56 protein-coding genes and 1 tRNA gene (1 of these 57 only partly in view) are annotated in these 55,632 nt (G+C 64.7%); 30 read left to right on the top strand and 27 right to left on the bottom strand.

Annotated features, from left to right (window positions below):
- From SPHV1_RS07835 to SPHV1_RS07780, 12 genes are all read left to right on the top strand, one after another.
- On the top strand, positions 1-1,147 hold the 3' portion of the coding sequence (locus tag SPHV1_RS07835; protein WP_231634579.1) for a hypothetical protein. It extends 437 nt beyond the left edge of the window; 1,147 of the gene's 1,584 nt are visible here — the last part of the coding sequence; its start codon lies off the left edge, out of view; it ends in the stop codon at positions 1,145-1,147.
- A 26-nt stretch (positions 1,148-1,173) separates the two neighbouring features.
- Positions 1,174-1,758: a flagellar basal body-associated FliL family protein gene (locus tag SPHV1_RS07830; RefSeq protein WP_054945477.1), complete on the top strand. Its 585-nt coding sequence runs from the start codon at positions 1,174-1,176 to the stop codon at positions 1,756-1,758.
- Positions 1,759-1,798: 40 nt separating this feature from the next.
- Complete coding sequence (locus tag SPHV1_RS07825) at positions 1,799-2,662, top strand: FliM/FliN family flagellar motor switch protein (RefSeq protein WP_054945476.1); 864 nt, start codon at positions 1,799-1,801, stop codon at positions 2,660-2,662.
- A gap of 19 nt (positions 2,663-2,681) precedes the next feature.
- Positions 2,682-2,981, top strand: a complete 300-nt coding sequence (gene fliN, locus SPHV1_RS07820; RefSeq protein ID WP_054945475.1) for a flagellar motor switch protein FliN — start codon at positions 2,682-2,684, stop codon at positions 2,979-2,981.
- A 6-nt stretch (positions 2,982-2,987) separates the two neighbouring features.
- On the top strand, positions 2,988-3,269 hold the full coding sequence (locus tag SPHV1_RS07815) for a flagellar biosynthetic protein FliO (RefSeq protein WP_054945474.1): 282 nt from the start codon (positions 2,988-2,990) through the stop codon (positions 3,267-3,269).
- The gene (gene fliP, locus SPHV1_RS07810) at positions 3,266-4,063 is read left to right on the top strand and encodes a flagellar type III secretion system pore protein FliP (protein ID WP_054945473.1); all 798 of its coding nucleotides are present in this window, start codon (positions 3,266-3,268) and stop codon (positions 4,061-4,063) included. The genes SPHV1_RS07815 and fliP overlap by 4 nt, the downstream gene beginning before the upstream one ends.
- An 8-nt stretch (positions 4,064-4,071) precedes the next feature.
- Positions 4,072-4,362, top strand: a complete 291-nt coding sequence (locus SPHV1_RS07805; protein WP_054945472.1) for a flagellar biosynthetic protein FliQ — start codon at positions 4,072-4,074, stop codon at positions 4,360-4,362.
- Entirely contained in the window at positions 4,362-5,141 is a 780-nt protein-coding gene (fliR, locus tag SPHV1_RS07800; protein WP_197277683.1) for a flagellar biosynthetic protein FliR, read from the top strand. Before SPHV1_RS07805 ends, fliR begins: the two co-directional genes overlap by 1 nt.
- Positions 5,138-6,277, top strand: coding sequence for a flagellar biosynthesis protein FlhB (locus SPHV1_RS07795; RefSeq protein ID WP_054945470.1), 1,140 nt, complete (start codon positions 5,138-5,140; stop codon positions 6,275-6,277). Before fliR ends, SPHV1_RS07795 begins: the two co-directional genes overlap by 4 nt.
- Positions 6,278-6,347: 70 nt before the next feature.
- Positions 6,348-7,781 carry a flagellar filament capping protein FliD gene (gene fliD, locus SPHV1_RS07790; RefSeq protein WP_054945469.1) on the top strand — a complete coding sequence of 478 codons (1,434 nt, stop codon included), beginning with the start codon at positions 6,348-6,350 and terminating at the stop codon, positions 7,779-7,781.
- An 8-nt stretch (positions 7,782-7,789) separates the two neighbouring features.
- Positions 7,790-8,161: a flagellar export chaperone FliS gene (fliS, locus tag SPHV1_RS07785; RefSeq protein WP_054945468.1), complete on the top strand. Its 372-nt coding sequence runs from the start codon at positions 7,790-7,792 to the stop codon at positions 8,159-8,161.
- A 164-nt stretch (positions 8,162-8,325) separates the two neighbouring features.
- The gene (locus SPHV1_RS07780; RefSeq protein WP_054945467.1) at positions 8,326-8,928 is read left to right on the top strand and encodes a response regulator transcription factor; all 603 of its coding nucleotides are present in this window, start codon (positions 8,326-8,328) and stop codon (positions 8,926-8,928) included.
- 24 nt (positions 8,929-8,952) lie between these two features.
- On the opposite strand, the gene SPHV1_RS07775 is transcribed toward SPHV1_RS07780, so the two are convergent.
- From SPHV1_RS07775 to SPHV1_RS07755, 5 genes are all read right to left on the bottom strand, one after another.
- The gene (locus SPHV1_RS07775; RefSeq protein WP_054945466.1) at positions 8,953-9,375 is read right to left on the bottom strand and encodes a hypothetical protein; all 423 of its coding nucleotides are present in this window, start codon (positions 9,373-9,375) and stop codon (positions 8,953-8,955) included.
- 178 nt (positions 9,376-9,553) lie between these two features.
- Positions 9,554-10,708 carry an aminotransferase class I/II-fold pyridoxal phosphate-dependent enzyme gene (locus SPHV1_RS07770; RefSeq protein WP_054945465.1) on the bottom strand — a complete coding sequence of 385 codons (1,155 nt, stop codon included), beginning with the start codon at positions 10,706-10,708 and terminating at the stop codon, positions 9,554-9,556.
- Between the two features lie 216 nt (positions 10,709-10,924).
- Positions 10,925-11,509: a hypothetical protein gene (locus tag SPHV1_RS07765; protein WP_156367284.1), complete on the bottom strand. Its 585-nt coding sequence runs from the start codon at positions 11,507-11,509 to the stop codon at positions 10,925-10,927.
- Positions 11,510-11,563: 54 nt separating this feature from the next.
- Positions 11,564-12,511: a CDF family Co(II)/Ni(II) efflux transporter DmeF gene (gene dmeF, locus SPHV1_RS07760; protein ID WP_054945463.1), complete on the bottom strand. Its 948-nt coding sequence runs from the start codon at positions 12,509-12,511 to the stop codon at positions 11,564-11,566.
- Positions 12,512-12,525: 14 nt separating this feature from the next.
- Positions 12,526-12,801: a metal/formaldehyde-sensitive transcriptional repressor gene (locus SPHV1_RS07755; RefSeq protein ID WP_054945462.1), complete on the bottom strand. Its 276-nt coding sequence runs from the start codon at positions 12,799-12,801 to the stop codon at positions 12,526-12,528.
- Positions 12,802-12,978: 177 nt separating this feature from the next.
- On the opposite strand from SPHV1_RS07755, the gene SPHV1_RS07750 reads away from it, so the two are divergent.
- A complete protein-coding gene (locus SPHV1_RS07750) occupies positions 12,979-13,707 on the top strand; it encodes a Crp/Fnr family transcriptional regulator (RefSeq protein WP_054945461.1) in 729 nt (242 codons plus the stop codon).
- Between the two features lie 851 nt (positions 13,708-14,558).
- Here the strand turns inward: SPHV1_RS07750 and rpoN are convergent.
- Positions 14,559-16,085: an RNA polymerase factor sigma-54 gene (gene rpoN / locus SPHV1_RS07745; RefSeq protein WP_054945460.1), complete on the bottom strand. Its 1,527-nt coding sequence runs from the start codon at positions 16,083-16,085 to the stop codon at positions 14,559-14,561.
- A gap of 26 nt (positions 16,086-16,111) precedes the next feature.
- Complete coding sequence (lptB, locus tag SPHV1_RS07740; RefSeq protein WP_054945459.1) at positions 16,112-16,906, bottom strand: LPS export ABC transporter ATP-binding protein; 795 nt, start codon at positions 16,904-16,906, stop codon at positions 16,112-16,114.
- A 230-nt stretch (positions 16,907-17,136) separates the two neighbouring features.
- On the opposite strand from lptB, the gene SPHV1_RS07735 reads away from it, so the two are divergent.
- Both SPHV1_RS07735 and SPHV1_RS07730 read left to right on the top strand, forming a co-directional pair.
- Entirely contained in the window at positions 17,137-17,517 is a 381-nt protein-coding gene (locus SPHV1_RS07735; protein ID WP_231634578.1) for a hypothetical protein, read from the top strand.
- Between the two features lie 139 nt (positions 17,518-17,656).
- Complete coding sequence (locus tag SPHV1_RS07730) at positions 17,657-19,003, top strand: TldD/PmbA family protein (RefSeq protein ID WP_054945458.1); 1,347 nt, start codon at positions 17,657-17,659, stop codon at positions 19,001-19,003.
- Between the two features lie 57 nt (positions 19,004-19,060).
- Here SPHV1_RS07730 and SPHV1_RS07725 read toward each other — a convergent pair whose 3' ends face one another.
- Genes SPHV1_RS07725 through SPHV1_RS07715 form a run of 3 tightly spaced genes read right to left on the bottom strand, consistent with a single transcriptional unit; the run spans position 19,061 to position 24,355 of the window.
- Positions 19,061-20,851, bottom strand: coding sequence for an acyl-CoA dehydrogenase C-terminal domain-containing protein (locus SPHV1_RS07725; RefSeq protein WP_054945457.1), 1,791 nt, complete (start codon positions 20,849-20,851; stop codon positions 19,061-19,063).
- Positions 20,852-20,897: 46 nt separating this feature from the next.
- A complete protein-coding gene (locus SPHV1_RS07720) occupies positions 20,898-23,222 on the bottom strand; it encodes a 3-hydroxyacyl-CoA dehydrogenase/enoyl-CoA hydratase family protein (RefSeq protein WP_054945456.1) in 2,325 nt (774 codons plus the stop codon).
- The gene (locus SPHV1_RS07715) at positions 23,219-24,355 is read right to left on the bottom strand and encodes a thiolase family protein (RefSeq protein WP_054945455.1); all 1,137 of its coding nucleotides are present in this window, start codon (positions 24,353-24,355) and stop codon (positions 23,219-23,221) included. Before SPHV1_RS07715 ends, SPHV1_RS07720 begins: the two co-directional genes overlap by 4 nt.
- Positions 24,356-24,547: 192 nt before the next feature.
- Here SPHV1_RS07715 and SPHV1_RS07710 point away from each other — a divergent pair, with 192 nt between their 5' ends.
- The 6 genes from SPHV1_RS07710 to SPHV1_RS07685 all read left to right on the top strand — a co-directional run bounded on the left by SPHV1_RS07710 (position 24,548) and on the right by SPHV1_RS07685 (position 30,363).
- On the top strand, positions 24,548-24,985 hold the full coding sequence (locus SPHV1_RS07710; protein WP_054945454.1) for a DUF2147 domain-containing protein: 438 nt from the start codon (positions 24,548-24,550) through the stop codon (positions 24,983-24,985).
- Between the two features lie 53 nt (positions 24,986-25,038).
- A complete protein-coding gene (locus tag SPHV1_RS07705) occupies positions 25,039-26,337 on the top strand; it encodes an OmpP1/FadL family transporter (RefSeq protein WP_054945453.1) in 1,299 nt (432 codons plus the stop codon).
- Positions 26,337-28,043 (top strand): long-chain fatty acid--CoA ligase, encoded by a 1,707-nt coding sequence (locus tag SPHV1_RS07700; protein WP_054945452.1) that lies wholly within the window; start codon positions 26,337-26,339, stop codon positions 28,041-28,043. The genes SPHV1_RS07705 and SPHV1_RS07700 overlap by 1 nt, the downstream gene beginning before the upstream one ends.
- Positions 28,040-28,492: a MerR family DNA-binding transcriptional regulator gene (locus SPHV1_RS07695; protein WP_054945451.1), complete on the top strand. Its 453-nt coding sequence runs from the start codon at positions 28,040-28,042 to the stop codon at positions 28,490-28,492. Before SPHV1_RS07700 ends, SPHV1_RS07695 begins: the two co-directional genes overlap by 4 nt.
- Positions 28,485-29,363: an acyl-CoA thioesterase II gene (locus tag SPHV1_RS07690; RefSeq protein ID WP_054945450.1), complete on the top strand. Its 879-nt coding sequence runs from the start codon at positions 28,485-28,487 to the stop codon at positions 29,361-29,363. The genes SPHV1_RS07695 and SPHV1_RS07690 overlap by 8 nt, the downstream gene beginning before the upstream one ends.
- 73 nt (positions 29,364-29,436) lie before the next feature.
- A complete protein-coding gene (locus SPHV1_RS07685; protein ID WP_054945553.1) occupies positions 29,437-30,363 on the top strand; it encodes a formylglycine-generating enzyme family protein in 927 nt (308 codons plus the stop codon).
- A gap of 4 nt (positions 30,364-30,367) precedes the next feature.
- Here SPHV1_RS07685 and SPHV1_RS07680 read toward each other — a convergent pair whose 3' ends face one another.
- From SPHV1_RS07680 to SPHV1_RS07665, 4 genes are all read right to left on the bottom strand, one after another.
- Positions 30,368-31,768 (bottom strand): PepSY domain-containing protein, encoded by a 1,401-nt coding sequence (locus SPHV1_RS07680; protein WP_054945449.1) that lies wholly within the window; start codon positions 31,766-31,768, stop codon positions 30,368-30,370.
- Positions 31,765-34,062: a TonB-dependent receptor gene (locus SPHV1_RS07675; protein WP_054945448.1), complete on the bottom strand. Its 2,298-nt coding sequence runs from the start codon at positions 34,060-34,062 to the stop codon at positions 31,765-31,767. Before SPHV1_RS07675 ends, SPHV1_RS07680 begins: the two co-directional genes overlap by 4 nt.
- A 116-nt stretch (positions 34,063-34,178) precedes the next feature.
- Positions 34,179-34,580, bottom strand: a complete 402-nt coding sequence (locus tag SPHV1_RS07670; RefSeq protein ID WP_054945447.1) for a hypothetical protein — start codon at positions 34,578-34,580, stop codon at positions 34,179-34,181.
- A 65-nt stretch (positions 34,581-34,645) separates the two neighbouring features.
- The gene (locus SPHV1_RS07665; RefSeq protein WP_054945446.1) at positions 34,646-35,077 is read right to left on the bottom strand and encodes a MerC domain-containing protein; all 432 of its coding nucleotides are present in this window, start codon (positions 35,075-35,077) and stop codon (positions 34,646-34,648) included.
- Positions 35,078-35,159: 82 nt separating this feature from the next.
- On the opposite strand from SPHV1_RS07665, the gene SPHV1_RS07660 reads away from it, so the two are divergent.
- On the top strand, positions 35,160-37,193 hold the full coding sequence (locus tag SPHV1_RS07660) for a TonB-dependent receptor domain-containing protein (protein ID WP_054945445.1): 2,034 nt from the start codon (positions 35,160-35,162) through the stop codon (positions 37,191-37,193).
- A 257-nt stretch (positions 37,194-37,450) separates the two neighbouring features.
- Here SPHV1_RS07660 and SPHV1_RS07655 read toward each other — a convergent pair.
- A tRNA-Gly gene (locus SPHV1_RS07655) sits at positions 37,451-37,525 on the bottom strand.
- Between the two features lie 223 nt (positions 37,526-37,748).
- Between SPHV1_RS07655 and trxA the strand changes: the two genes are divergently transcribed.
- On the top strand, positions 37,749-38,651 hold the full coding sequence (trxA, locus tag SPHV1_RS07650) for a thioredoxin (RefSeq protein WP_054945444.1): 903 nt from the start codon (positions 37,749-37,751) through the stop codon (positions 38,649-38,651).
- Positions 38,652-38,657: 6 nt separating this feature from the next.
- Complete coding sequence (locus SPHV1_RS07645; RefSeq protein ID WP_054945443.1) at positions 38,658-39,269, top strand: LON peptidase substrate-binding domain-containing protein; 612 nt, start codon at positions 38,658-38,660, stop codon at positions 39,267-39,269.
- Positions 39,270-39,287: 18 nt separating this feature from the next.
- On the opposite strand, the gene SPHV1_RS07640 is transcribed toward SPHV1_RS07645, so the two are convergent.
- The 7 genes from SPHV1_RS07640 to SPHV1_RS07610 form a co-directional block, all read right to left on the bottom strand.
- Entirely contained in the window at positions 39,288-39,923 is a 636-nt protein-coding gene (locus SPHV1_RS07640) for a MarC family protein (RefSeq protein WP_054945442.1), read from the bottom strand.
- Positions 39,924-39,929: 6 nt separating this feature from the next.
- Positions 39,930-40,652 (bottom strand): hypothetical protein, encoded by a 723-nt coding sequence (locus SPHV1_RS07635; protein WP_054945441.1) that lies wholly within the window; start codon positions 40,650-40,652, stop codon positions 39,930-39,932.
- Positions 40,649-41,545 carry a bifunctional methylenetetrahydrofolate dehydrogenase/methenyltetrahydrofolate cyclohydrolase FolD gene (gene folD, locus SPHV1_RS07630; protein ID WP_054945440.1) on the bottom strand — a complete coding sequence of 299 codons (897 nt, stop codon included), beginning with the start codon at positions 41,543-41,545 and terminating at the stop codon, positions 40,649-40,651. The genes SPHV1_RS07635 and folD overlap by 4 nt, the downstream gene beginning before the upstream one ends.
- On the bottom strand, positions 41,545-41,838 hold the full coding sequence (locus SPHV1_RS07625; RefSeq protein ID WP_054945439.1) for a YggT family protein: 294 nt from the start codon (positions 41,836-41,838) through the stop codon (positions 41,545-41,547). Before SPHV1_RS07625 ends, folD begins: the two co-directional genes overlap by 1 nt.
- A gap of 105 nt (positions 41,839-41,943) precedes the next feature.
- On the bottom strand, positions 41,944-42,498 hold the full coding sequence (locus tag SPHV1_RS07620; RefSeq protein WP_054945552.1) for a hypothetical protein: 555 nt from the start codon (positions 42,496-42,498) through the stop codon (positions 41,944-41,946).
- A gap of 46 nt (positions 42,499-42,544) precedes the next feature.
- On the bottom strand, positions 42,545-43,444 hold the full coding sequence (gene argB / locus SPHV1_RS07615; RefSeq protein WP_007012364.1) for an acetylglutamate kinase: 900 nt from the start codon (positions 43,442-43,444) through the stop codon (positions 42,545-42,547).
- 10 nt (positions 43,445-43,454) lie between these two features.
- Positions 43,455-44,135: a queuosine precursor transporter gene (locus tag SPHV1_RS07610; RefSeq protein WP_054945438.1), complete on the bottom strand. Its 681-nt coding sequence runs from the start codon at positions 44,133-44,135 to the stop codon at positions 43,455-43,457.
- A 104-nt stretch (positions 44,136-44,239) separates the two neighbouring features.
- Between SPHV1_RS07610 and SPHV1_RS07605 the strand changes: the two genes are divergently transcribed.
- Positions 44,240-45,502, top strand: coding sequence for a NupC/NupG family nucleoside CNT transporter (locus SPHV1_RS07605; RefSeq protein WP_054945437.1), 1,263 nt, complete (start codon positions 44,240-44,242; stop codon positions 45,500-45,502).
- Between the two features lie 121 nt (positions 45,503-45,623).
- Entirely contained in the window at positions 45,624-45,992 is a 369-nt protein-coding gene (locus SPHV1_RS07600; RefSeq protein ID WP_054945436.1) for a hypothetical protein, read from the top strand.
- 447 nt (positions 45,993-46,439) lie between these two features.
- Here the strand turns inward: SPHV1_RS07600 and SPHV1_RS07595 are convergent, their stop codons facing one another.
- On the bottom strand, positions 46,440-47,492 hold the full coding sequence (locus SPHV1_RS07595) for a ribonucleotide-diphosphate reductase subunit beta (RefSeq protein ID WP_054945435.1): 1,053 nt from the start codon (positions 47,490-47,492) through the stop codon (positions 46,440-46,442).
- Between the two features lie 406 nt (positions 47,493-47,898).
- On the opposite strand from SPHV1_RS07595, the gene SPHV1_RS07585 reads away from it, so the two are divergent.
- Positions 47,899-48,159: a DUF2171 domain-containing protein gene (locus tag SPHV1_RS07585; protein ID WP_054945433.1), complete on the top strand. Its 261-nt coding sequence runs from the start codon at positions 47,899-47,901 to the stop codon at positions 48,157-48,159.
- Between the two features lie 3 nt (positions 48,160-48,162).
- On the opposite strand, the gene SPHV1_RS07580 is transcribed toward SPHV1_RS07585, so the two are convergent.
- Complete coding sequence (locus SPHV1_RS07580; RefSeq protein ID WP_054945432.1) at positions 48,163-48,555, bottom strand: PepSY domain-containing protein; 393 nt, start codon at positions 48,553-48,555, stop codon at positions 48,163-48,165.
- A 430-nt stretch (positions 48,556-48,985) separates the two neighbouring features.
- Between SPHV1_RS07580 and SPHV1_RS07575 the strand changes: the two genes are divergently transcribed.
- A complete protein-coding gene (locus SPHV1_RS07575; RefSeq protein WP_231634577.1) occupies positions 48,986-49,453 on the top strand; it encodes a hypothetical protein in 468 nt (155 codons plus the stop codon).
- A 142-nt stretch (positions 49,454-49,595) separates the two neighbouring features.
- Here SPHV1_RS07575 and SPHV1_RS07570 read toward each other — a convergent pair whose 3' ends face one another.
- Entirely contained in the window at positions 49,596-51,638 is a 2,043-nt protein-coding gene (locus tag SPHV1_RS07570; RefSeq protein ID WP_156367285.1) for a ribonucleoside-diphosphate reductase subunit alpha, read from the bottom strand.
- A 603-nt stretch (positions 51,639-52,241) separates the two neighbouring features.
- Between SPHV1_RS07570 and SPHV1_RS07565 the strand changes: the two genes are divergently transcribed.
- A complete protein-coding gene (locus SPHV1_RS07565; protein ID WP_054945430.1) occupies positions 52,242-52,487 on the top strand; it encodes a GlsB/YeaQ/YmgE family stress response membrane protein in 246 nt (81 codons plus the stop codon).
- Between the two features lie 81 nt (positions 52,488-52,568).
- Here the strand turns inward: SPHV1_RS07565 and nadB are convergent, their stop codons facing one another.
- Entirely contained in the window at positions 52,569-54,167 is a 1,599-nt protein-coding gene (gene nadB, locus SPHV1_RS07560; protein ID WP_054945429.1) for an L-aspartate oxidase, read from the bottom strand.
- Positions 54,168-54,266: 99 nt separating this feature from the next.
- Positions 54,267-55,211 carry an ABC transporter ATP-binding protein gene (locus tag SPHV1_RS07555; protein ID WP_054945428.1) on the bottom strand — a complete coding sequence of 315 codons (945 nt, stop codon included), beginning with the start codon at positions 55,209-55,211 and terminating at the stop codon, positions 54,267-54,269.
- Between the two features lie 163 nt (positions 55,212-55,374).
- Between SPHV1_RS07555 and SPHV1_RS07550 the strand changes: the two genes are divergently transcribed.
- Entirely contained in the window at positions 55,375-55,587 is a 213-nt protein-coding gene (locus SPHV1_RS07550) for a zinc-finger domain-containing protein (protein ID WP_054945550.1), read from the top strand.
- The last annotated feature ends 45 nt before the right edge of the window (positions 55,588-55,632 follow it).

Genomic DNA, 55,632 nt, shown 5'->3' with positions numbered 1-55,632 from the left:
GCTGCCCGGTACTGACACTCCCGTCGAATTCCGGGCAGCGGTTCCCGATACCGCCGCCGGCCGCACCGCTGCCGTCCCTGTCCCCGTCGCGAAGGCTACCGCCGCTACCGCTGCAGCAGCCGAGAACGCCGCAGCAGTCGCCCAGGGCGAGAGCGCCAAGACCCTGCCGGAAGCGGCAGCTCTGGTGGCCAAGGCCATGACCGCCAGCGGCGGCGCACCGGCGCAGGTCCTGCAGGCCAAGCTGGCGCCGATCGTGACCGCCGATGCACCCGAGGCCGGCAAGACTGCAACCGCCCCGGCAGAGCTGAGCCCGGCCGCCGCGCTCATGGCCCGCATCGACACGGCCAAGGCCGCCGCAAACCGCCCCGCTACCGAAGCCGTGGCCCAGGCAGTGCCTGCAGCTACCGAAGCCGTGGCCCTGGCAATACCTGCAGCCCGCCCCGCTACCGAAGCCGTGGCCCAGGCAGTACCCGCGGGCCGTGCCGCCCCCGAAGTAAAGGCCAAGGCAGGGGACAAGGCCGAAGCCGCCACCGATCTAGCCAGCGATACGGCCCTGCCGGCAGCGCGCGCGACCGCGCAGCCCGTCGTGACCATGACTCCGGCGCAAACCGCAAGCGCGCCTGCCGCAGCGACCGCCGCCGCAGCGGCCCCGGTAGCGCACGAACGGCCGCACGATTTCACAACGCTGGTCGACCGCCTATCCGAAGCGCGCGAGGCCGCTTCGCCGCAGGTCGTGCGCACCGCGATCAATCATGCCGAGTTCGGCCAGATCTCGATGCAGTTCCGCCCGGACGACGCGAAGATGAGCGTGACGCTCGCCAATGCCGATCCCGGCTTCACGTCTGCGGTTCATTCCGCCGTCGCCGCAACGCTCGCCGGCAATGCAGCAGGCAATGGCGACCAGCAGCGCAGCGACAGCCAGCAGGCCCAGCAACAGCAGCAGGCGACCACCCAGCAACAATCCGCAGCGTCGGGCAACGGACAGGGCCAGGGGCAAGGCCAGCAGCAGGCTGCCCAGGCCCGCGCCGAGCAGGGCGAACGCAACTTTCACCGTGCGCAGACCGCTTCGGCCAGCGCGCAGCAGGACAGCCGGAAGGCGTCCGACGGGGCCGCCAATGGCCCTCGGCGTAGCGGCATCTACGCCTGACATCTGACTATTCGGGGAACTTTGAGATGAGCAAATCCGGAAAGGAAGAGAAGCCCACCAAGAGCAAGGGCAAACTCGGCATCATCCTTGGCGCCGTGGGCCTGCTGGCTGTCGGCGGCGGCGGCATGTTCGGCCTGGTACAGGCCGGCGTAATCGGCGGCGGCCATCAGGAAGCCAAGCAGGACAACAATCCCAAGCTGATCCGCAAGGGCGAAGTCGATCCCTACGCGCCGGTCGGCGACAAGAAGGAAGAAGGCGCCACCGCTGAAGTCGATGGCGAAGGCGGCGACGAATATCGCACCGCCTACTACACCTTCTCCGAGGAATTCACTTCGAACCTCAAGAACTCGGACGCGATGGTGCAGATGGCCCTGGCCTGCTCCACCCGCCGCGATGGCCGCGTGCTGATGTGGCTGAAGAAGCACGAACTGGCAATCCGCTCGCAGCTACTCACCATCATCGCCGATACGCCTGAAGAGGACGTCTACACGATGGCCGGCAAGGGCCACCTGCAGAAGCGCATGACCGACGCGATCAACAAGGTCCTCACCCAGAAGGAAGGCTTCGGCGGTGTCGATGCCGTCTACTTCCGCAGCTTCATCGTCCAGTGATCCATCGATGACTTCCGCCCGATTCCAAGGAACAGAGCGCATGAAGGCCCGCCACTGCAAGGAACTGCTGGGCACCGGTCCGTCGATCGGCGAACTGGTCCCGGCCCTCTCGCTGATCGGCGAGCGGCTTGCCCGGGCGCTGGCCTCGGGTCTCGCCCGCCTGTCCGGCGGCGATGCCCCGATCGTGCGCGTCGGCATGCCGCTCGACGGCACGCTCGGTTCGATCCAGTCGGAACTGGAAGGCCTTGCCTCGCACACGCTCCTTGCAGTGGGCCCGGAAGCCCGGCCGATGCTGGCCGTGTTCGAAGCCGCGCCCGTCTTCCGCCTTGTCGATCGCGCCTTCGGCGGCCGCGGCGACGTGCCCAACCCGCTGCCCGATACTTTCCCGCTTTCCGCCGAACTGCTGATCGCGCGCATCGAGACGACCGTCGCCGATGCGCTTTCGATCGCTTTCGGCGGTGAAGCCAAGCACGCGGTGCGCACCGTGCGCCGCGAGATCAGCCTGCGTCAGCTCGCGCCCTTCGACCGCAACGAGGAGTTGCTGCTGCTTTCGCTCGAAGTCGAGGAAAACGGTTGCGAGCCCTGGTCGATGCTGCTGGCTTTCCCGCAGGCGACGCTTTCGGCCCTCGTCACCGTCCCGCGCCACCCGCGCAAGGCGCGCATGATGAATGTCGCTCCCGATCCTGCGGCTGAGCCCTTTGCCTCGATGCCACTGCAGGTGAAGGCCGTCCTCGTCGACATGACGATGGGCTTTTCGCGCCTGTCCAGCCTCAAGCCCGGCGACATCCTGCCGGTGGCGGTAGCCCGCAGCGTTCCTCTCAAGGTCGGCGACCAGACCGTCGCCAACGGCACCATCGGTGAACTCGACGATCGCGTCGCGGTTCAGGTTTCCCACGCATTCTGACTACGAAAGACGATCAACCATGAGCATTCATCCCCGCGGTTTCGATTTTCTTCGCGACGTCGACGTCCGGCTCTCGGTCGAACTGGGCCGCACCGAAATGAAGCTGAAGGACATCCTCGCCCTCGGCCCTGAAAGCATCGTCGTGCTCGACCGCATGTCCGACGAGCTGCTCGACGTACTGGTCAACGGCAAGCCGATCGCCAAGGGCGAAGTCATCTCGCACAACGGTCGCTTCGGCCTGCGCATCGTCGAGATGGTCGGCGTGGAGGAAACCGCCGGCGAGAACGCCATTCCGCTGCCCGGCGGCGCGGAGGGCTGACGCTCCATGCTTTGGTACATCCTCAAGCTGATCATCCTGCTGCCCATGATCGGCTTCATCGCCTGGGGCTGCCTCAAGCTGGCGAAGAAGATGCAGGAGAAGGCCGGGATCGGCGGCGGTTCGAAGTCGATCCGCATCGTCGAGACCACCATGCTCTCGCCCACGCTCAAGCTTGCGGTGATCGAATTCCACGGACGCGAGATCCTCGTCTCGGCTTCGCGCGGCGGCCTCACCCGCCTCGCCGAAGCTCCGGCGCGTCCCCGCACTGCGGAAAGCCTGCCCGAATGAAGCGCATCGTTTCCCTGATCGCCGCCCTGCCGGCGCTATTGCTGCCCGCAGTGGCCTTCGCGCAGGTCCAGGCCCAGTCGCTTCCGGCGGCAGCACCGGCATCGGACTCGGCGATCCCCGGCGCGCTCGACCGCGCCTTCGGCTCGCTGGGCGGTACCGAGGGTCCGGGCATGAGCCTTTCGCTCCAGCTGCTCCTGATCATGGGGCTGCTGACGATCCTGCCCAGCCTGATCCTTATGATGACCAGTTTCACCCGCATCCTGGTGGTGCTGGCGATCCTGCGCCAGGCCATGGGCCTGCAGCAGTCGCCGCCCAACCAGGTGCTGATCGGCCTGTCGCTGTTCCTCTCGCTCTTCGTCATGGCGCCCACGCTGGAACGCGTGAACGCCAGCGCCATCGCGCCCTACTCCGCCGGTACGATCAATGCCGAGCAGGCGATCGCCAACGGCGGCAAGGAATTCCACGCCTTCATGATCCGCCAGACGCGTGAGCGCGATCTGACCATGTTCGCCGAGATGGCCAATGCGCCGCGTTTCGCGAAGCCGGCCGACGTGCCCTTCTCGATTCTGCTGCCCGCCTTCGTCACCAGCGAACTGAAGACCGCCTTCCAGATCGGCTTCATGCTGTTTCTGCCGTTCCTCGTGATCGACCTCGTCGTCTCCTCCGTCCTCATGTCGCTGGGCATGATGATGATGAGCCCGATGGTGGTATCGCTGCCTTTCAAGCTGCTGCTCTTCGTCATGGTCGACGGCTGGGCGCTGCTGATGGGCTCGCTGGCCTCCAGCTTCGGGTAACGCAGGCGATGGAAGACATCACCAACCTGCTCAGCCTGGCCGACAAGATGCTTTGGGTGACGGCGCTCGTCGCCGCGCCGGTGCTGATCGCCTCTCTCGTCGTCGGCCTCGCGGTCGGCGTCGTGCAGGCCGCCACCTCGGTCAACGAGCAGACCCTGACCTTCGTCCCCAAGCTGGCCATCACCGCCCTCGTGCTGGTGCTGTTCGGCAGCTCGATGATGACGCTGATCGGCGACTTCACGCAGGAGATATTCGCCCAGATCGCGAACATCTCGCAGGCGGAGCGCGTCCTGCCGTGATGAACCTCGACTTCGGTTTCGGCGCGCTTGAACAGGACTTCTGGCGGCTGCTCTTCGTGATGACCCGCATCGGCGCGGCGCTTGTCGCCGCCCCGCTGTTCGGGACCGCGAGCGTGCCGCCCCAGCTTCGCGTCGTCGCAGCCGGAGCCGTTGCCGTCCTGATCTGCACCTGGACCGACGTTCAGGCTCCCGCAGCCCTGTTCTCGCTGGCAGGATTGGTCTCGGTCGCCGGCGAAGTGCTGGTCGGCCTTTCTCTCGGCTTCATCCTGCAGATCGCATTCGCCGCTCCGGTTCTTGCCGCAGAAATCGTCGGCGGCTCGATGGGCATGAGCATGGCCACTGCGGTCGATCCCAACTCGGGGGCGCAGTCGCCTGCGCTCGGCCAGTACTTCTCGGTGGTCATAACCCTGGTCTTCCTCGCACTGGGCGCCCACCTGCAGTGGTTCTCGCTGGTGATCCAGAGCTACAAGACCTTCCCGCCGGGCCACACCTGGCTCGGTGCCGAGCGTCTGTCCGACATCGCCGGTTTCGCCAGCTACATGTTCGTCACCGCCGTCACCATCGCCCTGCCCGTCAGCCTGATCCTGCTGATCGTGCAGATGGTCACCGGCGTGCTGAGCCGCTCGGCACCTTCGCTCAATCTCTTCGCACTGGGCCTGCCCGCCGGCGTTCTTGCCGGCATTGCCGCCCTGCTGATTTCCGCCCCGGTCCTCACCGACCTCGTCACCCGCATTTCCGCCGATGCCATCGGCGCCACTTCGGACCTGCTGAAGCCATGAGCGAACAGAGCGGCGAAAAGAGCTTTGCGCCAACAGAGAAGCGCAAACGCGACGCAGCCCAGAAGGGCGACGTCCTTCGCTCGCGCGAGCTGGCAACGGCTGGTGCCGTCGCTGTCGGCGCGACATGGATGCTGGCCGCGGGACCGTGGGTTCTGGAGCGCCTGAGCGAGACGCTGCGCGCGGGCTTCATCTGGGACCGCGCCGCGATCGACGATTTCGAGCCGGGCCAGCTGATCGTCTCGGCGGCGATGTCCGCGCTGCCCCCGGTATTCCTGCTGGGCCTTGCGATCATCGCGGTGTCGCTGATCTCGCAGCTCGGCTTCGGCGAAGGGCGCTGGATCGGCGGCAACATGGCACCCAAGGCTTCGCGCATCAATCCGATGTCCGGCCTCAAGCGCATGTTCGGCCCGAACGGCGCGATCGAACTGGCCAAGGGCATCGGCAAGGTCAGCCTGCTGGGCACGATCGCTTATGTCTGGGCCAACGACAACATCGAGACGATCGCCAAGCTCGGCCGCGGCGACCTGTTCGGGCAGCTTTCCTACGCGTGGCATGGCGTGATCGTGCTGCTTTTCTGGCTTGCCGGCGGCCTTTTCGTGATCGCCCTTATCGACGTGCCGGTGCAGATGGTGCGCCGCCTCTCGCGCCTGAAGATGACGCTTCAGGAAATGCGCGACGAAAGCAAGGAAAGCGAAGGCTCGCCCGAGAAGAAGGCGGCGATCAAGAATGCCCAGCGCAAGATCGCCATGGGCGGCCTGATCCCGGCGATGAAGGAAGCGCAGTTCATCATCACCAACCCGACGCACTTCTCGATCGCGCTCACATACGATCCGGAAAAGGCCCATGCCCCGATCGTGCTCGCCAAGGGCCGCGGCGACAAGGCGCTGGCCATGCGCGAACTGGCCGCCGAGTACAAGGTGCCGGTGCTGGAGTATCCCGCACTCGCCCGCTCGGTGTACTACACCACCCGCGAACGCCAGGTGATCCGCGAGGAACACTACGCCGCGGTCGCCTCGATCCTCGCCTTCGTCATGTCGCTCAAGCGCGGCGAGAAGCGCGTGCGCCCCGAAGTCTCGGTGCCGGTCACGCTGCGCTTCGACGCCGACGGCAATCTCGACCCGGCTTCGGTGCACTGATCGTGGCAAACCCGGAAAAAACCGTTTCCAACCCCTTAAGCCCGGCCCCGAATGACCGTCCTAGAGGCATATGGTAGACAGCACATCATCGAGCACATCGGCGACCTCATCGCTGATTTCGGCCATCGGCGGTGGCAGCGGGATCGACTTCGGGGCGCTCGCGGAGAACCTCGCCAAGGCGCAGTTTGCCGCACGCAAGGACCAGCTCGCGGTCAAGTCCGACAAGCTGGACGCCAGGATTTCCGCGGCATCGAACATCAAGTCGATGCTGCTCAACCTCGACACCTCGCTCGGTACGCTGGTGCGCTCGGGCGACCTCGCCCGCACGCCCTCGATCGCCAATGCCTCTGTCGCCACAGCGTCGCTGACCGGCTCGGCGCAGCCCACCGGCACGTTCTCGCTCGAAGTCACCCAGCTTGCTTCGGGCCAGCGCATCGCGTCGCAGGCCTATGGCGCATCCACCGATACGGTGGGCTCGGGCACCCTGAAGCTGCGCTTCGGCACGGTTGCCGGCGGTGCCTTCACCGAAGACACCGGCCATGCCGCGGTCGACATCACGATTGCGGCTGGCGCAACGCTGGCTGACGTTGCCTCCGCGATCAACGGTGCCAACTCCGGTGTGACCGCCTATGTCGCGAATACCGTGAACGGCGCCCAGCTCGTGCTGCGCGGCCCCGAAGGCGCGGCCAACGGCTTCGTGCTGGAGGCAACCGAGGATGCCGCCGACCCCGGCCTTTCGAACCTAGCCTGGAACCCGTCCTCGACCAATGGCCAGCTTCTGGCGACCGCGCAGGACGCCAAGCTGAAGATCGACGGCCTCGACGTCACATCTTCCTCGAACGCGGTCTCCGAAGCCATCCCGGGCGTGAAGCTGATGCTCGGCGCCACCAACGTCGGCGCCCCGACGACCGTGTCTTTCAAGGACCCCACGGACGTCATCCAGTCGGCCATGAGCGACTTCACCAGCGCCCTGAACGAATTGATGGCCGAACTGAACAAGGCGACGTCAATCGGCGGAGACCTGGCCAACGACGGCGGCGCCCGCGCGCTCAAGCGCTCGCTCTCGGAATTGGCCGGCACGACGATCATGCCCGGCGCGACCGGCCTGGCGAAAACGCTCTCCGATCTCGGCCTGAAGACCCAACGCGACGGCACCTTCTCACTCGATGCCGAACGGTTCAAGGCGACGCTGGCGGCCGACCAGGACGGCGTCGTAGCCATGTTCACGAACGGCATCAACGGCGTCTACGCGACGTTCGACGGCATCTACCGCAAGGCGACCAGCATCTCCGATCCGGGCTCGCTCGGCGCGTCGATCTCGCGCATGACGACGCAGCTTTCGGACGTGAAGGAAACCATCTCCGACCTCGCCACCAAGCAGGAAGAACTGCGCGCGCGCATGGTGGCCCGCTTCGCCGGCACCGAGACTCGCATCAGCCAGTCGAAGTCGACCCTTTCCTTCCTCCAGGGCCAGATCGCGATCTGGAACAACTCCAAGAACTAAGAACCGTCATGCTGGCCCACCGATCCCCTCACGAAGCCTACCGCCGCGTCGATTTCGACGCCCGCGTCAAGGGCGCCACGCCGAGCGAACTGGTCCACTTGTGCTACGAGCATCTCGTCAGCGCGCTGGGCACGGCGATCCACGCCAATTCCAACGGCGACAACAGCCTCAAGAGCCGTTCGATGACCCGTGCGCTCACCGCCGTCACTGCATTGCAGCTTGGCGTCTCGGGCGAGAGCGACATGGCTGCGGCGCTCAACCATCTCTACGAGTCGGCACGCCGAACGCTGCTGGACAATGCCGTGAACTTCAATCCGCAAACGATCGACACGCTGCGCACCGATTTCATGGAAATCGGGCAGGCGCTGCAGGCAGGCTGAGCAGGGCAACAGCCGAGATCGCACGGTTTCGGTTGCCCTCACCTTAGCGTTTCTCCTCTGCGGGAAACAACAAGCCCAAATCTCCTCGAAATCGGTGGCATCGTCCCACCCGTGCCCTGCGACTGCGCGTAAACCCCTAAGGGCAAACCGGTGGGGAGACTGCAGTGGAACGCATTTCCAACCTGATCCTGATCGACGGCGACACCCGCCGTCGCGCCACGATCAGCCATGCCCTTTCAACGGCCCAGATCCATGTCGAACCGTTCGAGAACATCTCGGAACTGGGCGCCGCATGGCCCCGCGGGGGCGTTGTCCTCCTGCACGAACAGGCCGGGGCCATTTCCAGCCTGATCGAACAGATGGCAAGGCACGGCGAATGGTTTCCGATCATCGCCTTCAGCGAATTTCCTTCGCCGCCGCGGATCGTCCAGGCCGTACTCGACGGGGCGATCGACTATGTCGGCTGGCCGATCACGGCAGATGAACTGAACGCCTCACTCGACCGCGCGATCCGGCGCACGGATGCCTTCGGCCACGCCAAGCTGCGCGAAGTGATGGCCCGGGCGCGGATCGACCGACTGAGCCGCCGCGAAAGGGAAGTGCTGAGCGGTGTGGCGAGCGGGCTGTCCAACCGGCTGATCGGCGAAAGGCTCTCGATCAGTCCACGCACGGTAGAGATTCACCGTGCCAACATGCTGACCAAGCTTGGCGCCAGCCATACCTCCGACGCCATCCGCATCGCCATAGAGGCAGCCCTGATCAAGTAGGGTACGGCGCCCGATGGCTACCGGTCAGTGGAGGCGCGCGGCGGGCGGGACTTCGATGGTTTCCAGATCCTGCCCGTCGAATTCCAGACGCGCAAGCAACAGGGAAACATGCGCCGCCAGCAGGGCAAGCGCGACGGTCGCGCCTTCGGAAATCATTTCCTCGGACTCATCGTCCATGACGACCGTGGCCAGACAAGAACCGCTGCCGCCGCGCGACAGCATGAAGGCGATATCCGGCCCCAGTATCGCCAGTACGGCGCTTTCCGCTGCGCCGCTGGCCAGCATCGCCTCGATCGCGTTGAGATCGAGTTCGTGTTTCATCCCCAGCGGCGTTCCCTGCAGCAGCAGTCCAGCCTCGCGAATGCGATCGCTTTCCTCAGCTGCGTCGCTGCCGACGCAGTCGTTCAGGAAATCCCGAAGTCTGGCCGTCCAGACTTCCCAATCCATTGTCCGATCAATCACTGTGCCCGACCCGTTTTGCCATCGCCCCGCACCCGCCAGACGACATGAAGGGCCGACTGTCAATCCGCAGATTCCGCGCAACATAAGGCGCCGTCCCACCTTGCTACAGCATGACTGCACAAGGTGAAGCAGCGATTCACGTCTTACGTGGGGTAGGATTGCATCAACGCGCAGCGGCGTTGGCCACGCGGGCGCGCTCCTCGAACCACGGCACCATGCGCTCGATCGCTTCCTCAACCAGCGGCGTGGAGACCGCAAAGCTGAAGCGCATGAAACGATGACCGTCGACCGGGTCGAAATCGATGCCCGGCGCCGTCGCAACACCGGTATCGCGCAGCAATTGCTGGCAGAGGGCCAGGCAATCGTCGGTCAGATGACTGACATCGGCATAGATGTAGAAGGCCCCGTCGGGCGGCGCGATCTTCTGCAGCCCCAGGCGTGGCAGCGCGGCCAGCAGGAGTTCCCGGTTGCGGGCATAGACCTCGACATGACCCTCCAATTCGTCCCGGCAATCGAAGGCAACCAGCCCTGCGTGCTGGGCAAGGACCGAGGGCGTCAGGAACAGGTTCGACATCCGCGCCCGCGCAACCCCGACGAGATCGGGCGGAACGAGCAGCCAGCCCAGCCGCCATCCGGCCATCGAGTAGTACTTGGAGAAGCTGTTCACCACGACGGCGTCCGGCGCGTATTGCAGCATCGACTGCGCGGACTGGGTGTAGCTCAGCCCGTGGTAGATCTCGTCCGAAACGATCCGGATGCCCTTGCGACGGCAGACTTCGGCTATCGCCGCCAGTTCGCCGGGCGCAATGATCGTGCCGGTTGGATTGGCCGGGCTGGCAACGATCAGACCGTCCGGCACCGGGTCCAGTGCATCGAGCGCGGCTGCCGTGATCTGGTAGCGCTCGGCCGGGCCGCAGGCGACTTCGACCGGCTCGAGATAGAGCGTCTTCAGGGTATTGCGGTAGGCCACGTACCCCGGCCGGGCGAGCGCGACACGCGCGCCCGGCTCGAACAGGCTGGTGAGCGCGAGAACGAAGGCAGGGGAAGCCCCGCAGGTCAGGATCACCTGCTCCCGGTCGACCTTGACATCATAGGCATCGTCGTAATGGCGGGCGATGCGATCGAGCAGGGCGATGTTCTCCCAGTACCCGCCAGGCTCGCTGTCCAGCACCTCGTGTGCCTTGGCGATGGCCGCGGCCGGCGCGCCGGTGGAAGGCTGGCCATATTCCATGTGGATGACATCGCGGCCGCCTTCGGCAAGCTCGTAGGCAAGGCGGCCGATCGCCATGGCGTGGAAGGGTTCGACTTTTGCAACCATGTGCGGTTGCTAGGCTTGCTGCCCCGCTTGCACAAGCGCGAGCCCAAAAACCTTGGTTCGGTGCCCTACGATATACTTCGATGGTAGTACCATCCTACCTTCTCAGATCCGATAAATTGCTGGATTTCAGAGATAAGTTGAAACGGCGTCACTCATACAAGTTAGTCAGAGCACGAAGCGGCGTTTCGCATCATGTTGATGGCGGGCAAGCGGAGGTTACGGCGAACCGGCCGCTTGCCGCTTGATTGACGGGGCCATGATGATCTTACGCTTTCTACGCGACCGAACGGCCGGATCGGCGGCCGAGTACGCCCTGCTGCTGGCGATGGCCGGCGGCGGCATCGCGATCGCAGCACTGGCGCTGAGCGGGTCCATCAACCTTGCCATGGCCGATGGCGCCAGTTCGGTAGCCAACGGCGGCAGTACTTCCGGGGGCAGCGGATCTTCGGGCGGTTCGGGCGCAAGCTCGACCGGCGGTAGTTCATCGGGCGGCACGTCCTCGGGAGGTTCGAGCGGGAGCAGCTCCAGCAGCGGTTCATCCGGCGGATCGAATGGTGGCAGCAGTTCGGGGGGAAGCAGCTCGGGCGGCTCCAGCTCTTCCAGCGGAGGCACGACGACCGGAGGTTCGACCAGCACTGGAGGATCGACCTCCGGCAACACCACGACGTCCAGCAGCAGCACCACATCCGGAGGCACGACCGGAGGCGGGACCAGCACGGGTGGTGGCACCGGCAGTTCCTCGGGCAGCAGCACTTCCGGCGGGGTTACCCTGCCGCCGGGATGCAAGAACGGCAACGGCAAGAAAGACTGTCCGACGACCTGACGCCCCCGTACGCTTCGTCCTGACGCGCGGGCTCAGTGCCGCTCGATGGTAATGTGCCGCAGTTCGTGCACCGGTTGCAGGCGACGGCGCAATTCCGCGGTATCGACCCGCTCCTCTTGCACGGAAACGCCGAGGATGGCGGCATGGGCGTCGGGCCCGACGCGCCAGACATGCAGGTCGCAGATCACCGCATCTCCCGGAGCTTCCACCAGTTCGCGCACTTCCGCCGCCACATGATCGTCGGTGCGGTCGAGCAGGACGAAAGCGGTGTCGCGCATGAGCGTCCACGACCAGCGGGCAATCACCAGCGCTCCGACGAGGCCCATGACCGGATCGAGCCAGACCCAGCCGAGATAGCGCCCGGACAGCAAGGCCGCGATGGCCAGCACCGAAGTCAGAGCATCGGCAAGGACATGCATGTAGGCGGAGCGCAGGTTGTTGTCCCCGTGTCCGTGACCATGGTGATGCCCGTGGCCGTGATGATGGCCGTGGTCGTGGCCGTGGTCGTGCCCGTGGTGGTGATGGCCCGAAAGCAGCACGGCGCTGACGATGTTCACGGCCAGACCGATCACCGCGATCACGGTCGCCTCACCGAAGGCAACGCGCACCGGGCTGAGCAGGCGCATGAAGGATTCGAAACCGATACCCAGCGCAAAGATCGCCAGCACCAGCGCCGATGCGAACCCGGCCAGATCCCCGACCTTGCCCGTCCCGAAGCTGAAAGCCGGATTGCGCTTGTGGCGGCGGGCGTAGGAATAGGCCATCGCCGCGACACTGAGCGCGCCCGCGTGGGTCGCCATGTGGAAGCCGTCGGCCAGCAGGGCCATCGATCCGGTCAGGTATCCGGCAACGATCTCGCCCACCATCATGACGGCGGTCAGTGCCACGACCCACAGCGTGCGCCGCGCATTGGCATCGTGCGACGCGCCGAGGAAGTCGTGATCGTGAATGAAGCGGTCTATTTCCGGCTGGCTCGCCATGTTCGGCAGTCTTTCTATTTCGCGTAGCGCCGGATCGCCGCGAGCAGGGCTTCGGCCCCGGCTTCGCGCTCGTCCTGCGAGAGTTCGGGAGCGGCGACATGCTCGTTCACGTGCGCCTCGATCAGTTCGTCGATGAGACCGTTCAGCGCGCCGCGCACCGCGGCGGCCAGATGCAGGGTCTTGGTGCAGTCCTCGCCGCCGACCAGCGCGCGCTCCACGGCCTGAAGCTGGCCGATGAGGCGGCGCACACGCATGACAAGGGCGTCGTTGTTGCCGGAGAGATGTCCCATAGGGTACCCCCCTACCCTATAGAATGGCGATTCGGCAAGGTCGCCCAATACGCGACGGAGCAAGGGGCAAGTCGACAGGCGCGCATGGCTTGGGCATTATGCCGCCATCTAGGGGTCGATGCAGGAACCGCCGTGGCTCGGCGGCGTAGCGGCTCGCCATACGAACTGGGGTCATCGATGCCGCAATTGTCCGACCTGGACCACCACCTTCCCGCACCCCTGGCCGAGGCCGTTGCGCCAGTGGCGCGCCTTGCGCAGTTCAAGGCCGGGCAGACCGTCATGGGCCACCAGGACGAGACTTCCGACGTTTTCGTCATCCTCGAAGGCACGCTGCGGATCGAACTGCTTTCGCAGAACGGCCGCGAGATCACGCTCAGCGATGCCGGCCCCGGTGCGCTTGTCGGGGAGTTCGCCGCGCTCGACGACCAGCCGCGCTCGGCAACGGTCATGGCCACCACCAAGGCCAGCCTGGCGCGCATTCCCGGCGCGGCCTTTCGCGAAGCGGCGCTCACCCATCCGGAATCGGCGGAGTGGCTGACCCGGCGCCTGGTGCGGATACTGCGTCAGCTCAACGAACGGATCTTCGAACTCAATGCCCTCGCCGTACGCAGTCGCCTCCACTGCGAACTGCTGCGTTTCTGCCTCGATACGGGTTTCGAGGGCAACGAGGCGACGATCACGCCCTCGCCCACCCACGCCGAACTGGCCAACCGCATCGGCACCCACCGCGAGGCCGTGACGCGCGAACTGCGCTACCTTGCCGAACAGGGCATCACGTCCAGTACCGGGCGCAAGCTGATCGTCTGCGACATTGCCCGCCTGGCGGAAATCGTGCGCGCCGCGGCCGGGGACGTCGAACTGATCCAGCGGGCCAACCAGGCGGGCATCGGCCGCGGCACGGCCTGACTTTCCACCCTGAAAGCCATCCAATCGGGGCTTTGTGGTAAAAGTCACATCAGCCCTGTGACCTAGGTCACGGCGCCCGGCCCCCAATCAGGGTTAACAGGTTCTTGTCCGGAGCGTGCGACCCCGCTTTCGGATGCGACCGGAAGCCAGTGGGAGGCTTGCATGCGACCTTCGGTCTCCCCCTTCCATCCGGAATCACTCGCAGACTAAGGCGGCAGCCGGGCCCGCATACCTCGAGCCAATCCCTAACACGGCTGCCGCCACTTTTCCCGTCCATGAAGATATCAAGAGATGGCCCTTCCCGACGATGCCGGTAGGGGTGCCGACAAGATCGAGAAGGGCCGGTAGACCCGCCACTACGGGTCTATGCGATCGGAGGCGATCGCAAGGCGTTCCTCCCTGAAAGCCTGTGCCGGAGCGACCTGAGTGCGGAACATGTCGCTCCGGCGGAGCCTCCCCTTTCAGGGCGACCCCCAGGATTCACCTGTCAACTCGTGCCTCGACAGGTGGTACCCAACAGCTCTTGTTCTTGTCCGAAACCCGAAGTGTCTGCGGTCGCTGCGCAAACAGCCAGCCGAAGAAATCGTGCCGCGCATCGCCGCTGGCCCATGCACTGCGCCGGGCGAGCGCGGCCAAGGCGCTGCCTCTTGTCAACCGATCGGTTCCCGACTTGGGATCAATACAGGACATGACCAGCGCCTTCTTTCACTGGCCGGCCTGCTCCCACCATCCGCAGTCGCGGCACAGCTGATAGGCAAACAATTTAGCACGATACGCGAAAATGCGTATAACTTTTTGCTAAGCTAAACAAGCAATAAGCAAAATGTACTCAATATCATCTTGCTCATTACTTACCGCGCTGCAGCAAGAGCCTTCTGGCGGCGGCGCTGAACCGAACTGCCCAGCCCGATAGCTTCACGGTACTTCGCGACCGTTCGCCTTGCCAGTGCGAATCCCTTGCCGTTGAGCAGGTCGACCAGCGCATCGTCGGACAGGATCGCCTTGGGATCCTCGGCATCGATCAACTGCTTGATGGCGGCCTTCACCGCCTCTGCCGAAGCCGCGCCCTCTCCGCCCGCGGCACTGACGCCGGAGCTGAAGAAAAACTTCAGCTCGTAAGTCCCGCGCGGACAATTGAGGAACTTGTTCGAAGTCACGCGACTGACGGTCGATTCATGCATGCCGATCGCTTCTGCCACGGCGCGCAGGGTCAGCGGCTTGAGCTGCGAGACGCCGTGGCGGAAGAAGCCGTCCTGCTGCTTCACCAGTTCGCTCGCCACCTTGAGGATCGTCTTCTGCCGCTGGTCGAGCGCCTTGATCAGCCAGTTGGCATCGGCGAGCTTTTCGGAAAGCCACGCGCGCGACGTCTTGTCCTCGCAAGTGCCCTTGAGTTCAACGTAATAGCCGCGGTTGACGATCAGGCGCGGCAAGGTCGCCTGGTTGAGCGCGATGTCCCAGCCCCCGTCGCTGCGCGGCGTCACGAGGATGTCCGGCGTGACGGCCCCGCTCGCCTCCCCGCCGAAGCGCGCGCCCGGCTTGGGATCGTAGTTGCGCAGTTCGGCTAGCATGTCGGCGAAATCCTCGTCGTCGACACCGCACATGCGCTTGAGCCGGGCCAGTTCGCCCTTGGCGACGAGGTCGAGGTTCTCGATCAGGCGCGCCATGCACGGATCGTAGCGGTCCGCCTCGCGCGCCTGCAGGGCGATGCACTCCGACAGCGAGCGCGCACCCACGCCGGTGGGGTCCAGCGACTGGACAAGGATCAGCGCGTCCTCGACCGCATCCTCGGACACGCCGAGATCGGCCGCCATTTCGGCAAGGCCGGCATGGAGATAGCCGGCATCGTCGAGCAGGCCAATGATGTAGCGTGCAATGCCCGCTTCGACGGGATTGAACGCTTCGGGCCCCACTTGCGCCTGCAGGTGTTCTGCAAGGGACTCCGCGCCCCCGGCGTGATCCTCGATACCGGGCCCGGCCTCGCCGCCGGCCATGCGGAATTCGCTGGCCCAGTTGTCGCCGCCGCTGCCAGCCGAGTAGGCCGCCAGTTCGCCGTCACCTGTATCGCGATCTCTGTCGAGCGATCCGGCGTCGATGTCGAGCGGCCGGTCGTCGCTTGCCCGCCCTTCCCCTATCAACTGGTCGACGGGGGAGCCTTCCAGCGTCGTTCGCCGGGCTTCCTCGGGCATTTCCAAGGCTTCGCCCACGGGCGCTGCCGGTTCTGCACCGACGTCGAGCAGGGGATTGGCGTCGAGCGCCTCGCCAATGAAGGTTTCGACTTCGAGATTGGACAGCGCCAGCAGCTTGATCGCCTGCTGGAGTTGCGGCGTCATGACCAGCGACTGGCTTTGCCTCAGGTCTAGCCGGGGCCCCAGCGCCATGCGTCAGTATTCCTGGGCGTCAGGCCTCACAGCGTGAAACCCTCGCCGAGATAGAGCCTGCGCACGTTCTCGTCGGCCACCAGCGCTTCGGGGCTGCCCGCGAAGAGCACCTGTCCGCCGTAGATGATGCAGGCGCGATCGACGATGTCGAGCGTTTCGCGCACGTTGTGGTCGGTGATGAGAACGCCGATTCCGCGAGTCTTGAGGTCTTTCACGAGATCGCGGATGTCCGCGATCGACAGCGGGTCGATGCCCGCGAAAGGCTCGTCAAGCAACATGATCGACGGCTTCGCGGCAAGGGCCCGGGCAATTTCGCAGCGGCGGCGCTCACCGCCCGACAGGGCCATGGCTGGGCTCGAACGCAGGCGCGTCAGGCCGAATTCGTCGAGCAAGCGTTCCAGTTCCCCATCGCGCACGTCCCTGTCCGGCTCGTTGAGTTCCAGCACGGCGCTGATGTTCTGTTCGACGGTCATGCCCCGGAAGATCGAGGTTTCCTGCGGTAGATAGCCCAGGCCAAGGATCGCGCGGCGGTACATCGGCAAGCGGGTGACGTCGACGCCATCCATGAGGATGCGGCCCGAATCCGGCCGCACCAGTCCCATGATCGAATAGAAGCAGGTGGTCTTGCCCGCGCCGTTTGGACCGAGCAGGCCCAGCACTTCGCCTTTCGCCACCGAAAGCGAGATGTCGGTAAGGACCGCGCGCTTGTCGTAGCTCTTGGCGATGGAGATGACTTCGAGCCCGCCGCGTTCGGCGACCGCGGCCGAAGCGGCGGCCGCACTGGAGCTCTGATCCTGCGAAAGTTCGGTCGTTTCCGTCATTGGCTACCGCGTTAACGCAGGCGACCGGGCAACGGCAAGTCGGCATTTTGCCTTCAAGGCCCAGATTGGCAGGTTTCGTGCATGTACCTGATTACCCGGCGCTGTTTACCGATCGCCCTCGGGCTACCGCCCATCCGCATCAACAGACCTTGCCGGAAATTTCGTCAAACTTGATCTTCCCGCAATTTGATGATCTAGTCTTGATGGGATTGAAGGGGAAGTGCTGCTGGATGGTTAAGACCACTCGACATCGGGCCGTCATGACTCCGGTCACCGGGCATCTGGTGGACTGGCGCAAGAAGATGAGCGACCACATCGCTTACGCCCTGCTGGTCTATACCGCCTTGCAGATTTTCGTGACGATCGGTGCCCTGAAGTCGCATGGCAGTTCGTTGCTGCCCTATCTTGCGCTGATCATCCTCGTCATCGCCATTATCCCGGCCTGCCGCCGCTTCGAAGCGCGCTGGAATCGTCTGACCGACGAACAGGCGCACGATCCGGGCATGGCGCCCTATTACCGGCGTGATCGCCTGGTGCTCTGGGCCATGGCCATCGGCCTGCCTTTCGTACTGACGGGACTGTTCAAGGGCCTCGCCCTGATCTTCGCCTGAGCGAGGCTGCGATCGGGGTTCTGCACCCCCGCCAGCCGACAGATCATGCATCTCGCATTTGCCCTCGGCCCGCGCGGCGACTAGGGCTGCCCTCAGCGCGGACCGGCTTTCGCGCGGTTCAAGGGAGTTGCGAAGTCCAATGCTCAATCCGGAACAGGCCAAGGAACGCGCGCAGGACCTGGTTGCGCGTGCCCGCCGCGCAGGCGCCGATGCCGCCGATGCCGTCTATGGCGCCAGTTCCTCGGAAGGCATCCAGATCCGCCTGGGCAAGCTCGAGGATGTGGAGCGTTCGGAAAGCGAGCATATCTCGCTGCGCGTGTTCAGCGGCACCCGTTCGGCCAGCATCGGTTCGTCCGATCTGTCGGACATCGCGCTGGACGAACTGGCCGCGCGCGCGATCGACATGGCCCGCGCGGCGCCGGAAGACGCCTATGCCGGTCTGGCACCCGAGGAACTGCTGACCCACGGCCCCTTCCCCGAACTGGACCTGATCGATCCTGCCGAACCCAGCCCGCAGGCCCTGCGCGAACGCGCCGAGGAAGCCGAGGACGCGGCCCGGGCGGTGCAAGGGGTGACCAATTCGGACGGCGCCTCGGCCAGTGCCGGCTTCGGCATCTTCGCACTGGCGACCAGCCATGGTTTTGCCGGCGCCTATGGCGCGTCCAGCCACTCCACCAGCGCTTCGGTCGTTGCCGGTGAAGGCGCGGGCAAGCAGCGCGACAGTGCCTGGCGTCAGACGCATCACGTGGAGGACCTTCCGAGCGCGCGCGAAATCGGTGAACTGGCCGGAACCCGTGCGGTCGCCCGCCTCGAACCGGGCAAGGTGAAGAGCGGGCCGATGCCGGTCCTGTTCGATCCGCGAGTCTCGGGTACGCTGGTCGGCCATCTGATCGGCGCCATGTCGGGTAGCGCGATCGCCCGCCGCTCCAGCTTCCTGCTCGACCGGCTCGGGGAACAGATCTTCGCACCGGGCACCGCGATCGCCGAAGATCCGCACCGGCCCCGCGGCCTGCGCGCCCGCCCCTTCGACGGCGAGGGACTGGCGACGCGCGCGCGCAATCTCGTGGAAGACGGGAAAATCACCGGTTGGCTGCTCGACTGTGCTGCGGCCCGCCAACTCGGCCTCGAACCGACCGGCCACGCCTCGCGCGGGGGCGGCGGCGCACCGGGAATCTCGGTGGGCAATATCCACCTCGAACCCGGCCCGCTCTCGCCTGCCGAGCTGATGGCGGACATCGCCGACGGCATCTACGTGACCGAACTGATCGGGCAGGGCGTGAACGGAGTAACGGGAGACTACAGCCGAGGCGCTTCGGGCTTCCGCATCGTCAACGGCGAGCTGGCCGGGCCGGTCGCCGAATTCACCATTGCCGGCAACCTGCTCAAGATGTTCGCGCAGATGACCCCGGCCAGCGACCTAGAATGGCACCGCGCGATCAACGTGCCGACGCTGCGCGTCGACGGCATGACCATCGCCGGAAACTGATGGAAGAACGTCCCTGCGCCGCGCCCGTAGGAAGGGAGCGCGGCGCAGGGTTCACGATCAGAACGCTTCGGCCTCAAGCGCCATCATCGAGCCCTTGCCGGCCTTGATTGCCAGGAAGACCGCGGTTGCCTGCGGCAGGATGCGGTCGAAGTAGAACTGCGCGGTGGTCAGCTTGGTCTTGTAGAAAGCCGCCTCTTCGGTGCCTTCTGCCAGCTTGCGCTGCGCGATCAGCGCCGACTTGGCAAAGCAATAAGCCATCGCGACAAGGCCGGTCAGGCGCAGGTACTCGGTAGCCGCGGCAGCGCCCTCTTCGGGGTCCTTCATGCCCTTTTGCGCGATCGTCGCGGTCGAGAGCTGGAGGGCGCCGAACGCCTTTTCGAGCGCCTCGATCATCTTTCCGAACGTCTCGTCGCCCTTGTTCGCCTCGATGAACTGTGAGACCGGGTGGAAGAACGCGCGCAAGTAGCGGCCCATGTGGGCCGGCAGCTTGCGGCCGACGAGGTCGAGCGCCTGGATGCCATTGGTGCCTTCGTAGATCATGGCGATGCGCGCATCGCGCACATACTGCTCCACGCCGCTTTCGGCGATGTAACCGTGGCCGCCATAGACCTGCACGGCAAGGTTCGCGGTTTCAAAGCCGAGATCGGTGAAAAGCGCCTTCACCACCGGCGTCATCAACGCGACAAAGTCCTGCGCGCGCTGCTTCACTTCCGGATCGGTGGCGTGCTTTTCGGCATCGAGCGCGCGGCTGACCCAGGCCGAGATGGCACGGCAGCCTTCGTTATAGGCACGCATCGTCATGAGCATGCGCCGCACGTCGGGGTGTACGATGATCGGGTCAGCCGGGCCGTTCGGGTTCTTCACTCCCGAAAGCGAGCGGCCCTGCAGGCGGTCCTTCGCGTACCACACGGCGGACTGGTAAGCCGCCTCACCCACGCCAAGGCCCTGCACGCCGACCGAAACGCGCTCGGTGTTCATCATCGTGAACATCGCCTCGAGACCCTTGTTGGGCTTGCCGACCAGCCAGCCGGTCGATTCCTCGAAATTGAGCTGGCAGGTGGCCGATGCCTTGAGCCCCATCTTGTGCTCGATGGCCGCGACCGAAACCCCGTTCGAAGGCCCGGGCGTGCCGTCGTCCTTGGGCAGGTACTTGGGCACGAGGAACAGGCTGATGCCCTTCACGCCCGCCGGCGCATCGGGAAGCCGCGCGAGGACGAGGTGGATGATGTTCTCGGTCAGGTCATGCTCGCCGGCGGAAATGAAGATCTTGCCGCCGGTCAGCTTGTAGCTGCCGTCATCCTGCGGAACCGCCTTGGTGCGCAGCATGCCCAGATCGGTGCCGCAGTGCGATTCGGTAAGGCACATGGTGCCCGACCAGGTGCCCGAGACCATCTTGGGCAGGTAGAACTGCTTGAGCTCGTCGCTGGCATAGCCCTCGATCGCGGTCGTGCCGCCGTGGGTCAGGCCCGGATAGAGACTGAACGACAGGTTCGCCGAGCAGATCATTTCCTCGGTCATCTTGTTGACCGATTCCGGCAGGCCCTGCCCACCCCATTCGGGATCGGACGCCAGCGCGCACCAGCCACCCTCGCGGAACAGTTCGTAGGCTTCCTTGAAGCCCTGCGGCGTGCGCACCACGCCGTTCTCCAGCGTGCAGCCTTCAACGTCGCCGCTGCGGTTGAGCGGGAGGAGAACCTCCTGCGCCACCTTGGCCGCTTCCTCGAGCACGGCATCGACGAGATCGGGGGTGAATTCTTCCAGCGCCTCGAGATTGCCGAAGCCGTCGTCCTGATGAAGCTCGTGCAGCACGAACTTCATGTCGCGCAGGGGTGCCTCGTAGACTTGCATTTCTCACTCTCCTCGCAGGCGCGCCTGCGCGCGCCTTGTCATCGCATCAGTTGCGCAGCGGCTTGCCGGTTTCAAGCATATGTTCGACCCGCGCAATCGTGCGCGGTTCGCGAACCAGCCGCATGAAGGTCTCGCGCTCCAGCTTGAGCAGTTCCTGCTCGCTCACCGTATCGACGAGGTCGGCCTCGCCGCCGGTCAGCACATTGGCCAGGGCGTCGGAAACGACCATGTCGTAATCGGTCGCCATCCCGCGCTTGCGGAAGCCTTGCGCCGCCATGTTGAGCGCGACGTGACCGCCCTCGCCCGGCAGCCTGAACTCGGGCGCTTCGAGGGGCGCGTAGCCTTCCACCAGCGAAAGCGCCTTCTGCTTGGCATCGTGAAGCAGGCGGTCGCGGTTCATGGTGATGCCGTCGTCGGGCCGCAGGAACAGCATTTCCTTGGCCTGCGCCGCGGACTTGGAGACCGTTGCGGTCGAGACCGTCTCGAACACCTTGGCCACGGCGGGCATCGGCCCCTTGGGCATCATCGGCGCCTTGCGGGCGCGATCGATCATCTCGCCATTGCCGCCCCAGCCCGGGATCAGGCCGACGCCGCATTCGACGAGGCCGGTGTAGAGCTCGGCATGGGCCTGGATCGCATCGCAGTGCAGCAGGATCTCGCACCCGCCGCCCACGGCCAGACCGGCAGGCGCCCCCACCACCGGGAACGGCGCGTACTTGAGGCCCTTGTAGGCCATCTGGCCACCGGCCACGAGCTTCTCGATCTCGCCATAGGCCGCGATGTTGAGCGCGAAGAGGGCAAGGCCAAGGTTTGCGCCAGCCGAGAAGCTGTCCGCATCGTTATAGACGACGAGCGCCCTGAACTTGCTCGAAACGAGCGGAATAGCCTCGATGATCAGCTTCATCACGTCGCCATCGAGCGCATTCATCTTGCCGGTGAATTCAAGGCAAGCGACGCCCTCGCCGACATCCCACAAGGCCGCCGAACCGTTCTTGAGCAGTGGCTTGGAGGCCAGCTTGACGTCGGCCAGGCGCAGCACCCCTTCGGGGCGCACGACATCGTGGTAGTCCCCATCAAGGCCAAGGAACTGGCGCTTGCCGTCCTCGACGCGATAGAACGTGCGTTCGCCTGCCAGCTTGAGGATTTCGGGAACCGGCTTGCCTTCGGCGTCGAGCCTTCCGGCCAGGTACTGCGCGCCGAGCCTGTCGATCATCTCGAACGGGCCGGACTTCCAGTTGTAGCCGAGCTTCATCGCGTCATCGACGGCCACGACATCGGCGGCGGCTGACGGCACCAGCGCGGCGGCATAGGCCAGCGTCCCGCCCAGAATCGCCCAGGCATATTCGCCCACCGCGCCCTTGGTTTCGACCAGCGCCCGCAGGTCCCCCTTGGCTGCGCGACCCGAAGGGCCGCGGGCGCTGGTCTTCTCGCGGTATTCACCGGTCGCAAGGTCAAGAGCCTCCTTGCGGCGGCCCATGTCCCTATTGAGGCGGTAGAAACCGCCCTTGCCCTTGCGGCCGGTGAATCCCTCGGAAATCATCTTTTCGATAAGCGGATGGCTGCGTGCGATCTCGTGGTAGGGATCGTCCTTGGGCAGCGTGGAAGTCAGGCTCGCCTGCAGGTGCGGCATCAGGTCTATGCCCACGAGGTCGACCAGACCGAAAATGCCGGTCTTGGGCACGCCCATCGGCTTGCCGGCAATCGCATCGGCCTGCTCGACGGTAAACCCCATGTCGAAAGCGGCATTGAGCCCGAGCTGGATCCAGTACGTGCCTATGCGGTTGGCAATGAAGCCCGGCGTGTCCTTGGCATGAACCACCGTCTTGCCCATAGCGACGTCGGCGAAGCGCTCGACCTTGCCTGCCACGGCCGCGTCGGTCGCAGGGCCGGTAACGATCTCCAGCAGGCGCATGTAGCGCGGCGGATTGAAGAAGTGCGTGATCAGGAAATCGCGCTTGAAGGCATCCGAGCGCCCCTCGACGAGATTGGCGAGCGGGATGGTGGAAGTGTTCGAGGACACCGCCGTGCCCTCGCGCTTGACCGCTTCCAGCTTGGCATAGAGGCCCTGCTTGATGTCGAGCCGCTCGATGACCGCCTCGATCACCCAGTCGCACTCGGCAACCTTGTCGAGATGGTCCTCGATATTGCCGGTCTCGACCAGTTTGGCCGCAGCCTGCGACATGAAGGGCGCCGGCTCGGTCTTGAGCATGCGCGCCACCGCGCCTTCGGCAATGGCGTTGCGGTTCTCGCCTTCCCGGGGAACGATGTCGAGCAGGACAACCGGTACCCCGGCATTGGCGACCTGGGCGGCGATCCCGGCACCCATGGTACCGGCACCGATCACGCAGACTTTCCGGATGCTATCGCTCATTCTGCCGACTCCAGGATCGTGGCGATGCCCTGTCCGCCGCCGATGCACTGGGTGGCCAGCGCATACTTGCCGCCTTCGCGCTTCAGCAGTGCCGCGGCCTTGCCGACGATGCGCGCACCGGTCGCACCGAGCGGGTGCCCGATGGCAATGGCGCCGCCGTCGATGTTGGTCTTCGCGGCATCCAGACCGAGGTCGGTCATGCAGGCAATGGCCTGCGAGGCGAAAGCCTCGTTAAGCTCCACCACGTCGAGGTCTGCCGCAGTAATGCCTGCGCGCTCCATCGCCTTCCTGCTGGAAAGGATCGGGCCGAGCCCCATGGTTTCGGGCGCACAGCCGGAGATCGCCACCGACCTGATGCGGGCAAGGATCGGCAGCCCGTGCTTGCGGGCATAGTCCTCGGTGCAGACCAGCACCGCGCTGGCGCCGTCGGTCAGCGGCGAAGAGGTACCGGCGGTAACCGAACCCTTGGCATCGAAGGCAGGCTTGAGACCGGCGAGGTCTTCGGCCGTGGTGCCGGGACGGATCGTGCCGTCTTCGCTCACGGTACCGCCCCTGGTTGCAATCGGCACGATCTCGTCGGTGAACTTGCCGGCCTCGCGTGCGGCGGCGGCACGCTTCTGGCTCTCGACGGCCAGGGCGTCCTGCGCCTCACGGCCGATCCGGTACTTCGCGGCGACGTTTTCGGCCGTCTCGCCCATCGACATGTAGGCGGCGCTCTTTTCGGCAAGGGCGCGGTTGGGCATCGGGTTGAAGCCCATCATCGGCACCCGGCTCATCGATTCGACGCCGGCGCAGATGAAGACTTCCCCCGCACCCACGGCAATCTGGCCCATGGCGATGTGAATCGCGCTCATCGACGAGCCGCAGAAACGGTTCACCGTCATCCCGCCCACCGAGATCGGCAGGTCGGCCAGCAGGCCGATCAGGCGCGCCACGTTCAGGCCCTGCTCGCCCTCGGGGAAAGCGCAGCCGACGATCAGATCCTCGACGTCGGACGGTTCGACCCCGGTCTTCTCGATCAGGCCGCGAATCACCTGGGCGGCAAGGTCGTCTGGCCGGACCCGGGCAAGCGCGCCCTTGTTGGCCAGGTGAAACGGGGAACGGGCGAAACCCGCAATCACGACGCTTTGCATGCATTCTCTCCATGAGCGGACGGGCCTGAGAATCCGGACCGTTCGAAACATCTTCCCTTAAGGTGCGATTCTTTCCCTATACGTCAAGCAAATTTTCGGTTATCTCGAGTCCATACCCGGTCCCGGATCGGAGACGTCTGCCAGCAAGCGACGCGAAACCGGGCCTTGGGGAGAGAGATGGAAAGGTCGCACATGAGACTCACGAAACATGCAACAGTGGCATTTGTTGCCGCCATTGTTGCTGCTCCGGTCACGGCATCGGCCGCTGCGCCGGAATCGGTCCTTGGAATGTGGCGCACGCCTTCGAAGCACGGCGTCGTCGAAATCGTCCGCTGCGGAACCTCGATCTGCGGAAAGCTTCTGGAATCCGACAACATCCGCAGCAATCCGGATATGCGGGACGAAAACAACAAGGACGAAGGCAAGCGCAACCGCCGCCTCAAGGGCCTGCAGATCCTCGGCGGATTCGATCGCGACTCGGCCAAGTGGACCGGCGGCACGATCTACAATCCGGAAGACGGCGGCACCTACAAGGCGACGATCACCCCCGCCGGCGCCGACACCCTCAAGCTCAAGGGCTGCATCGTCTGGCCCTTGTGCAAGACCCAGACCTGGACGCGGATCAACTGATGCGTTCGGGCGTTACCAGACACCACAAGAAATTGAATTCGGGAGAGATTCGAATGAAGTTGACGTCCGGCCGCGTGCTCCTTTCCAGCGCGGCATCCTTCTTTGCCATGGCCGTCGCAGGATCGGCCCACGCCCAGGCATTCTACCTTCAGGAGCAGTCCGTGCGCGGACAGGGCCGTGCCTTCTCGGGCGAGGCTGCGGACACCGGCGTCGATTCGCTATGGTGGAACCCTGCCTCGATCGCCGGAATGGAAGGCGGTGAGGCCGCCGTGCACGCCAGCGCCATCCTTCCCCGCGGCAAGGTATCCGACAACGGCACCGTGATCGTCCGCCCGGGCTCAGCGCCCGCCTCGGTCGGCGGCGACCCGGTCGAGAAGAACCCGATCGAAAATGGCGTGCTGCCTTCCGGCGCGATCGCCTACGGTTTCGGCAAGGTCGCGGTCGGCCTGGCCGTCAGCGCTCCCTACAACTTCACGACCGATTACGCCGAAGACAGCTGGGCCCGCTACACCGCGGACAAGACCAAGCTGCGCACCTTCGACATCCAGCCGACGCTGGCTGTTGCCGTGACGCCCGAACTGCGCCTGGGTGCCGCGCTCAACATCGAACATGCCGACGCTACCCTGGGCAATTACCTGCCCAATCTTTCCGCCCTGCTGCCCGACGGGCACCAGACCCTGTCCGGCAAGGGCTGGGATATGGGCTGGTCGGTCGGCGCCCAGTATCACACCGGTCCGCTCTCGCTCGGCGTCTCGTACAAGTCGAGCATCAAGCACAAGCTCAAGGGCACAGTCCTGACCGAGGGCCTGCTTGGCCCGCTTGCCGGCCAGAACGGCGAGATCGCCACGCACGCCACGTTCAGCACGCCGTGGCAGGCGATCGGCAGCATCCGCTACAAGGCGACCGAACGGCTGACGCTCAACGCGCAGGTCGTGCGCTACGGCTGGAGCAAGTTCGACACCATCGATCTCGGCGCGCCGATCAACGCCTCGATCCCCGAGGACTACAAGAACAGCTGGAGCTATGCCGCGGGCGTCGACTACCTGGTCAATCCCGACTGGACCGTGCGCGCCGGCGTCCAGTACGGCGGAACCCCCACGCGCGACGGCGAACGTGACGCCCGCGTGCCGGACAGCAACCGCTGGAACTTCTCGGCCGGCACCAGCTACGCCGTCAGCAAGGCTTTCACCGTCGATGCCGCCGCTTCGTACATCTCGTTCAAGGATGCCACGATCGACCGCACGACCGCTGCTTACGCAGGCACGGCAGCACAGACCCCGATCCTGGTGAACGGCACACTCACGGACGCATCCGCGCTCGTCTTTTCCCTCGGCGCGCGGGTGAAGTTCTGATGAGCGCCGCGGAGACGATCGGCGGGGCCCCTTCGGGGCAACAGACTCGCCCGGCGCACCCCTCCTCCTCCCAGCTGCCGGAAGAGATGCCGCCGATCGCTCCGCGGTTGCTTACCGACCTGCTCGACCATGCAGTCGAGCATCATGGCGAGTGGCCCGCCATAGATTTCATGGGACGCAAATGGACTTATGCCGAAGTCGGCGATCTGGCGCGCAAGGCCGCGCGCGGCTTGCAGGATCTCGGCGTCCAGCCGGGCACGCGGGTCGGCCTGTGCCTGCCCAACACGCCCTACTATGTGATCTGTTACTTCGCGATCCTGCGCATCGGCGCGGTCGTCGTGAACTTCAACCCGCTCTACACCGAGCGGGAGATGGAGCACCTCATCGAGGATTCGGGCGCCAGCGTCCTGATCGCCTCGGACCTTGCCCTGTCACTGCCCAAGGTCGCCCCGCTGGTGGGCAAGGGCAGCCTGTCACGCGTGATCGTGTGCCCCTTCGCCGACGCCCTGCCCCCATTCAAGCGCCGCGCCTTTCAGTTGCTCAAGCGCAAAGACATCGCGCATGAGCCGCACGACCTGCGCTTCGTACGCTTTGCCGACCTGATCGCCCGCGATGCCGCCCCCGATCCGGTCAAGCGCGATCCCGGCGACCTGGCCGTCCTGCAATATACCGGCGGCACCACCGGCGTGCCCAAGGGCGCGATGCTCAGCCACGCGAACCTGGCCGCCAACAGCGCCCAGATGATCGCCCATGTCGGCCACATGCCCGACGAACAGGAGCGCACGCTGGGCGTCCTGCCGCTGTTCCACGTCTTCGCGCTGACCACGGTGCTCAACTACTCGGTCGATACCGCGGCGGAAATGATCCTGCTGCCGCGCTTCGAGATGAAGTCGTTCCTCGCCACCGCACGGCGCACCAGGCCGACCCAGTTCTTCGGCGTGCCCACGCTCTATACCGCGCTCAATCACGTCAACCTGCACGGCGAGTTCGACAGCGTGCGCGTCTGCATTTCGGGCGGCGCCCCCCTCCCGCTCGAAGTGCGCCAGCGCTTCGAAGAGCGCACCGGCGTCAGGGTCGTGGAAGGCTACGGCCTGTCCGAAGCCTCCCCGATCATCGCCTGCAATCCGCTTGAGGGCGTGATCAAGGAAAACTCCTGCGGGCCGGCCTTCCCGGGCACGGCGCTGGAGATCCGCGATCCCGACAACCTCCACAAGGTGCTCGGCACCGGCGAGAAGGGCGAAGTCTGCGCGCGCGGCCCCCAGGTAATGAAAGGCTACTGGAACCGCCCGGAGGAATCGGAAAAGACCTTTATCTACGGGGCCCTGCGGACGGGAGACATTGGCTATCTCGATGCGGACGGCTATCTCTTCCTCGTCGACAGGATCAAGGACCTGATCCTGTGTGGGGGTTACAACGTCTATCCACGCGTGATCGAGGATGCCATCTATGAGCATCCGATGGTCGCGGAAGCGATCGTCATCGGTATTCCCGATGCCTATCGCGGACAGGCCCCCAAGGCGTTCGTTGCATTACGCGAGGGGGATATCTTGAGCGAAGAAGAATTGCTGGAATTTCTGAAGCCGCGGCTGAACAAGATCGAAATGCCATCGGCGATCGAATTCCGGGACTCACTGCCCAAGACCCTGGTCGGCAAGCTTTCCAAGAAGGAACTCGTGGCCGAAGAAGCCGCGAAGCGCGCACCATGACCGAAAGCGGGGCAAGCGAAAGGGCGGACGAACAGCTTCCCGACATGCTGGGCATTCACGAGGCGGCACAGCATCTCGACGTGACGATGCGCACCTTGCGCTTCTATGAGGACAAGGGCCTGATCGCGCCGCAGCGCGTAGGCACGACGCGCATCTACGGCAAGCGCGAGATCGGGCGCATGCAACTGATCCTGCGCGGCAAGCGACTGGGCTTCAGCATCCGCGAGATCAAGGAGTTCCTCGATCTCTACGACGTCGATCCGGAGCACGTCGAGCAGGTGCGCAAGCTGCTCGTCAAGGTGAGCGAACGGATTTCCGAACTGCGCCGCCAGAAACGCGCGATCGAACAGACACTCGCCGAACTGCGACTCATCGAACAGCAGTCGAAGGACTGGCTGGATGGCGCGAACGGTACGGCCCAGCCGAAGTCGAAAGGTAACGATGACTGATCCCCGGGCCCTTGCCGTCGAGGAACTGCGCGAACTGCTGCTCGTCGAAGAGATCGACACGGACCTGTTCCGCGGTGCGGCAGCGCCCGAAAGTCCCGGTCGCGTGTTCGGCGGACAGGTGATTGCGCAGGCGCTGGCCGCGGCGGCGAAGGAACTGCGCGAAGGCCATCACGCCCATTCGCTCCACGCCTACTTCATGCGCCCCGGCGACACGCAGCGACCGATCATCTACCGCGTCCTGCGCGACTTCGACGGCGGGACTTTCGCCAATCGCCGCGTCGTCGCCATGCAGGGCGGCAGGCCCATCCTCAATCTTGCAGCCTCGTTCCAGCGCCCCGAAGACGGCTATTCCCATGCCGCGCCGATGCCCGAAGTCCTCGCCCCGGATCGGTGCCCGGACATGCAGGACGTGCTGCGCAAGAAGGGCGCGCCCCTGCCCAAGCACCTGCAGGACCGTCTGGCCGCGTTCGAGATCCGGCCCGGGCCGCCCAGCTCCGACGTCGTCGACGGCGTCGGCCTGCCGAAGCAATACCTGTGGTTTCGCCTTGCCAGCCCGATCGGCGGAGACCCCGCGGTACATCGCATCGTCCTGGCCTATGCCAGCGATTTCGCCCTGCTGACGACGGCAGTCCTGCCGCAGGACATCAAGTTCTTCTCGCCGCAGTTGCAGGCCGCCAGCCTCGATCATGCAGTGTGGTTCCACCGCACGCCTCCGGTCGATGACTGGCTGCTTTATTGCATGGACAGCCCTTGGTCCGGCCACGCCCGCGGCTTCGCGCGGGGAACCGTTTACGATCGCGCCGGAACCATGGTTGCCAGCGTCGCTCAGGAGGGATTGTGTCGCCGGCGCGAGCCACCGGGCAAGGCTTGATTACTGCGCCCATCTCTCTAGTCACGGAACGATGCAAGAGACCAGCAAGCCGGTAGAGGATGTCTTTGCGGGGATGATCCACGTCCCCGGCGGAACTTTCACGATGGGATCGGAGAACTTCTATCCCGAGGAAATGCCGCTGCGCCGGGTGAAGGTCGATCCGTTCTGGATCGACGAAACGCCCGTGACCAACCGCGAATTCGCCGACTTCGTCGAAGCGACCGGTTATGTCACCGTGGCCGAGATCGCCCCTGACCCGAAGGACTATCCGGGCATGTTGCCGGGCATGGACAAGGCGGGATCGCTGGTCTTCCACAAGACCGCGACGCCGGTCGACACCGGCAACCCGGCGAACTGGTGGTCGTTCGTCTTCGGTGCCTGCTGGCGCCACCCGCTCGGCCCCGACAGCAACCTCGACGATCTCTGGGATCACCCGGCGGTGCATATCGCCTTCGCCGATGCAGAGGCTTATGCGAAGTGGGCGGGCAAGGAACTGCCGACGGAGGCCGAGTTCGAATTCGCCGCGCGCGGCGGCCTCGAAGGCAGGGACTATGCCTGGGGCGATGAACTGGCGCCCGACGGGGCGATGATGGCGAATTACTGGCAGGGCCTGTTTCCCTTCGCCAACCAGTGCCTTGACGGGTGGGAGCGGACCTCTCCGGTCAAGAGCTTCCCGGCCAACGGCTACGGCCTCTACGACATGATCGGCAATACCTGGGAATGGACCACCGACTGGTGGTCCGAACGGCCGCAGACCGTGACCAAGAAGAAGCCGGGTGCCTGCTGCGTGCTGGAAAATCCGCGCGGCGGCAAGCTCAGGGACAGCTTCGATCCGGGCGAGCCGAATGTCAGGATCGGTCGCAAGGTCATCAAGGGCGGCTCGCACCTGTGCGCCGCCAACTACTGCCAGCGCTACCGGCCTGCCGCGCGCCACCCGGAAATGATCGACAGCGCCACGACGCATATCGGTTTCCGTTGCGTGGTGCGCGACAAGACCTGATCCGTCAGCGTCCCGGGTGAGCACGCACCCGGGTTCGCCAACCCATCCAGCGCGACAGCGGCGGCGCAATCCGCTTGAGCGCCCATTCGACGGCGACGGCCAGCGCCAGCGAGGCGCCGAACAGTGGCATGGCCAGCGCCAGCAGCACGACGAGACCGACGAGCGCCCAGCTGTGCCGGACCGGCGCAAGCCACGACGGCGCGCCGAGCATGTCGGCAGGCCGACGACGCCACCACAGCACCATGCCGGAAATCGACAGGGCGACCAGTCCCAGCAGCACCGCCAGGTTCAGCAACTGGTTGGCAAGGCCCCAAAAGGCCCCTTCGTGGATCGCCACCCCATAGCCGACGGTCCGGTCGATCCAGTGCCGGTCGGAAAAGCGCTCGATACCGATCAGCGTGCCATTGCCCGCAATCTCGGCGCTGTCGCGCTGCGGCCGGTCGGCGGCCTGGCTGCGCACCGTCCACGCCGCACCCGGCGCAGTGGGCGGACTGACTTCGACAGGCGCCGCAAAGTCCAAGGTTCCCGCTCGCCTGACGACCGCATCCAGAACAGGGCGCGGCATGGGCATGGCTTGCCCCATTGCCATGCCATGGTGCCTCGCGTGTTCGGCCATCGTCGCACGCATGGCGGCATCGGCGGCGGCCCGTTCGCGCGCATCGGCGGCAGACCCGGCCGACCAGTCCTGCTTGCCCGCAGCCGTTCCGGTTACCGAGCGGACCTGCCGCAGATAGTCTCCCCAGGCATTGGCCCAGGGCAGACCCGAGGCGATCAGGAACAGCGCGCCGAACGAGATCCACAGCCCGGTCACGGCATGGAGATCGCGCCAGAACACGCCCCTGCCCCTGCGCAGGCGAGGCCACAGCACGCCGCCCAGCCGCCCGCCGGTCTGTCGCGGCCACCACAGGAACAGCCCGGTCAAAAGCATGATCACGGTCCAGCAGGCCGCGGTCTCGACCAGCGCAGAGCCGCGATCCCCTGCCAGCAGTTCGCCGTGAAGGCGGAAGACGACGCGCATCAGCCGGTCCTGCTCGGCAACCTTGTGGAGTACCCTGCCCGTCTGCGGATGGACCCAGACCCGCGTTTCCTGCGCGTCCTTGCCGACAAGGATCTGCACCGCATCGCCAGCGGCCTCGGGCAGCACGTACTTGTGCAGGACCGAGCCCGGCACCGCCGCAACCGCATTCGCAGCCACGGCCCCGGGCGCGAGCATCGGTGCATCGCTGCTCGCGACCTGGCGATAGGGCGCATAGAGTGCGGCCTCGATCTGCGGCTTGAACAGGTAGATGCCACCAGTCACCGAAAGCCAGACGACAAACGGCACGCAGAACAGGCCGGCGTAGAAATGCCAGCGCCACACGGCACGATACCAGCGCTCGCGGCGCCTTTGCTGCGGCCCACTCACAGCGACCAACCCGCTTCGATCAGGAAGCTGCGCTGCGGATAGGGGTGATAGACCCAGGCCAGGTCATTGGTGATGTTGTCGGCCCCCGCGCTGAACCGCAGCCGCTCGGTCGCATGCCAGTTTATCCTCGCGTCCAGCGCGAAAAGTTCGGAAGTATAGCCGTAGGTATCGCCGCGTTGCTCGCCCAGCAGGTCGGTGTTGGGCCTGCTGGCATAGCGCATGCCAAGCGAGATCATCACCGGTTCGGCAATCCGGTAGCGCAAGTTCGCATTGACCCGCCAGCGCGGGATGCGCGGGAACTGCACGCCCTCGGCCGCCGGGGCAGCGGCATTGCGCACGGTAATCGAATCGATCCAGGCCAGGTTGGCATCGATGTCGAGCCCTGCAACCGCCACATCGTGCGCCTCGGCGATCAGTTCGAAACCGTACTGGCGGGTAACGTCGATATTCTTGAAGCTCGATGTGGTGACGCCGTTCCGGTTGAAGCCGGTGAAGGCAAAGATGGTGTTACTCACCCGCTGCCAGAAGGCTGAACCGGTCAGTTTCACCCGCCCGAAATCATGCGCGAGCAGGAGATTCGCATCGCTCGACCGTTCGGGCTTCAGCCCGGGATCGAAGCTGTCCTCGTTGAAGCTGCCATCCCCATCGAGACTGCCCTGGAACAGTTCGCCGACGGTGGGAAAGCGCGTGGCCCTGGCCAGGCTCAGCTGCAGCGTCGTTTGCGGGTCGATGGTCCATTCCAGCGCGGCCTTGGGCTGGAGCCCTGTCGCGTGGCGGCTGTCGTAACGCCCGGTGACCTGCTCGCCCGCAAGGGCCCCGGTGCCAATCCGCGAAAGTCCGCCATCATAGGCGCGCCAGTCCTCGAACCGCGTCCCGAAGGTCAGCGTGACCGGTTCGAATGGCACGCGCAGTTCCGCCCAGCCGGCCAGCGTCCGCGTCGTGCCGAAAGTGCGGGTCGAGAACGCCCTGTCCACATCGGTGCGCCAATGCGTGAGCGCATGGTTGGTAGCATCGGTGCGGTAGATGTTCGCGCTGGCCCCGCTGGCCAGCGTCGCAATGCCAAGATCGGCGTCCAGCGAAAGGTCGCCGGTCCACCAGTACGTCGGTCCCTGCCGCGCGAGCGTTCCGGGACCATTGGCCGCGCCGGTAGCATAGCCGCTGGATGTGAAGCTGTCCGAGCGCAGGATCTGGTAGGTCGAGACAGTGCCCCCCAGCGTGACCGCGTCCGAAAGCGGTGCGGCCAGCTTGAGCCCGGCCAGCAGTTCGTCGCGCACACTGCGCGACCACTTCGCCCCGCTCGCCTGATACGTCTTTCCCGCCAGCGAGACCGCCCCTTCGCAAACCCTGTTGCCCGCGGCATCGCGCAAGTAGCAGTCGGGTGCGGTCTGGCTGTCGAGGTTGTGCCAGTAGGCGAGCAGCAATTCGCCGGTCACCCCCGAAGCGCCGTCGTAACCGACGCGCAGCTTGGCCTGATCCTGCGTGATCGCCGCAGGGCTCTGCGCTGCGAAGATCGGTTTTGCAGGCGAACCCGGCGCAAAGGCCTGCCCCTGCCGCGGATCGATGACGGCACCGGTCACTTCGGTCGCAGGTTCAGTACTGCGCGATGCCGAGAGGCCGTAGAACATCTGCGGCTGGCCGTCGTTGCGGAAATGGCGGCCGGACACGCGCACCGACCAGGGTCCGTCCTCCTGACGGAAGCCGAAGCCGGCTTCGGCCGAATAGCCCCGATAAGTATCGTGCGTACCGAACTGGTCATAGCCCTGGGCCAGTCCCTGCACCGTGGCGAAGGCTTCCGTCTGCTTTGGCGAGCGGGTCGTGATGCTGACGAGTCCCCCCATCGAATTGCCCGCATAGCGCGCCGAGTAAGGACCATAGACGATGTCGAACTGCGCGACCTCGCCCGGACCGACCACGCCCCACTTGGGTGCGAAGGCAAAGGAGTTGCCGAGGAAGTTCGACACCGTGAAGCCGTCGACCATCACCAGCGTACGCGCGCTTTGGGTCGAATGGGTGCCCCGGAAGCCCGGCACGCCGTTTGAATCGCCGGCAAAGCGTTTGCGCACGAAGAAATCGGGCGCGTATTTCATCAGGTCCTCGACGTTCTGGGCGTTGATCCCGGCGAACTGTTCCTCGCCAAGGCTGACCGAAAGTCCGCGCGGTTCGATCGAGATGGCCGATACGTGCTGGCCGACGACCAGGATGGTGTTGCCGTGCTCCGCTTCCTCCCCGGCGTGAACGGCAAGGGGAAACAGGGCAAGCGGGGCCGCGCAAAGCGCAAGCATGGTCTTTGTCATGAAAAGAATCACCTGAACGGCACGCGTCGCGGCGCCTCCCGGGCGCGCAGGGCGTGCGGATCTTTATTCCTGAGCCGCAAGCCGTTCGAAGGAGCCACTGCGGCGCGAATCACGGATCAGGCGATGCGGGGTGGCCCCTGGCTGGGCGGGCGTATCTGCGCATCGATCGGGCGCAGGTCGAGCGGACGGCGCAGGATCGCGGCGACGAAGACGAAGAGCAGCGCGGCCAGCGCCAGCAGCGGCGGCGCCGATCCCAGTGCCGCCGCCCCCAGCGGCGCAAAGGCGCAAGGGTGGTCGGCAGACTTCGGCGCGTCGTCCTGCGAGCCCTTGCCCGGAATGTGGATCTTGACGGTCGTCCCGGCCGGTGCAGTGCCGGAGCACAGCGCGACGACAAGCTCGCTTCCGACCGGCGCGGGCATGTAGCCGACCGGCACGACTATCTTCAGGCAAAGCGCCACCGCCAACAGCAGCGCCGCGATCCCCGGCCAGCGCCGGATGAAGTGCCTGATAGTCCCCACGAGCCCGCCCCTAGCGGCAATTCCGCCAAGCGTCACGAGTGAAACCGCCTGTCTTGTGCTGTTGCTCAGTGCGCTTGATGACGGAGCCGCTGGCAGGAGGCACCGGTACGCAAACGCCAGTTCATCGCATGCCCCACGATCAGCAGAAGGCTTCCCGTCACGGTCAGGCTGACTTCGCCGCCATGCCCCATGCCCGGCATCAGCGCGAGGGCAAGACTTGCTACCCCCGCAAGGCCAAGCAGAACCGGCCATCGAGCGCCATGACGGCGATAGCCAAGCCAGAAGGCCGCCAATGCCACCGGACCGACCATCCCCATAGCCGCGAAGTGGAACGCGGGCGACTGCACGAAGAGCCCAAGGGCACCGGGCAGCAACAGCAGCAGGACCGGCAGCGCCAGGCAATGCACCAGGCACAGGAGCGAGGCAGAGACCGCAGCACCTTCGACGATATCGGTCCGGCGCTTACCGGCCGCGCAACTTCGATTTTGTACAGACATGATACGTAACGATATTCCTACTTGAGTGACGTTATATCATTACTTATTAGGCACGCCCTCTCATCCAGAAAAGGGGCCCAACTTGAAATTTCGTGCCTTGCTGCTTTCCGCAGCTTCCCTACCCGCGATCTCAGCGCCATCCGCCCATGCCGAGGAGGCGGGTGCAGGCTCGCGAATCGTCGTTACGGCCACGGCGTTCGAACAGAAGGCCAACGAAACCGCGACACCGGTAATCGTCCTGAGAGGCGACGACCTCGTCCATCGCCGCCAGGCCACGCTTGGCGACACGCTGGCCGGACAGCCGGGCATCAATTTCGACAATTTCGGCGGCGGTGCCAGCCGCCCGGTCATCCGCGGCCAGACCGCCCCGCGCGTCCAGTCGCTCTCGGACGGTGCGAACATTCAGGATGCATCGGCCATCTCGCCCGACCATGCCGTCACCGCCGAACCGCTTCTGCTGGACGGAATCGAAGTTCTGCGCGGCCCCTCCGCCCTGCTCTATGGCGGCGGCGCGATCGGCGGCGCGATCAACCTGATCGACAGCAAGATTCCCACAACGCTCCCCGAGGGAGGTCTCTCGGGCGTTGCCGAAGGCCGCCTCGGCACAGCCGATGACGAACGCTCACTGGTTGGCGGGCTGACTGCCGGAATCGGCCCTTTCGCATTCCATGTCGAAGGCGTCCGCCGTACCTCGGACGACTACCGCGTTCCCGAGAAGTTCGGCGACCGGCATGTCGCCGGTTCGTACAACGACAACTCGACATTCAGTGTCGGCGGCTCCTGGGTCGGACCGGACGGCTATCTCGGCGTCGCCTACACCCGCCAGCGCAGCGAATACGGTCTGCCCGGCCACAGCCACGAATACGAATCATGCCATCCGCACGGCACCAGCCTGCACTGCGGCAGCCACGATGATCATGACGATGATCATGATCATGATCACGGGCACGGGCATGATGAAGTCCCTTACGTGAAGCTGAGGAGCGAGCGCTTCGACATTCGCAGCGAATATCGCAACCCCCTGCCGGGCTTCGAGAAAGTGCGTCTGCGCATGGCCTTCACCGACTACGAGCATGACGAGCTCGAGCACGGCAAAATCTCCACGACCTTCCGCAATAAGGCGCACGACATCCGCTTCGAACTGACGCACAAGCCGCTGGCCGGCCTGCGCGGTATCTTCGGTGTCCAGCATTCCAGCAGCAAGTTCAGCGCCGTCGGTGAGGAAGCCTTCCTGCCGCAAAGCGATACCGAGAACACCGCAATGTTCCTGATGGAAACGCTGCAGGCCGGAAAGGTGCGCTTCGAACTGGCCGCGCGGCAGGAATGGCAGAGCATCGAGGCCACGCTCAACCGTCGTGTCACCCACCAGCCCTTGTCTATCTCCGGCGCGGCGATCTGGAATATCGGCAGCGACTATTCGCTCTCACTCTCGCTCGCCCGCTCGCAGCGGGCGCCCAACGCGCAGGAACTCTTCGCACGCGGCGTACACCTGGCAACCAACACGTATGAACTGGGCAGCGCCACCCTGGGCACGGAAACGGCGAAGTCGATCGACGTGACCCTGCGCAAGACCGCCGGGGCGACGACCTTCACGATCGGCGCCTACCACCAGGACTTCAGTGACTACATTTTCGCCGACACGCTGGACCGCCTGGAGGACTTCCGCCTGATTCGCTACACCGCCGCCGATGCCCGCTTCACGGGGATCGACGGCGAAGTGCGCCAGCAGATCACACCGGATTTCGCGCTGTCGATCTTCGGCGACTATGTGCGCGCTAGGCTGAAGGGCGGACTGGGCAACCTGCCCCGCATTCCAGCCGGGCGGCTGGGTGCCCGGACCGATGGTCGCTGGGGGCCGCTCAGCGCGGATCTCGAGTACTATCGCGTGTTCGAGCAAGGCAAAGTGGCCTCATTCGAGACGCGCACGCCCGGCTACGACATGGTCAACGCGACTTTGGCCTACAAGTTCGCACTCGGCCCGCAGGCCAATGCCGAACTGTTCGTGCGCGGCAATAACCTGACCAATGCCCTGGCGTTCAACCACGCTTCGTTCATCAAGCAGGCAGCGCCGCTGCGCGGCCGCAACTTCGCCTTCGGCGTGCGAAGCACGTTCTGACGGGAAAGCGCCCTCGCGGGCGCCGGGCGCGGCAGGTCTCTCCAGTCCCACGGCCTTCCGCGCCCGCCGTGTCGGCATGCCTTGCCCACACGCGCGAAAGGGGATCGGTCAGTCGCCGTCTTGGTGACTGACCCCATCCTTGGCCATTGTTCAGACTGTGCCACACCAACGCCACGCGACCCGTCCTGCGCGACGCACGACCGACTGCAGACCTGCCCCAATGGGCAGTTATCTCGCTGATTTTTAAGGAGAGGAACTGGAGCGGGCGAAGGGATTCGAACCCTCGACCCCAACCTTGGCAAGGTTGTGCTCTACCCCTGAGCTACGCCCGCTCTGACGTTCAAGGCCTTCCGTTTTTGCCGGTAGGCCCGGGGTGGAGGCGCGCCACTAGCAGTGCCTTTTGGGGGTGGCAAGAGGGAAATCGAAAATTTTTTCACCGGCTATGGCGAAGCAACGCAAAACCGGCATTTCCGACGTAATGACCCTTCACAAATGCTCGCAAAGTCCCGATCTATGCAACCGCAGCACAGTTTAGGAGCAAGCACTTTGGCCAGCATGGGTCTCAACCTCGACGAACAGAAGGCAGTGGACCGTTTTCGCCAGTCCGTTGTCGAACCCTCGATGACGCAGTTGGTGATTCTCGATTTCTGGGCAGAATGGTGCGGCCCGTGCAAGGCGCTCACGCCCGTGCTGGAAAAGGTTGCTGCCGAATATGCAGACAAGGGTGTGCTGCTTGCAAAAGTGAACGTGGACGAGGAGCAGTTCATTGCTTCGCAGTTCCAGGTCCGCTCGATCCCGACTGTCTATGCCATCTTCCGCGGCCAGCCGGTCGCCGACCTGACTGGCGCTCGCACCGAAACGCAGCTCAAGGCCACGCTCGACCAGCTGCTGGAGAAGCTTCCGGTCGAAGCCGGTGGCGCCGGGCCCCAAGCCGATCTCGCGCCGCTCCTTGCCATGGGCGAGGAAGCGCTTGCCGGCGGTGACGGCGAACGCGCCGCCAGCATCTTCATGCAGATCGTGGAAATGGCCCCGGACAACACCGAGGCGCTTTCCGGCCTGATTCGCAGCTTCGTTGCCGCGGATCGCCTTGAGGAAGCCGAGCAGGTACTGGGCAGCCTGACCCCCGAACTGGCGCAGGATTCGCATGTGGAGCGCGCACGCGCAGCCCTGCAGCTGGCCAAGGACAAGCCCGACGACAGCGAACTGGCTGCCTTGCGCGCCGCCGCGGCCGAACGTCCTGACGACATGGACGCACAGCTTGCTTTCGCCAATGCCGCCTTTGCCGCCGGTGAGCGCGAAGCGGCCGCCGATACGCTGCTGGCGATGATCCAGGCAGACCGCGAATGGAACGAAGGCGCCGCGCGCGCCAAGCTGCTCCAGATCTTCGAGGCTGTCGGTCTGGAAGATCCCTGGGTCTCGGCAACACGGCGCAAGCTCTCGACGATTCTGTTCGGCTGAGGCTCCGTGACGCGCATCACCATCTTTCCCCTGCCCGGGGTGGTTCTCTATCCGGGACTGCAGCTGCCGCTGCACATCTTTGAGCCGCGCTATCGGGCGATGATAAGTGATGCGCTCGCACGCGACCGGCTGATCGGCATGATCCAGCCTCAGCGCCCCGAGGAAGGCGCTCAGCTTTTCTCGATCGGCTGCCTTGGTCGCATCGGCGATGTCGAAGCGCTCGAGGACGGGCGCTTCAACATCATTCTCGAAGGCGAATCGCGCTTCCGCATCGTCAGGGAACTCGATGTGACGACCCCGTTCCGGCAGGTCGAGGCCGAACTGATCGAAGAAAACGAAGACGAAGCCCTCGCCCCGGTCGAGCGCGCCAGCTTCGAGCGCGAAGCGCGCCGCTTTGCCGACATGCAGGGCTATGCGGTGGACTGGGACCAGGTTGCCCGGCTCGATGACGTCTCGCTGATCAACGGCGTGTCACAGATCGCCCCGTTCGACCCGGCCGCCAAGCAGGCCCTGCTGGAAGCGGACGGGCTCAACGCGCGCTGCGAACTGCTCGTGCAGCTCATGCAGTTCTTCGGTCGCCACGGCGAAGGCGACGAAGAAGGCGTAACCCTCCAGTAAATGGCTTGCCGCGGCGGCTCAGGCTGCCGCGGGGAAGCCCAGCACGGCGGTGACGCCATCGATCACGTATTGCGCCGCCAAGGCGGCCAGCAACACGCCAAGCAGGCGGGTAATCACCGCCTCCACCTTGTCGCCCAGCACCCGCATCAACGGCCCTGCCGCAGCGAGCGCGGCAAAGCTGAGCAAAAGGACGAGCAACATCGCGGCGAGCACGGCAAAGGTCTGCTCGATACCTTGAGCGCGCGCGGTCAGCAGCATGATCGTGGCTATCGATCCCGGCCCGGCGAGCATCGGCATCGCCATCGGGAAGACCGACACGTCCTCGACTTCCGGCGTCGCCATGATCTTCTCGGCCCGCTCCTCACGGCGCTGGGTGCGCTTTTCGAACACCATTTCGGTGGCGATCATGAACAGCATGATGCCGCCTGCAATGCGAAAGGCATTGAGTTCGATGTGCAGCGCACCGAGCAGCTTTTCGCCGAACAGCGCGAATATGACGAGAATGATCGCGGCGATGACGCAGGCTCGGGCCGCCATCGCGATGGCCTGCCGGCGCGTGGCATCGGCCGAGAGACCGGCATAGATCGGCGCGCACCCGGGCGGATCGATGACGACGAACAGCGATACGAAAGCCGAAAGAAACAGCTCAAGCATGGTATTCTACCTGGCGTCCTCGGCACTGACTTTCAGGGAAAGCACAGGCTTCATCTCGCCATCCTTTCGCAATGACACGGTAAGGGTTCGGGCAAAGTCGGGTTCGACGTGGTAGGCCCAGGTCAGCGTGCCGTCTTCCGACGTGCCGCTGCCGTCCATGCCTGCGGCCTTGAGCGGAGCGCGGTCGCGGCCCTCTTCCTCGGGCTTGCCGCGAGAGGCCCCCGGCCATTGGCCGCGCCCCGGGCAGTCGGCCACGGAGGCGGATAGCATGAAGGGCTTGTCGAGCGGCTTGGCCAGCGGCGCGCCCTGATCGAGCACCCAGCGGTATTCGCCCTTCTTGTCCTGCTGCCAGATCGTCGTGAAGTATCCAGTCGTGCCGCCCGGCGCCTCGTAAGCCCCGCGGGTGACGCCAAGCGAGCCATCACAGCTCATCCAGACCTCGTACGGCTCCCACTGCAGGGGCTGCGCGGGATCGGAACGCCCGCCGAGCCAGGACCTCGCAAGGATCGGCTCCGGCACGAACATGATCGCGGATTCGTCCGAGGTCTTGCGGAAGGCGGTCCACTGCCCCTTGTCGCGCGCGAGGCGATTGAAGGCGATCTCGGCAGCCACCAGCGCGCTCGGATTGGCGGTGCCGGGGCCGGGCCGGCGACGCGGCTCGGCCAGAGCCGGGGATGCAAGCACCCCGGCCAGCGCCAGCAGCGCAAGACCGAGCGCGGCAGGCTTCAAATCGCGTTCTCGTCCAGCACGATGCCGGCATTGCGATGCGCGGCAACCAGGGTGTTGCGCAGGAGAACCGCAATCGTCATCGGCCCGACGCCGCCGGGTACCGGGGTGATCGCCCCGGCAACCTGCGAAGCCGAAGCGAAGTCGACGTCGCCGACGAGCTTCGTCTTGCCTTCCTCGGCCGCGGGAACGCGATTGATGCCCACGTCGATCACCGTCGCACCGGGCTTGATCCAGTCACCCTTGACCATTTCCGGCCGTCCCACGGCCGCCACGACGATGTCGGCGCGGCGCACGACCTCGGGAAGATCCTTGGTGCGGCTGTGCGCGACCGTCACCGTGCAGCTTTCCGCCGTGAGCAGCTGCGCCATCGGCTTGCCGACGATGTTGGAACGACCGATGACCACCGCATCGAGCCCCGAGAGCGAGCCGAGCCGGTCCTTGAGCAGCATCACGCAGCCCAGCGGCGTGCAGGGCACGAAGCCGGGCAGTCCGGTTGCCAGACGGCCGACATTGACGACGTGGAATCCATCGACGTCCTTGTCCGGATTGATCGTGGCGATGACCTTCTGCTCGTTCATGTGCGAAGGCAGCGGTAGCTGGACGAGAATGCCGTCCACGGCCGGGTCGGCATTGAGCTTTTCGACCAGCGCCAACAGATCGGCCTCGCCGGTATCTGCTGCCAGCTTGTGTTCGAAGCTGTTCATGCCGCAGGCAACCGTCTGCTTGCCCTTGTTGCGCACGTAAACCTGGCTTGCCGGGTCCTCGCCGACGAGAACCACTGCAAGGCCGGCCTTGCGTCCGGCCCTGGCCTCGAACTGCGAGGCGAATTCGGCAACGCGGCCGCGCAGGCCCTCGGCAAAGGCCTTGCCGTCGATGATTGCTGCTTCGCTCATCAGCCGTAGGCCCTTGCAAGATTGCCGAGAATGATCTGGAGGATGGTGAGCCCGATAATCAGGATCATCGGCGAGAAATCGATCGCCCCGGTGCTCGGCATCAGGCGCCTGATCGGCCGCAACAGCGGTTCAAGCAGGGCATTGAGGGCCTGGTAGACCGACGCCACGAACTGGTTGTGCATGTTGACCACGTTGAAGGCGATCAGCAGGCCCAGCACGAACTGCACGATCACCACGAACACGATGATGTTCACGAGGTAATCGATGATTTGATAAAGAGTGTAGAAGAGCAAGTCCTGCTCCCTTTCTTCTGGAACTGGCGCTGCGGCTGATAGCCGAGCAGGCGCGGGGGGAGCAAGGCCGCTGTCTGCAGCGGCCCGATGCCCGCCGACGAAAGTCTATTGCGGCAGGGTTGAAGTGCGCTCGATCCGCCAGTTGAGCTGCTCCTCGCTGGCTCCCGGCACATCGTTTACCCGGCGCAGTACGATCGTACCGCGGCGCGAGGGGCGCCCATCGGCGAAGTCGACCACCATTGGCGCTTCATAATACAGCGAACCGGCCGCGCCCGAGGTATCGCCCTTGCCGACGGCGATCTTCGGTCCGGCATTGCCGCCGAACTCCGCTCCGAGCTTCTCGGGCGTCATCTGCGCATCGAGGCTCCAGGCGCGGGCCGCGTCGGCCCAGTCGCCGATGCGGATGGCATTGGTGTAGAAACGCAGCAGGCGTTCGGGATCGCGGCGCTCCTTCAGAGCCGCCATGTCGAGACCGGCGGCCAGACCGGCAGAAGCCGCCCCGGAGGCATCGGCGGAAGGCACTTCCTGAACCATGGCCCCTTCGCTTGGCTCGCCGCTGATGCTGGCGGAAGGCTCGGCCATCGGCGGCTCCCTGTCGCAGGCGGAGAGCAGCAGCACGCTCGCCGTGAGCGCGGTGGCAAAAGCGGCTTTGAGATGCATGGTTTCAGAGATGCCTTTCAGACCCTTGGTCCCCTTCGCAAAAATCCTAGCCTGCGCGGATGAGCGTGCCGGCACCTTCCTGCGTGAAAATTTCCAATAACATGGCATGCGATACCCGTCCGTCAAGGACAACGGCGGCTTCACACCCAGCTTCCACGGCATGGACGCAGGTTTCGAGCTTCGGGATCATCCCTCCCGAGATGGTGCCGTCCTTCTGCAGGCGGTCGATGTCGGCCGGGCGCAGGTCGGTCAACAGTTCGCCCTGCTTGTCGAGAACGCCGTGCACGTCAGTCAGCAGGAACAGGCGCGCCGCGCCCAGCGCCGCCGCGATCGAGCCCGCCATAGTATCGGCGTTGACGTTGTAGGTCTCGCCATTGGGGCCCGGCGCGATCGGCGCGATGACCGGAATCATGCCTGCTGCAGAAATCGATTCGATCACGCTGGTGTCGATCCTGTCGGGCTCGCCGACGAAGCCGAGATCGACCACGCGCTCGATATTGCTGTCCGGGTCCTTGCTGGTGCGCTGCACCTTTCGGGCCGTAACGAGACCGCCGTCCTTGCCGGACAGGCCCATCGCGCGACCGCCGGCCTTGGCGATCCAGCCCACGATCTCCTTGTTGATCGCACCCGAAAGGACCATTTCAGCCACTTCGGCAGTCGCCTTGTCGGTAACGCGCAGCCCGTCGACGAACTGGCTTTCCACCCCGACCTTCTTGAGCATAGCCCCGATCTGCGGGCCGCCACCGTGGACGACCACGGGATTGATGCCCACCGCCTTGAGCAGGACGACGTCTTCGGCGAAATCGTGCGCCAGTTCGGGATCGCCCATGGCATGGCCGCCATACTTCACGACGAACGTGCGACCTGCGTAACGCTGCAGGTAAGGCAGCGCGTCTACAAGCGTTTCGGCCTTGGCGAGGAGCGAGGGATCGTGGGGATTCGGCATGGGGTGCGCTTTAACGCGCCTGCGCGCGATTTGAAGCATTTTCGGCGCTTCCGTCCAGAAAACGGCCGAGTTTCACGACGATCCAGATCACGATCGGGACCACGACGGCCGAGAGCACGACCTTGGCAAGCGCCTGCCCGACCAGAATCCCGAAAATCTCACGCACGCCGTAGAACGAGATGGTGATGAAGATCATCGTGTCGACGATCTGCGAGAGCGCCGCGGCGATGAAGCCGCGCAAGCCCGCGAAGCGCCCGGTCGCGGCGCGTAGCCTGGAGAAAATCCAGATATTGAGTGTGAGCGAGACCGCATAGGCGCAGATCCCCGCCGCCATCATCCGGCCCGACTGCCCCAGGATGACCGGAAAGGCGGCCTTGGCCGGCTCGTACATACCCGGATCGGTCGGCAGTTGCAGCACGAAGAAGGTCAGCGCGATCGCCATGACCAGCGGCACCAGTCCGAAGCGCGCCAGCCGGTTCGCGATGTCCTTGCCGTAGAGTTCGGCAATGCCGCTCGACGTCGCCACCAGGGTGAGGAAGGGAAAGATGCCCGCCTCCACCGCAAGCGGCCCGATCGACACCTGCTTGGCGCCCAGCACGCCGCCCAGTGTCACCATGCCGCCATAAATCAGCGAGAAGAGCATGAGGCCCGGCGGACAGTTGCGCGATTGCGGCGAGGACGGCGTAATCATGGGCGGATGATCTAACCGCTCGTCCTCGCAATTGCACTAGCCGCCGTTACCGCAGGACATTAGGTTTGCCGGGTTTTTTGCCCTCCTACGGAGAAATGCGCCGAATGCACGTTGCCTACAGCCTGATCGGCATTGCTCTCATCGTCGCTGTCGCATTCCTCTTCTCCACAGATCGAACGGCCATCCGCCTGCGCGTGGTCGGCGCGGCCTTTGCGCTGCAGGCGGGCTTTGCCGCCCTCGTCCTTTACGTGCCCTTCGGCCGGTCGCTGCTGAATGGCGCATCGCGCGGCGTGAGCAACCTGCTCGGCTATGCCCATGCCGGGGTGGAGTTCCTGTTCGGCCCCCTCGCCCGGCCCGAGATCGGCGGCACCAGCTTTGCGATCTCGGCGCTGCCGGTCATCATCTTCTTCGCCTCGCTGATCTCGATCCTCTACTACCTGCGGATCATGCCGCTGGTGATCCGCTGGATCGGCGGCGCGCTGGAGAAAGTGACCGGGATCAGCAAGGTCGAGAGCCTGTGTGCGGCCTCCAACATCTTCGTCGGGCAGAGCGAGAGCCCACTGGTCATCCGCCCCTACATCGCCGGGCTGACGCCCTCGCAGCTGTTCTGCGTGATGACGGTGGGCCTGGCCGGTGTCGCCGGCACGATCCTGGCGGCCTACGCCAGCATGGGCATCCGCATCGACTATCTCGTGGCCGCCGCCTTCATGTCGGCGCCGGGCGGCATCTTCATGGCCAAGATGATCATGCCCGATCCGCGCAGCCTGACGCTTGCCCAAGAAGACGCCGCGCTCGAAGCCGCGGCCTGCGGCGCACAGGCAGAAGTGCCGCATGACGAGGAACGCCCCGCCAATCTCATCATGGCCGCATCGCAAGGCGCACAGACCGGCGTGAAGCTGGCGGTCGCGGTCGGCGCGATGGTCCTTGCCTTCGTTGCCCTGATCGCGCTGGCCAATGGCGTGGTCGGCTGGGCGGCTGACCTGATGGGCTACCGGGACGTCACCTTCCAGTCGCTGCTGGGCTACCTGCTCGCGCCGGTCTTCTACCTGCTCGCCACGCCCGACTGGCACGAGGCAATCCAGGCAGGCAGCCTGTTCGGCACCAAGATCGTGCTCAACGAATTCGTCGCCTTCATCGACCTTGGCAGCGCGGCGGGCCTGTCCGCGCGCACTGTCGCCGTCGTCACTTTCGCGCTGTGCGGCTTTGCCAATTTCTCCTCGATCGCGATCCAGATGGCGGTGACCGGCGGTCTTGCCCCCAACCAGCGCCCGGTGATCGCGCGCCTGGGACTGCGCGCGCTGGCGGCGGGCAGCCTGTCCAACCTGATGAGCGCGGCGCTGGCCGGCCTGTTCCTCGGTCTTGGCTGAGAAAAGGCGGGAAACCGGGCCTTCGCCGCCCTTACAACTTGCGCGAGCACCTCAAAATCAACGTCTTGCGCGTCACGGGTATTACAGGCAGCATTGCGGGCGGCCATCATGGAGGATTACCATGGATGAAATGAAGCCCACTCCGACGCCTGCAAATTCCGGCTTCGAATTCAATAATCCGACGATCATCAGCCTGCTTTATCTTGCCTCGTTCATGACCGGGGTGACGGCGATCATCGGCATCGTCCTTGCATTTGTGTGGCGCAACGAACCGAAAGCGGACTGGGAAGTTTCGCATTACCACTACCTGATCAATACGTTCTGGATCGGACTGGCGGGCTCTGTCCTGGGCTTCATGCTCATGATCGTGCTGATCGGCTTCCTGATCCTGCCCGCCGTGGCCGTACTGGTGATCGTGCGCAGCGTGATGAGCCTTCTCAACGCGCAGAAACACGCGCCGATGCCCAATCCCTCGACGTGGCTGGCCTGATCCGGATCGACTGAAGAAAAAGGAGCGTCGCGACCAAGCCGTGACGCTCCGTCATGACGCTCCATTGCACTCCTGCGACAAGCGTTTCGCAGGGAGTGGCAGCGCCGCCCGGACGGGGATTCGCGCTGTCCGGGCGGCGCCTGGCCGGCTCTGGCGCCGGCTTTCACAGGCGCGTCCTCCGGCACGAGTCGCAGGAACTGGCTTGCCTTTTCCTGCCGAATTCGGCTGCACCCTTGTTCCGACGTTTCAACGCCCGGTACAATCCCAAGGTTGCAGGAATAGGGCACCAACGGCCCGGTAATTGCGACCCGTGTCTTTCATGTCACAGGCAGCGTGGCGATTTTGCACTGCAGCATGGCAGGCGCATGAGACAGCCGCGCTCGTCGCTGCCCCACCCACGAGATTTGGCGGCCCACCGACTTGTCGCAGCGGGCCGGCCTTGCCGGATTACTCCGCCGCTTGCGTACCACCGAACATGTCGGGTTCGCTGCCGTCGTCGAGTTCGTCGACGTCGTTGGCCTTGGCCTTGCGGCGCTGGTCGAAGTTCGTCCAGACATCGTTCCAGTTGCCCCGGGTCGCGCCCTTCGAATACTCGGTGGCGCGGGTTTCAAAGAAGTTGGCGTGCTCGACGCCGTTGAGCAGCGGCTGCAGCCAGGGCAGCGGGTGCTCGTCGATCAGGTAGATCGGCTTGAGGCCAAGCTGGCCGAGACGCCAGTCAGCGATGTAGCGGATGTACTTCTTGATGTCCTTGGCAGTCATGCCCGGAACCGGACCCAGTTCGAAGGCCAGGTCGATGAAGTTGTCTTCCAGCCGCACGGTGGTCTGGCACTGGTCGGCGATGTCTTCCTTCACCGCCTTGGTCAGACAGTCGCGCTCCTTGGTGAAGGCGTGGAACAGGCGGGTGATGCCCTCGCAGTGCAGCGATTCGTCGCGCACCGACCACGAGACGATCTGCCCCATGCCCTTCATCTTGTTGAAGCGCGGGAAGTTCATCAGCATCGCGAAGCTGGCGAAGAGCTGCACGCCTTCGGTAAAACCGCCGAACATGGCGAGCGTGCGGGCGATGTCCTCATCGCTGTCGACGCCGAAGCGCTGCAGGTAGTCGTGCTTGTCCTTGAGCTCGGCATATTCGAGGAACATGCCGTACTCGCTCTCGGGCATGCCGATGGTGTCGAGCAGGTGCGAATAGGCCGCGATGTGCACCGTCTCCATGTTGGAGAAGGCGGTGAGCATCATCTTGATCTCGGTCGGCTTGAACACCCGCGCGTACTTGTCGTGGTAGCAGTCCTGCACCTCGACGTCGGCCTGGGTGAAGAAGCGGAAGATCTGCGTGAGCAGGTTACGCTCATGCTCCGACAGCTTCTGCGCCCAGTCCCGGCAGTCCTCGCCCAACGGCACTTCCTCGGGCAGCCAGTGCACCTGCTGCTGGAGCTTCCAGTAGTCGTAAGCCCAGGGATATTCGAAGGGCTTGTAGGTCTTGCGGGCTTCGAGAAGGGGCATGGGCGACTCACTCCGGGCATCGATTGATCATTGGCCCGGTCGATTCGGCCAGCCGGATCGGCGGCTCAGCAGGACTTTCCGGGTCGAAAACGCTTTCGCCCGCAGTGACATGACCCGAGCGAAGGACGGCACGATAACCAAAATCGTCCGCTATTGCAGATGGGTACATCGACATATTCACAGCGAAGTTTTCGTACATCTAGCGGCATGACGAATATGGGGACGCTAGCCCTAGTATTCCAGAGCCGATCCACCCCGCCCATGTGCGACGCGACTCGTGCTCGCTCCTCGGCTTTGCCCTTTGCGCGGCGCGCGGATGCACGGGCAGGAACCCCGAAGGCTCCCCGAACATTATCATGGTATAGCGGAGCCGGCTTTTCTGCCGCTACCCATCAGGAGAAATCCCGTGACACAGCCAAGACCTGAGGAAACCGCCTGGACGACGGTCGTGGGGACGATCCGCAAGGGCATGCGGGTAATCAATCCCGACGGCTCCTGCATCGGTATCGTGTCCGGCATGAAGGGAGAGGAGATCTTCCTCGAAGGGACATCGGACGATCGGGCGCAGGACTTCATCGTCATCACCCAGGTCGACGGCGTCGACGAGACGAGCGTCCTCCTGTCCGGGCGCGGGGATGCCACCTTCGGCCTTGGCAGCACCCCCTGAGCCTCACTTCCAGAACCAGCGCGGATTGAGCGAGCGGCTCTTCCGGTTGCGCCACATCTGCACGTAGAGCCACAGGCCCGAGATCGAGAAGAAGATCAGGGTCAGGCCGGAGAGCACCGAAATCAGCGTGCCGATCGGGCCGAAGCTTTCACCCGAGTGGAGGTGATGGAACAGGCCGGTCAGCGAACGGATCCCGCCGGCATCGCCGCGTGGCGGCATGCACCGCCAGCCTTCGGGGCATTCGAAGCCCACCGGCGGCGTGGCCGCAGCCTGCGCCGCGGCATCGGACGCGCCGCTCGGCCAGAGCACGGCAACCTGGCTCAGGACCCCGGTGACGGCGATCCAGAGCATGAAGACGCCAAAGAAAACGGAAAGCCATCGGTGCCATTTGCGCATTGTCGTATCTGTTCCTGAAACTGGTGTTGGGAGAGGAATTGTCGGACGGGATCCCATCGCATTCGGCCCGTCGATCTCAAGCCACAAATTGTCGCAAATGGTAAAAGTTGCACACTTCGCCGACATGTTCCGGCAATGCCGTTTCCCGTCGTGCACCTGCGACACGATTACTTGCATTGCGGGATCATAACTGACTGACGCAGGTCGGGAATTCGCCCCCACTGCACCGCGAACAGCGCCGATTTCTGCGCCGTTTCGGCATCGAAGCCGCAAAAGACGGCGGGGAAAACTCCACCACCGGCCGCCACTGCAGGCTATCGGCCACAGTCAAACGGCACTAAAGGACCTGTCAAAATCCCATGAAAATCGGGCGTCGCGTGCAAAAGTGGGTATCTGGAAGAAATTCGAACGATTTTTCAGGTGGTTGATCTTGCCGGTCATCCTCGACAGGGCCACGCGCCCTGGCGCGGCGCCGATCAATGCCGACCTGCTGCCCGTACCCGGCGGCGAGACGCGTTTCCTTTTCCTGCACGGCAAGGGTGAATTCCGCCACGAGATCGTGCGCACATCGCACTATCAGCCGGAACTGAAGGCGATCGCCGGCAATGGCGATGCCCTGCGCCGCAAACACGAATGCATTGCCACGCTCGACCTTGACGAGGATCACACGAACAGCCGGGGCGACGTCACGGTCACGATCGATGAAGTTGTAATTGGCTATTGCCCGCGCACCCTGACCACGCAGTTTCGCGAATGGCTCAAGCGCTGGCACCTCTCGCACGCGATGGTGAAGTGCAGCGCGGTGATCGTGACGGTCGTCGACCGCAGCGGCGGCAACGGGCCCAACTACCGGGTGAAGATCGACATCGAACTGCCGTTCCGCATGACCGTGGAGTAATCCGTGGCGGCGGGATGCACTGCCTGAACAGACCGCACCCACCTTTGCCAAAGCCCAAACGAAAACGGCCCCCGGATTTCCGGAGGCCGCTTCCGCTGGGTGTCCGTGTCGGGGGCGCTGATGAACGCCCCTGACAATCCCCTTACTGGCAGGCGAGGCACTCGTCGTAGTCGGTCGTCTCGCCGATCTCGAACTTGGGTGCCTCCTTGGTGTTGTCCGCTTCCACGCCGCCGGCGAAACCGGCACGCTGCACCGACTTCGAGCGCAGGTAGTAGAGCGACTTGATGCCCCTTTCCCACGCCTGGAAGTGCAGCATCATCAGGTCCCACTTGTCGACGTCGGCCGGGATGAACAGGTTCAGCGACTGGGCCTGGTCGATATAGGGCGTGCGGTCGGCCGCGAATTCGAGCAGCCAACGCTGGTCGATCTCGAAGCTGGTCTTGTAGATCGCCTTTTCCTCCGGCGAGAGGAAGTCGAGCTGCTGGACCGAACCGCCATGCTCGAGGATCGAGTTCCACACGTTGGCGGAGTCCTTCGACTTCGAGGCCAGCAGCTTCTGCAAGTAGGGGTTCTTCACCACGAAGGAGCCCGAGAGCGTCTTGTGGGTGTAGATGTTGGCCGGGATCGGCTCGATACAGGCCGAAGTGCCGCCGCAGATGATCGAGATCGACGCGGTCGGCGCGATCGCCATCTTGCAGCTGAAACGTTCCATCACGCCCTGGTCGGCCGCGTCCGGGCACGGACCGCGTTCCTTGGCGAGCATCATCGAAGCCTCGTTGGCCTTCTGGTTGATGTACTGGAACATCTGCAGGTTGAGCGCCTTGGCCATCGCACTTTCGAAGGCGATGCCTTTCTGCTGCAGGAACGAGTGGAAACCCATCACGCCCATGCCGACCGAACGTTCGCGCATGGCCGAGTACTTCGCGCGGGCCATCTCGTCCGGCGCGCGATCGATGTAGTCCTGCAGCACGTTGTCGAGGAAGCGCAGGACGTCTTCGACGAAGCGCTTTTCGCCCTTCCACTGGTCCCAGGTTTCCAGGTTGAGCGAGGACAGGCAGCACACCGCCGTACGGTCGTTGCCGAGGTGGTCGCGGCCCGTGGGCAGGGTGATTTCCGAGCAGAGGTTCGAGGTCGAGACCTTCAGGCCGAGATCGCGGTGATGCTTGGGCATCATGCGGTTCACGGTGTCGGAGAAGACGATGTAGGGCTCACCGGTGGCAAGGCGGGTCTCGACCAGCTTCTGGAACAGCGAGCGGGCATTGACCGAACCGCGCACCGAACCGTCGCGCGGGCTCTTGAGCTCGAATTCGCGACCGTCGCGCACGGCTTCCATGAACTCGTCGGTGAGCAGCACGCCGTGGTGCAGGTTGAGCGCCTTGCGGTTGAAGTCGCCCGAAGGCTTGCGTATCTCGAGGAACTCCTCGATCTCGGGGTGCGAGACATCGATGTAGCAAGCGGCCGAACCGCGGCGCAGCGAGCCCTGCGAGATCGCGAGGGTCAGCGAGTCCATCACGCGCACGAAGGGAATGATGCCGCTGGTCTTGCCATTGAGGCCGACCGGTTCGCCGATGCCGCGCACCGAACCCCAGTAAGTGCCGATGCCGCCGCCGCGCGAGGCGAGCCAGACGTTCTCGTTCCAGGTCGCGACGATGCCCTCAAGGCTGTCGTCGACCGAATTCAGGTAGCACGAGATCGGCAGTCCGCGCCCGGTGCCGCCGTTCGACAGGACCGGGGTGGCAGGCATGAACCACAGCTTCGAAATGTAGTCGTAAAGACGCTGCGCATGTTCCTGGTCGTCGGCATAGGCATCCGCGACGCGCGCAAAGATGTCCTGATACTTCTCGCCGGGCAGCAGGTAGCGGTCGTCGAGCGTTTCCTTGCCGAAGTCGGTCAGAAGCGCATCGCGGCTTTCGTCCGTGACGATCGTGAAACGGCGGTCATGGATGGTCTTCGAATCGCTCTTGCGCGGCGCCTTCGCCGCGTCGACCAGATCTGCGGTGGCGATGTCGGTTTTTTCCATGGCGACTGCCGGGCCCTTGCCCGTCTCCTTGTTCTGTTTGCTCGCGTCCCGTGCCTCTACGGCACTGTCCGTATCCGAAGCCACCGCCCCGACATGTTCCACGTCAGCACTTTCCACGACCGCGTCGCTTTCGTTCCTGAAATCCACTTTTCGCCCCCGTGTCATCGCACTTGTCATCGAACTGCCCGAAAGCAGCTTCATCTCTTCCGCATCGGCCAGGCGGTACCGTCACGAGTCGGCGGGCATCTGCATCCCCGTCTACCAGATACGGTACAAAAAGAGAACGGAATTACCCGTTCCGCCTTGGTCCTTGAGGCTTCCGGTCGGCTTTCATACTGGGACTCGCCGCTTGGCGGATCAAGACCCACCAACTTGCGATCCCTCTAGGTATTGAGCCCCGGCCGCCGTCGCGACACAACCCATAGTGCCTGTTCTGAATTTCTCTGCAAGAGGGGCACCCCTGAAGCGAAGACTTTCCCACCGAACCGCTGGACAGCCCCGCCGCTCTCGCGACGCGTGGAAAGTCCTTCACCCGCGTCTCTGGCAAGTCCGAATGTCATGCCCGCACGGAAAAATTTTTCCCCAGTAATCTGACGACGAACGGAATCAGGAATACGACGAAACGAGTTCCCCTAAGCCCTGCCCGTGCCCCGATCTTGTCTGTCACCGCTTTCGCAGGCAAGCCGGGACACAATGCAACCGTCTTGTCTTTCAACGGTTATAAGGCCGCCTGACGCGAAAGCAGGCTGGCAGGAGGGAACCGGAATCATGCTCAACATCATCGGCGCCATCATCAGCGGCCTCGTCATCGGCGTTCTGGCGCGTTTCTTCTACCCGGGCGCGGTCGACATGGGCTGGATCGCCACGATTCTGCTGGGCATCGGCGGCTCGCTCGTCGCCGGGCTGGTTTCCAGCCGCGGGCAGAGCGATTTCAGCCGCGCCGGCTGCCTCGCCTCGATCATCGGCGCGATCGTGCTGATCTTCCTCGGTCGGCTGCTCGGAATCGGCACCTGATCACGGGTGCCTGCAGCGCGCATCGCTCCCCCGCCTGCGCGGGAATGACGCAAGAGGAGTGCGTACCCGGGCCCCGCCTCTCTAGGGAACCAGCACCGTGTCCTCAGCGACCGGAAGCGTCTCGGGGTAATCGAGCGTGTAGTGCAGGCCGCGGCTCTCGTGACGCCGCAGCGCCGAATCCACGATCAGTTCCGCCGATTGCAGCAGGTTGCGCAGTTCGACGAGATCGGTCGAGACGCGGAAGTGGCGGTAATATTCCTCCACTTCGCCATTGAGCATCTGGATGCGGTGCATCGCACGTTCCAGCCGCTTGGTGGTGCGCACGATGCCGACGTAGTTCCACATAAACCGGCGAATCTCGGTCCAGTTCTGCTTGATGACGACTTCCTCGTCCGAATCGGTGACGCGGCTCTCGTCCCAGTCGCGAATCGGCGGCGGGGCATCGAAAGCGTCCCAGTGGTCGAGAATGTGCGCGGCTGCCGCCTCGCCGAAGACGAAGCATTCGAGCAGCGAATTGGACGCAAGGCGATTCGCCCCGTGCAACCCGCTTTCGGTGCATTCGCCCGCGGCATAGAGCCCGGGCAGGTCGGTCCGTCCGTCCAGATCCACCAGCACGCCGCCGCAGGTGTAGTGCTGCGCCGGCACCACCGGGATCGGCTCCCTGGTCATGTCGATGCCCAGCGAGATCAGCTTCTCGTAGATGTTCGGGAAGTGCTCCTTCACGAACTCGGGCGGACGGTGGCTGATGTCGAGGTGGACATAGTCGAGGCCATAGCGCTTGATCTGGTCGTCGATCGCGCGGGCTACCACGTCGCGCGGCGCCAGTTCGGCGCGCTCGTCATAGTCGGGCATGAAGCGACGCCCGGTGACCGGGTGCCTGAGATGTCCGCCTTCGCCGCGCACCGCCTCGGTAATAAGGAAGTTCTTGACCTCCAGATTGTAGAGGCAGGTCGGGTGGAACTGCATCATCTCCATGTTGGAGACGCGTGCACCGGCACGCCAGGCCATGGCGATCCCGTCCCCGGTGGCGCCGCGCGGCGCAGTACTGAACCGATAGACGCGCCCCGCCCCGCCGGTGGCGAGCACCGTGGCACGCGCCGTATAGGCCTCGACGTGGCCGGTTTCCTCGTTGAGTGCATAGACGCCCCAGATGCGTCCCGAACCGGAATAGCGCATCTCGTGCCGCCCGGTTATAAGGTCGATGCACGAACGGCCCGGCAGCAGGGTAATGTTGGGGCTGTCCTCGGCAGCCTTGAGCAGCGCCTGCTGCACGGCCCAGCCGGTGGCATCGTTGACGTGGACGATGCGGCGATGGGAATGGCCGCCTTCCCGCGTCAGGTGCAGCGCATCGCCTTCCATGTTGAACGGCACGCCCAGCTCGACCAGCCGCCCGATCGCGCTCGGCGCGCGCTCGACGACGTATTCGACCGTCTCCAGCCGGTTGAGGCCCGCACCGGCGACCATCGTGTCACGGATATGCTCTTCGAAGGTGTCTCCGGCATCCAGCACGGCTGCGATGCCGCCCTGCGCCCAGGCGGTGGAGCCACCGGTCAACTGGCCCTTGGCGAGGACCAGAACCTTGAGCTTCGAGGCCAGTGCCAGCGCGGCGGTAAGGCCCGCTGCCCCTGAACCAATGACGACGACATCGTATTGCACGCTACTGCGATCTGACGGTTCCATCCCGCCTCATTGGCGAGAGACGCGCCCAATCGCAATAACCTGCCGGTAGATAGCCTGTCTTTTTGGCTGTTCCGCCCCCTGCCCTCCTACAAGGGCAGGTCAGGCTGCCTGGCTGGTAAGGCTGACGAAGACGTCCTCGAGATCGGCTTCGCGAGTCGTCACGTCGACGATCGAGAACCCCTGCGCCTGCACCGCCGAGAGGATCTCGCCGGCATTGGCGCGGTCCTTGTCGTACGTGATCTCGAGAATGCGTTCGCCGCTCGTCTCGCACTTCACGAAGCCGGGGTGGCTGGGCAGTTCGGTCAGGTCGCGATCGAGCGTGAGCACCAGGATCTTCTCGCGTGCCATGCCCACCAGTTCGCGGGTCGGCTTGTTGGCGATCAGTTCGCCGTGATTGATGATGGCGATGCGGTCGCACAGTTCCTCGGCTTCCTCGAGGTAGTGCGTGGTGAGCACGATCGTCACGCCTTCGCGGTTCATCTCGGTAACCAGTTCCCAGAGCTGGCGGCGCAATTCCACGTCGACACCCGCGGTCGGCTCGTCGAGCACCAGCACCGGCGGCTGATGGACAAGCGCCTTGGCGATGAGCAGACGGCGCTTCATCCCGCCAGACAGCGTGCGCGCATAGGCATCGCGCTTGTCCGCGAGGTGGACGGCGCGCAGCAGTTCCTCGCTGCGGCGCAAATGCTTGGCGATGCCGTAGAGGCCCGCCTGGATCTCCAGCACCTCGTAAGGCGTGAAGAAGGGATCGAAGACGATCTCCTGCGGGACGATACCGATCGAACGCTTTGCATTGCGCTGGTCCCGATCGATGTCGAAGCCCCAGATATCGATCGAACCGGAGGTCTTGCGAACGAGGCCCGCCATGATGTTGATCAGCGTCGACTTGCCCGCGCCGTTGGGGCCGAGCAGACCGAAGATCCCGCCTTCCGGAACATCGAAGGAAACGCCCTTGAGGGCCAGCTTGCCCTCGCCGCCACCGGCCGGGGCGTAGCGCTTCTTGAGGTCGCGAATGGAGATGGCGGGGGCTGAAGTGCTGGTCATTCCTGCGCATTTGGGGGAAGTTGCTTCCCGGGTAAAGCCCCGGCTGGCAAGGCGGTATGCGAAGCCCCTTCCCCGGACCATGCAAGATCTTCCCACACGCGGTTGCGAATCTGCGCCGTTCCCGGCTGGAAATGGCCCGCACTCGCTGCTAATGGCGCAGCTCATGAGCAACGCGCCCGAAACCGTCTACACCGATTCCCATCGCGTCTCCTGCGACGGGGCTTCCGACATCCGCGCCAACGGCGCCTACAAGCCCGCAGCGCTGGGCCATCCGCGCGTGTGGATGGAGATCGACGAAAAGGGTTATGTCGAATGCGGCTATTGCGATCGCCGCTTCGTCCTGAAGGGCGGCCCGGCCGACCGGCAGGCAGCCTGATCGGCACTCGTTCCCCCCCCCCGCCCGGGCGGCCCCCCCCCTCAA

This window comes from Novosphingobium sp. KN65.2 (assembly GCF_001368935.1).
In the GTDB taxonomy this organism is placed as follows: Bacteria; Pseudomonadota; Alphaproteobacteria; order Sphingomonadales; family Sphingomonadaceae; genus Novosphingobium; species Novosphingobium mathurense.
This window is presented reverse-complemented; position numbering and strand designations above follow the sequence as displayed.

Bases quoted from the DNA above. Each gene is read 5' to 3' on its own strand.
- SPHV1_RS07715 (WP_054945455.1), bottom strand. From the start codon at position 24,355: ATGCAAAGCGTCGTGATTGCGGGTTTCGCCCGTTCCCCGTTTCACCTG.
- SPHV1_RS07755 (WP_054945462.1), bottom strand. From the start codon at position 12,801: ATGGGACATCTCTCCGGCAACAACGACGCCCTTGTCATGCGTGTGCGC.
- SPHV1_RS07600 (WP_054945436.1), top strand. From the start codon at position 45,624: ATGGATGAAATGAAGCCCACTCCGACGCCTGCAAATTCCGGCTTCGAA.
- SPHV1_RS07700 (WP_054945452.1), top strand. From the start codon at position 26,337: ATGAGCGCCGCGGAGACGATCGGCGGGGCCCCTTCGGGGCAACAGACT.
- fliR (WP_197277683.1), top strand. From the start codon at position 4,362: ATGAACCTCGACTTCGGTTTCGGCGCGCTTGAACAGGACTTCTGGCGG.
- SPHV1_RS07705 (WP_054945453.1), top strand. From the start codon at position 25,039: ATGAAGTTGACGTCCGGCCGCGTGCTCCTTTCCAGCGCGGCATCCTTC.
- nadB (WP_054945429.1), bottom strand. From the start codon at position 54,167: ATGGAACCGTCAGATCGCAGTAGCGTGCAATACGATGTCGTCGTCATT.
- SPHV1_RS07570 (WP_156367285.1), bottom strand. From the start codon at position 51,638: ATGACACGGGGGCGAAAAGTGGATTTCAGGAACGAAAGCGACGCGGTC.
- SPHV1_RS07555 (WP_054945428.1), bottom strand. From the start codon at position 55,211: ATGACCAGCACTTCAGCCCCCGCCATCTCCATTCGCGACCTCAAGAAG.
- rpoN (WP_054945460.1), bottom strand. From the start codon at position 16,085: ATGGCGCTGGGGCCCCGGCTAGACCTGAGGCAAAGCCAGTCGCTGGTC.
- SPHV1_RS07685 (WP_054945553.1), top strand. From the start codon at position 29,437: ATGATCCACGTCCCCGGCGGAACTTTCACGATGGGATCGGAGAACTTC.
- SPHV1_RS07750 (WP_054945461.1), top strand. From the start codon at position 12,979: ATGCCGCAATTGTCCGACCTGGACCACCACCTTCCCGCACCCCTGGCC.
- SPHV1_RS07735 (WP_231634578.1), top strand. From the start codon at position 17,137: ATGGTTAAGACCACTCGACATCGGGCCGTCATGACTCCGGTCACCGGG.
- SPHV1_RS07830 (WP_054945477.1), top strand. From the start codon at position 1,174: ATGAGCAAATCCGGAAAGGAAGAGAAGCCCACCAAGAGCAAGGGCAAA.
- SPHV1_RS07695 (WP_054945451.1), top strand. From the start codon at position 28,040: ATGACCGAAAGCGGGGCAAGCGAAAGGGCGGACGAACAGCTTCCCGAC.
- SPHV1_RS07605 (WP_054945437.1), top strand. From the start codon at position 44,240: ATGCACGTTGCCTACAGCCTGATCGGCATTGCTCTCATCGTCGCTGTC.
- SPHV1_RS07805 (WP_054945472.1), top strand. From the start codon at position 4,072: ATGGAAGACATCACCAACCTGCTCAGCCTGGCCGACAAGATGCTTTGG.
- SPHV1_RS07770 (WP_054945465.1), bottom strand. From the start codon at position 10,708: ATGGTTGCAAAAGTCGAACCCTTCCACGCCATGGCGATCGGCCGCCTT.
- folD (WP_054945440.1), bottom strand. From the start codon at position 41,545: ATGAGCGAAGCAGCAATCATCGACGGCAAGGCCTTTGCCGAGGGCCTG.
- SPHV1_RS07720 (WP_054945456.1), bottom strand. From the start codon at position 23,222: ATGAGCGATAGCATCCGGAAAGTCTGCGTGATCGGTGCCGGTACCATG.
- SPHV1_RS07665 (WP_054945446.1), bottom strand. From the start codon at position 35,077: ATGTCTGTACAAAATCGAAGTTGCGCGGCCGGTAAGCGCCGGACCGAT.
- lptB (WP_054945459.1), bottom strand. From the start codon at position 16,906: ATGACGGAAACGACCGAACTTTCGCAGGATCAGAGCTCCAGTGCGGCC.
- SPHV1_RS07815 (WP_054945474.1), top strand. From the start codon at position 2,988: ATGCTTTGGTACATCCTCAAGCTGATCATCCTGCTGCCCATGATCGGC.
- fliS (WP_054945468.1), top strand. From the start codon at position 7,790: ATGCTGGCCCACCGATCCCCTCACGAAGCCTACCGCCGCGTCGATTTC.
- SPHV1_RS07710 (WP_054945454.1), top strand. From the start codon at position 24,548: ATGAGACTCACGAAACATGCAACAGTGGCATTTGTTGCCGCCATTGTT.
- SPHV1_RS07640 (WP_054945442.1), bottom strand. From the start codon at position 39,923: ATGCTTGAGCTGTTTCTTTCGGCTTTCGTATCGCTGTTCGTCGTCATC.
- SPHV1_RS07690 (WP_054945450.1), top strand. From the start codon at position 28,485: ATGACTGATCCCCGGGCCCTTGCCGTCGAGGAACTGCGCGAACTGCTG.
- SPHV1_RS07795 (WP_054945470.1), top strand. From the start codon at position 5,138: ATGAGCGAACAGAGCGGCGAAAAGAGCTTTGCGCCAACAGAGAAGCGC.
- dmeF (WP_054945463.1), bottom strand. From the start codon at position 12,511: ATGGCGAGCCAGCCGGAAATAGACCGCTTCATTCACGATCACGACTTC.
- SPHV1_RS07725 (WP_054945457.1), bottom strand. From the start codon at position 20,851: ATGCAAGTCTACGAGGCACCCCTGCGCGACATGAAGTTCGTGCTGCAC.
- SPHV1_RS07775 (WP_054945466.1), bottom strand. From the start codon at position 9,375: ATGGATTGGGAAGTCTGGACGGCCAGACTTCGGGATTTCCTGAACGAC.
- SPHV1_RS07610 (WP_054945438.1), bottom strand. From the start codon at position 44,135: ATGATTACGCCGTCCTCGCCGCAATCGCGCAACTGTCCGCCGGGCCTC.
- SPHV1_RS07620 (WP_054945552.1), bottom strand. From the start codon at position 42,498: ATGCATCTCAAAGCCGCTTTTGCCACCGCGCTCACGGCGAGCGTGCTG.
- trxA (WP_054945444.1), top strand. From the start codon at position 37,749: ATGGGTCTCAACCTCGACGAACAGAAGGCAGTGGACCGTTTTCGCCAG.
- SPHV1_RS07580 (WP_054945432.1), bottom strand. From the start codon at position 48,555: ATGCGCAAATGGCACCGATGGCTTTCCGTTTTCTTTGGCGTCTTCATG.
- fliD (WP_054945469.1), top strand. From the start codon at position 6,348: ATGGTAGACAGCACATCATCGAGCACATCGGCGACCTCATCGCTGATT.
- SPHV1_RS07595 (WP_054945435.1), bottom strand. From the start codon at position 47,492: ATGCCCCTTCTCGAAGCCCGCAAGACCTACAAGCCCTTCGAATATCCC.
- SPHV1_RS07730 (WP_054945458.1), top strand. From the start codon at position 17,657: ATGCTCAATCCGGAACAGGCCAAGGAACGCGCGCAGGACCTGGTTGCG.
- SPHV1_RS07550 (WP_054945550.1), top strand. From the start codon at position 55,375: ATGAGCAACGCGCCCGAAACCGTCTACACCGATTCCCATCGCGTCTCC.
- SPHV1_RS07565 (WP_054945430.1), top strand. From the start codon at position 52,242: ATGCTCAACATCATCGGCGCCATCATCAGCGGCCTCGTCATCGGCGTT.
- fliN (WP_054945475.1), top strand. From the start codon at position 2,682: ATGAGCATTCATCCCCGCGGTTTCGATTTTCTTCGCGACGTCGACGTC.
- SPHV1_RS07825 (WP_054945476.1), top strand. From the start codon at position 1,799: ATGAAGGCCCGCCACTGCAAGGAACTGCTGGGCACCGGTCCGTCGATC.
- argB (WP_007012364.1), bottom strand. From the start codon at position 43,444: ATGCCGAATCCCCACGATCCCTCGCTCCTCGCCAAGGCCGAAACGCTT.
- SPHV1_RS07675 (WP_054945448.1), bottom strand. From the start codon at position 34,062: ATGACAAAGACCATGCTTGCGCTTTGCGCGGCCCCGCTTGCCCTGTTT.
- fliP (WP_054945473.1), top strand. From the start codon at position 3,266: ATGAAGCGCATCGTTTCCCTGATCGCCGCCCTGCCGGCGCTATTGCTG.